The 57,332-nt window shown below is 60.9% G+C and carries 48 protein-coding genes (2 of these 48 only partly in view); 24 read left to right on the top strand and 24 right to left on the bottom strand.

What is annotated here, in order from left to right:
- Positions 1-1,336, bottom strand: the 5' portion of a protein-coding gene (locus ACZ5WW_RS16450; protein ID WP_377166295.1) for a PVC-type heme-binding CxxCH protein. 3,344 nt of this gene lie to the left of the window's left edge; only the first 1,336 of its 4,680 coding nucleotides appear in the window; it begins with the start codon at positions 1,334-1,336; the stop codon falls past the left edge of the window.
- Between the two features lie 183 nt (positions 1,337-1,519).
- Between ACZ5WW_RS16450 and ACZ5WW_RS16445 the strand changes: the two genes are divergently transcribed.
- Entirely contained in the window at positions 1,520-1,909 is a 390-nt protein-coding gene (locus ACZ5WW_RS16445) for a molybdopterin synthase catalytic subunit (RefSeq protein WP_377166297.1), read from the top strand.
- Between the two features lie 5 nt (positions 1,910-1,914).
- Here ACZ5WW_RS16445 and ACZ5WW_RS16440 read toward each other — a convergent pair whose 3' ends face one another.
- Positions 1,915-2,142, bottom strand: coding sequence for an addiction module protein (locus tag ACZ5WW_RS16440; RefSeq protein ID WP_377166299.1), 228 nt, complete (start codon positions 2,140-2,142; stop codon positions 1,915-1,917).
- Between the two features lie 96 nt (positions 2,143-2,238).
- Here ACZ5WW_RS16440 and ACZ5WW_RS16435 point away from each other — a divergent pair, with 96 nt between their 5' ends.
- Complete coding sequence (locus ACZ5WW_RS16435; RefSeq protein WP_377166301.1) at positions 2,239-3,879, top strand: fumarate hydratase; 1,641 nt, start codon at positions 2,239-2,241, stop codon at positions 3,877-3,879.
- 7 nt (positions 3,880-3,886) lie between these two features.
- Here the strand turns inward: ACZ5WW_RS16435 and ACZ5WW_RS16430 are convergent, their stop codons facing one another.
- Positions 3,887-4,927 (bottom strand): hypothetical protein, encoded by a 1,041-nt coding sequence (locus ACZ5WW_RS16430; RefSeq protein WP_377166303.1) that lies wholly within the window; start codon positions 4,925-4,927, stop codon positions 3,887-3,889.
- A gap of 282 nt (positions 4,928-5,209) precedes the next feature.
- On the opposite strand from ACZ5WW_RS16430, the gene ACZ5WW_RS16425 reads away from it, so the two are divergent.
- Positions 5,210-5,998, top strand: coding sequence for a ThuA domain-containing protein (locus ACZ5WW_RS16425; protein WP_377166305.1), 789 nt, complete (start codon positions 5,210-5,212; stop codon positions 5,996-5,998).
- Between the two features lie 173 nt (positions 5,999-6,171).
- Here the strand turns inward: ACZ5WW_RS16425 and ACZ5WW_RS16420 are convergent, their stop codons facing one another.
- The 5 genes from ACZ5WW_RS16420 to ACZ5WW_RS16400 all read right to left on the bottom strand — a co-directional run bounded on the left by ACZ5WW_RS16420 (position 6,172) and on the right by ACZ5WW_RS16400 (position 11,884).
- A complete protein-coding gene (locus ACZ5WW_RS16420; protein ID WP_377166307.1) occupies positions 6,172-7,743 on the bottom strand; it encodes a long-chain-fatty-acid--CoA ligase in 1,572 nt (523 codons plus the stop codon).
- A 145-nt stretch (positions 7,744-7,888) separates the two neighbouring features.
- On the bottom strand, positions 7,889-8,398 hold the full coding sequence (locus tag ACZ5WW_RS16415) for a 3D domain-containing protein (protein ID WP_377166309.1): 510 nt from the start codon (positions 8,396-8,398) through the stop codon (positions 7,889-7,891).
- 164 nt (positions 8,399-8,562) lie between these two features.
- On the bottom strand, positions 8,563-9,909 hold the full coding sequence (locus tag ACZ5WW_RS16410) for an SBBP repeat-containing protein (RefSeq protein ID WP_377166311.1): 1,347 nt from the start codon (positions 9,907-9,909) through the stop codon (positions 8,563-8,565).
- A gap of 41 nt (positions 9,910-9,950) precedes the next feature.
- Positions 9,951-10,733, bottom strand: coding sequence for an NIPSNAP family protein (locus tag ACZ5WW_RS16405; protein WP_377166313.1), 783 nt, complete (start codon positions 10,731-10,733; stop codon positions 9,951-9,953).
- A gap of 35 nt (positions 10,734-10,768) precedes the next feature.
- Positions 10,769-11,884, bottom strand: a complete 1,116-nt coding sequence (locus tag ACZ5WW_RS16400) for an anthranilate synthase component I family protein (RefSeq protein ID WP_377166315.1) — start codon at positions 11,882-11,884, stop codon at positions 10,769-10,771.
- A 604-nt stretch (positions 11,885-12,488) separates the two neighbouring features.
- Here ACZ5WW_RS16400 and ACZ5WW_RS16395 point away from each other — a divergent pair.
- From ACZ5WW_RS16395 to ACZ5WW_RS16380, 4 genes are read left to right on the top strand one after another with little or no spacing between them, the layout of a single operon-like run.
- Positions 12,489-13,376 (top strand): hypothetical protein, encoded by an 888-nt coding sequence (locus tag ACZ5WW_RS16395; protein ID WP_464694161.1) that lies wholly within the window; start codon positions 12,489-12,491, stop codon positions 13,374-13,376.
- 19 nt (positions 13,377-13,395) lie between these two features.
- Complete coding sequence (locus ACZ5WW_RS16390; RefSeq protein ID WP_377166319.1) at positions 13,396-15,390, top strand: SUMF1/EgtB/PvdO family nonheme iron enzyme; 1,995 nt, start codon at positions 13,396-13,398, stop codon at positions 15,388-15,390.
- 5 nt (positions 15,391-15,395) lie between these two features.
- Entirely contained in the window at positions 15,396-16,286 is an 891-nt protein-coding gene (locus ACZ5WW_RS16385; protein WP_377166321.1) for a hypothetical protein, read from the top strand.
- A 38-nt stretch (positions 16,287-16,324) separates the two neighbouring features.
- Entirely contained in the window at positions 16,325-17,260 is a 936-nt protein-coding gene (locus ACZ5WW_RS16380) for an alpha/beta hydrolase fold domain-containing protein (protein WP_377166323.1), read from the top strand.
- 10 nt (positions 17,261-17,270) lie between these two features.
- On the opposite strand, the gene ACZ5WW_RS16375 is transcribed toward ACZ5WW_RS16380, so the two are convergent.
- On the bottom strand, positions 17,271-17,633 hold the full coding sequence (locus ACZ5WW_RS16375; RefSeq protein ID WP_377166325.1) for a hypothetical protein: 363 nt from the start codon (positions 17,631-17,633) through the stop codon (positions 17,271-17,273).
- 50 nt (positions 17,634-17,683) lie between these two features.
- Positions 17,684-18,805 carry a metallophosphoesterase family protein gene (locus ACZ5WW_RS16370; RefSeq protein ID WP_377166327.1) on the bottom strand — a complete coding sequence of 374 codons (1,122 nt, stop codon included), beginning with the start codon at positions 18,803-18,805 and terminating at the stop codon, positions 17,684-17,686.
- A gap of 103 nt (positions 18,806-18,908) precedes the next feature.
- Here ACZ5WW_RS16370 and mutS point away from each other — a divergent pair, with 103 nt between their 5' ends.
- The 3 genes from mutS (at position 18,909) to ACZ5WW_RS16355 (ending at position 23,752) form a co-directional block, all read left to right on the top strand.
- A complete protein-coding gene (gene mutS, locus ACZ5WW_RS16365) occupies positions 18,909-21,410 on the top strand; it encodes a DNA mismatch repair protein MutS (protein WP_377166329.1) in 2,502 nt (833 codons plus the stop codon).
- Positions 21,411-21,437: 27 nt separating this feature from the next.
- Positions 21,438-22,415 carry a leucine-rich repeat domain-containing protein gene (locus tag ACZ5WW_RS16360; RefSeq protein WP_377166331.1) on the top strand — a complete coding sequence of 326 codons (978 nt, stop codon included), beginning with the start codon at positions 21,438-21,440 and terminating at the stop codon, positions 22,413-22,415.
- A gap of 167 nt (positions 22,416-22,582) precedes the next feature.
- Entirely contained in the window at positions 22,583-23,752 is a 1,170-nt protein-coding gene (locus ACZ5WW_RS16355) for a serine hydrolase domain-containing protein (protein ID WP_377166333.1), read from the top strand.
- Between the two features lie 37 nt (positions 23,753-23,789).
- Here ACZ5WW_RS16355 and ACZ5WW_RS16350 read toward each other — a convergent pair whose 3' ends face one another.
- From ACZ5WW_RS16350 to ACZ5WW_RS16340, 3 genes are all read right to left on the bottom strand, one after another.
- Positions 23,790-24,026, bottom strand: a complete 237-nt coding sequence (locus ACZ5WW_RS16350; RefSeq protein ID WP_464694256.1) for a type II toxin-antitoxin system RelE/ParE family toxin — start codon at positions 24,024-24,026, stop codon at positions 23,790-23,792.
- 69 nt (positions 24,027-24,095) lie between these two features.
- Positions 24,096-24,341, bottom strand: coding sequence for a ribbon-helix-helix domain-containing protein (locus tag ACZ5WW_RS16345; RefSeq protein WP_377166337.1), 246 nt, complete (start codon positions 24,339-24,341; stop codon positions 24,096-24,098).
- A 65-nt stretch (positions 24,342-24,406) separates the two neighbouring features.
- Positions 24,407-25,159 (bottom strand): hypothetical protein, encoded by a 753-nt coding sequence (locus ACZ5WW_RS16340; RefSeq protein WP_377166339.1) that lies wholly within the window; start codon positions 25,157-25,159, stop codon positions 24,407-24,409.
- A gap of 176 nt (positions 25,160-25,335) precedes the next feature.
- On the opposite strand from ACZ5WW_RS16340, the gene ACZ5WW_RS16335 reads away from it, so the two are divergent.
- Together ACZ5WW_RS16335 and ACZ5WW_RS16330 are read left to right on the top strand one after the other, a co-directional pair.
- On the top strand, positions 25,336-26,244 hold the full coding sequence (locus ACZ5WW_RS16335) for a sugar phosphate isomerase/epimerase family protein (protein ID WP_377166341.1): 909 nt from the start codon (positions 25,336-25,338) through the stop codon (positions 26,242-26,244).
- Between the two features lie 65 nt (positions 26,245-26,309).
- Positions 26,310-27,095: an NIPSNAP family protein gene (locus tag ACZ5WW_RS16330; RefSeq protein WP_377166343.1), complete on the top strand. Its 786-nt coding sequence runs from the start codon at positions 26,310-26,312 to the stop codon at positions 27,093-27,095.
- Between the two features lie 40 nt (positions 27,096-27,135).
- Here ACZ5WW_RS16330 and ACZ5WW_RS16325 read toward each other — a convergent pair whose 3' ends face one another.
- Positions 27,136-27,561: a thioredoxin family protein gene (locus tag ACZ5WW_RS16325; RefSeq protein WP_377166345.1), complete on the bottom strand. Its 426-nt coding sequence runs from the start codon at positions 27,559-27,561 to the stop codon at positions 27,136-27,138.
- Between the two features lie 173 nt (positions 27,562-27,734).
- Between ACZ5WW_RS16325 and ACZ5WW_RS16320 the strand changes: the two genes are divergently transcribed.
- Positions 27,735-28,772 carry a hypothetical protein gene (locus ACZ5WW_RS16320; RefSeq protein ID WP_377166347.1) on the top strand — a complete coding sequence of 346 codons (1,038 nt, stop codon included), beginning with the start codon at positions 27,735-27,737 and terminating at the stop codon, positions 28,770-28,772.
- 42 nt (positions 28,773-28,814) lie between these two features.
- On the opposite strand, the gene ACZ5WW_RS16315 is transcribed toward ACZ5WW_RS16320, so the two are convergent.
- Positions 28,815-29,477, bottom strand: coding sequence for a hypothetical protein (locus tag ACZ5WW_RS16315; RefSeq protein ID WP_377166349.1), 663 nt, complete (start codon positions 29,475-29,477; stop codon positions 28,815-28,817).
- 94 nt (positions 29,478-29,571) lie between these two features.
- Positions 29,572-30,477: a LysR family transcriptional regulator gene (locus ACZ5WW_RS16310; protein ID WP_377166351.1), complete on the bottom strand. Its 906-nt coding sequence runs from the start codon at positions 30,475-30,477 to the stop codon at positions 29,572-29,574.
- Positions 30,478-30,570: 93 nt separating this feature from the next.
- Between ACZ5WW_RS16310 and ACZ5WW_RS16305 the strand changes: the two genes are divergently transcribed.
- Both ACZ5WW_RS16305 and ACZ5WW_RS16300 read left to right on the top strand, forming a co-directional pair.
- Complete coding sequence (locus tag ACZ5WW_RS16305) at positions 30,571-31,485, top strand: hypothetical protein (protein ID WP_377166353.1); 915 nt, start codon at positions 30,571-30,573, stop codon at positions 31,483-31,485.
- Positions 31,486-31,560: 75 nt separating this feature from the next.
- Complete coding sequence (locus tag ACZ5WW_RS16300) at positions 31,561-33,738, top strand: thioredoxin domain-containing protein (protein WP_377166355.1); 2,178 nt, start codon at positions 31,561-31,563, stop codon at positions 33,736-33,738.
- Positions 33,739-33,753: 15 nt separating this feature from the next.
- Here the strand turns inward: ACZ5WW_RS16300 and ACZ5WW_RS16295 are convergent, their stop codons facing one another.
- Positions 33,754-34,062, bottom strand: coding sequence for a hypothetical protein (locus tag ACZ5WW_RS16295; protein WP_377166357.1), 309 nt, complete (start codon positions 34,060-34,062; stop codon positions 33,754-33,756).
- The gene (locus ACZ5WW_RS16290; RefSeq protein ID WP_377166359.1) at positions 34,059-34,565 is read right to left on the bottom strand and encodes a hypothetical protein; all 507 of its coding nucleotides are present in this window, start codon (positions 34,563-34,565) and stop codon (positions 34,059-34,061) included. The genes ACZ5WW_RS16295 and ACZ5WW_RS16290 overlap by 4 nt, the downstream gene beginning before the upstream one ends.
- Before the next feature lie 123 nt (positions 34,566-34,688).
- On the opposite strand from ACZ5WW_RS16290, the gene ACZ5WW_RS16285 reads away from it, so the two are divergent.
- A complete protein-coding gene (locus tag ACZ5WW_RS16285; RefSeq protein ID WP_377166361.1) occupies positions 34,689-40,298 on the top strand; it encodes an excinuclease ABC subunit UvrA in 5,610 nt (1,869 codons plus the stop codon).
- A 16-nt stretch (positions 40,299-40,314) separates the two neighbouring features.
- Here ACZ5WW_RS16285 and ACZ5WW_RS16280 read toward each other — a convergent pair whose 3' ends face one another.
- The gene (locus tag ACZ5WW_RS16280) at positions 40,315-41,448 is read right to left on the bottom strand and encodes a hypothetical protein (RefSeq protein WP_464694160.1); all 1,134 of its coding nucleotides are present in this window, start codon (positions 41,446-41,448) and stop codon (positions 40,315-40,317) included.
- An 87-nt stretch (positions 41,449-41,535) separates the two neighbouring features.
- Here ACZ5WW_RS16280 and ACZ5WW_RS16275 point away from each other — a divergent pair, with 87 nt between their 5' ends.
- Together ACZ5WW_RS16275 and ACZ5WW_RS16270 are read left to right on the top strand one after the other, a co-directional pair.
- A complete protein-coding gene (locus ACZ5WW_RS16275) occupies positions 41,536-42,252 on the top strand; it encodes a YebC/PmpR family DNA-binding transcriptional regulator (RefSeq protein WP_377166365.1) in 717 nt (238 codons plus the stop codon).
- The gene (locus tag ACZ5WW_RS16270) at positions 42,249-44,411 is read left to right on the top strand and encodes a hypothetical protein (RefSeq protein WP_377166367.1); all 2,163 of its coding nucleotides are present in this window, start codon (positions 42,249-42,251) and stop codon (positions 44,409-44,411) included. Before ACZ5WW_RS16275 ends, ACZ5WW_RS16270 begins: the two co-directional genes overlap by 4 nt.
- Positions 44,412-44,545: 134 nt before the next feature.
- On the opposite strand, the gene ACZ5WW_RS16265 is transcribed toward ACZ5WW_RS16270, so the two are convergent.
- The 3 genes from ACZ5WW_RS16265 to ACZ5WW_RS16255 all read right to left on the bottom strand — a co-directional run bounded on the left by ACZ5WW_RS16265 (position 44,546) and on the right by ACZ5WW_RS16255 (position 50,208).
- Positions 44,546-46,636: a hypothetical protein gene (locus ACZ5WW_RS16265; RefSeq protein WP_377166369.1), complete on the bottom strand. Its 2,091-nt coding sequence runs from the start codon at positions 46,634-46,636 to the stop codon at positions 44,546-44,548.
- Between the two features lie 60 nt (positions 46,637-46,696).
- Positions 46,697-49,636, bottom strand: a complete 2,940-nt coding sequence (locus ACZ5WW_RS16260; RefSeq protein WP_377166371.1) for a PAS domain S-box protein — start codon at positions 49,634-49,636, stop codon at positions 46,697-46,699.
- A 131-nt stretch (positions 49,637-49,767) separates the two neighbouring features.
- A complete protein-coding gene (locus ACZ5WW_RS16255) occupies positions 49,768-50,208 on the bottom strand; it encodes a 23S rRNA (pseudouridine(1915)-N(3))-methyltransferase RlmH (protein ID WP_377166373.1) in 441 nt (146 codons plus the stop codon).
- 170 nt (positions 50,209-50,378) lie between these two features.
- Here ACZ5WW_RS16255 and ACZ5WW_RS16250 point away from each other — a divergent pair, with 170 nt between their 5' ends.
- The 4 genes from ACZ5WW_RS16250 (at position 50,379) to ACZ5WW_RS16235 (ending at position 53,961) form a co-directional block, all read left to right on the top strand.
- Positions 50,379-51,128: a hypothetical protein gene (locus ACZ5WW_RS16250; RefSeq protein ID WP_377166375.1), complete on the top strand. Its 750-nt coding sequence runs from the start codon at positions 50,379-50,381 to the stop codon at positions 51,126-51,128.
- 133 nt (positions 51,129-51,261) lie between these two features.
- Entirely contained in the window at positions 51,262-52,065 is an 804-nt protein-coding gene (locus ACZ5WW_RS16245; RefSeq protein WP_377166377.1) for an MlaE family ABC transporter permease, read from the top strand.
- Positions 52,066-52,068: 3 nt separating this feature from the next.
- Positions 52,069-52,875, top strand: coding sequence for an ABC transporter ATP-binding protein (locus tag ACZ5WW_RS16240; RefSeq protein WP_377166379.1), 807 nt, complete (start codon positions 52,069-52,071; stop codon positions 52,873-52,875).
- Between the two features lie 36 nt (positions 52,876-52,911).
- Positions 52,912-53,961: an MlaD family protein gene (locus ACZ5WW_RS16235; RefSeq protein ID WP_377166381.1), complete on the top strand. Its 1,050-nt coding sequence runs from the start codon at positions 52,912-52,914 to the stop codon at positions 53,959-53,961.
- 19 nt (positions 53,962-53,980) lie between these two features.
- On the opposite strand, the gene ACZ5WW_RS16230 is transcribed toward ACZ5WW_RS16235, so the two are convergent.
- Positions 53,981-54,613 carry an RNA polymerase sigma factor gene (locus ACZ5WW_RS16230; RefSeq protein WP_377166383.1) on the bottom strand — a complete coding sequence of 211 codons (633 nt, stop codon included), beginning with the start codon at positions 54,611-54,613 and terminating at the stop codon, positions 53,981-53,983.
- A 133-nt stretch (positions 54,614-54,746) separates the two neighbouring features.
- Here ACZ5WW_RS16230 and ACZ5WW_RS16225 point away from each other — a divergent pair, with 133 nt between their 5' ends.
- Positions 54,747-56,345, top strand: a complete 1,599-nt coding sequence (locus ACZ5WW_RS16225; protein WP_377166385.1) for a sensor histidine kinase — start codon at positions 54,747-54,749, stop codon at positions 56,343-56,345.
- A 54-nt stretch (positions 56,346-56,399) separates the two neighbouring features.
- On the opposite strand, the gene ACZ5WW_RS16220 is transcribed toward ACZ5WW_RS16225, so the two are convergent.
- Complete coding sequence (locus ACZ5WW_RS16220) at positions 56,400-56,615, bottom strand: hypothetical protein (protein ID WP_377166387.1); 216 nt, start codon at positions 56,613-56,615, stop codon at positions 56,400-56,402.
- Positions 56,616-56,618: 3 nt separating this feature from the next.
- Between ACZ5WW_RS16220 and ACZ5WW_RS16215 the strand changes: the two genes are divergently transcribed.
- Positions 56,619-57,332, top strand: partial view of a hypothetical protein gene (locus ACZ5WW_RS16215; protein WP_377166389.1) — the 5' portion only. The gene runs 219 nt beyond the window's last position; 714 of the gene's 933 nt are visible here — the first part of the coding sequence; it begins with the start codon at positions 56,619-56,621; its stop codon lies beyond the right edge, outside the window.

Raw genomic sequence — 57,332 nt, 5'->3', positions numbered from 1 at the left:
GCTGCACGAGGTCCGGCTCCGCGGCGATCAGCTCCGCCTTGAAGCCGCCGGGAAGCTGCAGCGCCTTGAGCGCATCCTGGGGAGACTGGCCTTTCGCATAATCCTTCTGCGGTTTCAGCCCCGGTCCGTACATCTTCTTCGGCGTCAGGTCCGCCGTCGTCTCCTTGCGCTCCTGCGTGAGGACGAATACCCCCGCCTTGTTCCCCACCACGATGTCCGGCAGTTTGTCGCCGTTCACATCGCCCACCTGCACGTCCACGCCCACACCGCTCTCGGCATCGACGAGGTGCGGCACAAAATCCACCCCGCCCTTCCCATCGCGCTTGGTCTGATACCAGTAAATGACACGATGCCCGTGCTCATCAGGATCATGCCCGTTGTGCGCCCAGTAGCGTTTGCCGGTGACGATGTCCTTGATGCCATCGCCATCGATGTCCGCCAGATACGCCGCATGCGGCTGGGAGAAGACGATGCCGTAGTCGTTGTCCTGCGGCTGCTCGCTGGCCAGCATCACACGCTGCCAGTTCGGCTGGTCAGGTGCAGGCTTGTTCTGCAAAAACACCGCCACGCCATAGCGATGCGCCGCAAGGCTGGTGAAAACGTCATTCGTGCCATTGCCATCAAAGTCATACGCAAACATCTGCGCGCCACCGCCCACGCCTGCGGCGAAGTTGTGCTGCTCCCACGTCGCACTGCCGGGCTTGTTTTCCCACCAGCGGCGCGCTTCCAAAAGATCGAGCTTCCCATCACCATTCACATCACCTATGCCGAGACCGTGGGTGAACTTCGCCACCTTCATGTCATCACTCACCGCCACAAAAGGCCACTTCTCCGTGGGCTTCTCCCAGTTCGGCGCGAACCAGCCAAACTTGCCCCCGGTGCTGCACACGATCTCCGGTTTGCCGTCTCCCGTGATGTCGGTGAAAACGGGCGACTCATTGTCCACCACATCCGCCACGATGTGCATGGGCCAGGGCTTGTCGTCATGCACGCCGGGGTTCAGGTACAGCCTCGCCTCCTTGCCGGGAAAGCCCAGGATGAGAATGTCGTTCTTCTGGTCGGCGTTGAAGTCGTGGACGTAGGCGAAGAAATTGTCCGAGTAGCCGTTGATGCTGAAAATCTTCGGCTCGTAGTAGGCGTGCTTCTTTTCAAACAACGGCCCCTCCCACCAGAACGGCCCCGCGACCACGTCCGCCTTGCCGTCGCCATTGATGTCGCCGATGGTGGCGCCTTCGGAATAAAAGTCGCCGTGAAGCTGCTGGCGCTTCCAGGTGATCTGGGTGGCAGCGTGAACGGTCGTGGCCGCAGCGAAAGCGAGAAGGAGCAGGCGTTTCATGGTTGTGAGAACCAAACGCTATCAGAAACCGGTGCGAGCGGACAAGTTTTATGAGGAATCGGCCATGCTTTGTGAAAATCCAGCCATGCCGGATTCACCACCGAGAGCGCAAAGAAACACAAAGCTCCTGATTCATATCTCTGTGCCTCTCTGTGAACTCTGTGGTAGTTCTCTCGGCCCTCCATGACGCCCCCCGCCAGCTTCGTCCTCAGCCCAGCCCCCATTCCCACCACCCCCTCCGAGTTTCAGCCTGGAGAGGGGGCCGAGGCGCAGTTTCTCGGCGTGGTGCGCAGCCAGGAGGACGGGCGGACCATTTCCGGCATCGACTACAGCGCCTACCTGCCCATGGCGGAAAAGACATTGCAAGAGCTCGTTGACCGCGGCCAGCGTGAGCACGGCCCGCACCGTGTCTTCATCCAGCACCGCCTCGGCTTCGTGGCTGCGGAGCAGCCGAGCATCGTCATTCGCGTGCAGACCAAGCACAGCGCGGAGTCCTTTGACCTGTGCCGCTGGTATTTGAAGGAGATCAAAACCAGCGTGCCGATCTGGAAGCGCGCGGTTTTTGTGGGGTGAGCGCCCTACTTTTCGCGTCCCGCAAAGACGCGTGACTTCACCTCCTCCCACGCGGCAAGGGCTTCCGGACTGGCCTCATGGTCTGCGAGGCGCCGGTCCAGCAGTTTCAATACTGCAGCCTCGTCGAATGCCTCAGCATCCTCGGCATCGGCTGAGTTCAGCAGTTCCTCGGCCAGTCGCCGTTTGTCACGGGAACTGAGCTGCCGGACAGCGGGCAACGTTTCCAAAATCACGCAGGGAGTTTACCTCTCCCGGAATCTCCTGACAACGTGCAAAATGCTCCTTTCCCTCGTTGCCCGAACTCGTATCCCTTTCACATTCCCCTCCCCATGCCAACGCCCCCCTTTCACTACCAGGAACTCCTCGAACTCGGCACCGACGACACCGAATACCGTCTGCTGACCAAGGAGCACGTCTCCGTGCAGAAATTTGGCGAGAAGGACGTCCTCGTCGTCGATCCCGAAGCACTCACCCTGCTGGCCAACCAGGCTTTTCATGACATCAATTTCTTCCTGCGCCCGAAGCATCTGAAGCAGGTGGCCGCCATCCTCGACGACCCTGAGGCGAGCGAAAACGACCGCATGGTCGCGCTGACCATGCTCAAGAACGCCGACGTGGCCTCCGCAGGGCTGCTGCCCTTCTGCCAGGACACCGGCACCGCCATCATCATGGGCAAAAAAGGCCAGCAGGTCTGGACTGGCGGCGGTGATGAGGCTGCCCTGTCCAAGGGCGTCTATCTCGCCTACACGGAGAACAACCTGCGCTACTCCCAGAACGCCGCGCTGAACATGTTCGACGAGAAGAACACCGGCACCAACCTGCCCGCTCAGCTCGATCTCTACGCCACCGACGGCGACGTGTACAAGTTCCTCTTCATCGCCAAAGGCGGCGGCTCGGCCAACAAGGCCTTCCTCTACCAGGAAACCCGCGCCGTGCTCAATCCGAAGAGCATCGTCAAGTTTCTCAGCGACAAGATGACCTCTCTCGGCACCGCCGCCTGCCCGCCCTACCACCTGACCTTCGTCATTGGCGGCACCTCGGCGGAATCGACGATGAAGCACGTCAAGCTCGCCTCCACCAAGTACTACGACAACCTCCCCACCACCGGCAATGAGCACGGCCGCGCCTTCCGCGATGTCGAACTCGAAGCCCAGATGCTGCAGGCCGCGCGCGAGTGCGGCATCGGCGCGCAGTTTGGCGGCAAATACTTCGCGCTGGACGTACGCGTCATCCGCCTTCCACGCCACGGCGCTTCATTGCCCATCGGCATTGGCGTCTCCTGCTCGGCCGACCGTCAGGCCAAGGGCAAGATCACCAAGGAGGGCGTCTTCATCGAGAAGCTCGAAACCAACCCGCTCCAGTACATCCCCGAGGAGCTGCGCCACCGCAAGGACACCAACGCCGTGCGCATCGACACCAACCGCCCGATGGCCGAGATCCGTGCCGAGCTGAGCAAGTACCCCACCACCACGCGCCTGCTCATCAACGGCCCCATCATCGTCGCCCGCGACATCGCCCACGCGAAGCTCAAGGAGATGATCGATGCCGGCAAGCCCCTGCCCGACTACTTCAAGAACCACCCTGTGTACTACGCCGGCCCGGCCAAGACACCCGCAGGCATGCCCAGCGGCAGCTTCGGCCCCACCACCGCCGGCCGCATGGACAGCTACGTGGACATCTTCCAGAGCCACGGCGGCAGCATGGTCATGATCGCCAAGGGCAACCGCGGCCAGCAGGTCACCGACGCCTGCAAAAAGCACGGCGGCTTCTACCTCGGCAGCATCGGCGGCCCCGCCGCCATCCTCGCCAAGGAAAACATCAAGAAGGTCGAAGTCGTCGAGTTCCCCGAGCTCGGCATGGAGGCCATCTGGAAGATCGAAGTCGAAGACTTCCCCGCCTTCATCCTCATCGATGACAAGGGCAACGACTTCTTCCAGACCGTGGGTCCGGGCTGCTCGGTGAAGCATTGACACTAATTTAATATTGTTGCCACGGTAATAAGCCCCACAAGGGATGAGTGAACAAAAGCGGTTTTGCCTGTCGATAACTTGGCCGTTCGAACAAGCGGTCAATGATCGAAGATTTCCGATTTTGCCATTCGTCTAATTGCCTTGAAAACACCTGCCAGTTTTGATGAGTGTCCCCAAATACAATCCAGAATAGCACCGCGTCCACAGATGGGTATTTGTTCAGAACAGCGCTAGCCAGGCTTTGCAATGCGCACGGAACGTTCAAAAAAGTAGAAAAGCATACCAAGTTTATATCGTCTGAAATCACATTCGGAAATTTGGCTGTTCCACGCAATGCATCTGTTACAAAGCGATCAAGATCCATTTGGTTTGCCGCTTCACTTCGATGTTGATTGAACAACGCATACTCAACACTCGAAGTTAAGTTCTTTACCTCCAAATTCACGCGATGTTGTCTACCCGACTGGTCAATTGGAATCGTTAGCATGCTCCAGTCGACAGTTTTGGAGTATGTTGCAAGATCATCCGGTTTTGGAAGCAGACTATGCTCATGGGCAATGGTCTCCGGAACAACGTCATTCCATAAACCCAGCCAGAACAATTCGGCTATCGCGTTGATGTGTTTGCGAGGATGCTGCAGGTCATTTTTCAACCTTTTGTCCTTAAGCCACAAGTGTGGCAGTTTATTTCTTGCTGTCCTAAACACATCGCAAACCCACCGCAGGTCCTCGCTATTAAAGCCCGTCCCTTCTGTGTTTGCTTTTGTAAGCAGCTCAAACTTGCTGGAAAATGGTAACGCTTTCTCAAAAGAGTTTCTGTCTTCCCCAAAATGATAACGGACGATCGGAATCTTATAAAAACCGCTTCCGATTCGAACCCGAATTTTTTTTGGCGGTAAGAGCTTAAAACTCTCTAGACCAATCCAATCCAAGTCTTCTTTCAATTGGCTCGCGTAACCCGGCAGTTCATCGCGCCTCAGATACCCATTAGAGATGTACCCTTCGTATCCATAATGCAAAGCTGCCAGCAGGTCACTTTCAGAAATCATGGCGATTTATACACTATGAGCCGGAGGCTCGCAGGAAATTAGCCGGTGGTGAAGGGAGCGCAGCGACCGGGAACCACCGGATCTACGCCCATCATCCCGCGCACCTGAAGGACGCGCCCGGTAGGGGCGCGAGAAGTGTGCGCATCCCCCCACGACATGCGCCGCATAATGCAGAGACACCTTCTCGCTTCCTTTCCGAGGACGACGTTGGTTTGAGTGCGTATGGTTTGGTTGTCCGAAAAAGTGAGTTTGAATTCTTCCCAAGCCGCGTTCCCATCATCCATGCACAATCCCCTCATCCGCGTCACCATCTGGAACGAATTTGTCCACGAACGGCAGAATCCCACCGTGGCCGCCATCTATCCTCAGGGCATCCACGGGGCGCTGGCGGAGTCGCTGTCCAAACATGGCGACCTCGTCGTCCACACTGCGACGCTGGACGAGCCGGAGCAGGGACTGCCGCCTGTGGTGCTGGATCAAACCGACGTACTCATCTGGTGGGGCCACGCGGCGCATGATCAAGTGAGTGATGAACTCGTCACCCGTGTACAAGAGCGGGTGCTCGCCGGCATGGGGCTGATCGTTTTGCACTCCGGCCATTTCTCCAAAGTCTTCAAGCGTCTCATGGGCACGAGCTGCGCGCTGTGCTGGCGCGAAGCGGGCGAGCGCGAACGCGTTTGGAAAATCAATCCCGGCCACCCCATCGCCGCAGGCATCGGCGACTGCATCGAGATCGAGCAGTCAGAAATGTATGGCGAGCCATTCGGGATCCCGACGCCGGACGAGCTGGTCTTTGTCTCCTGGTTCCAAGGCGGCGAGGTGCTGCGCAGCGGTGCGACGTGGACGCGTGGCAGCGGGCGCATCTTTTACTTCAGCCCCGGCCACGAAGTGTATCCCATCTACCACCTGCCGGACGTGCAGCGCGTCATTGCCAATGGCATCCGCTGGGCCCGCCCACAAGGCGAAGCCGCCAACACACCGCGCCACGTGCCGGTGGAGCAGGCGCGCGAGAAGATCGAGGTGCGCGGCGGCACGGTGCATGTGGAAGACGGCAAGCTGGCCGGGCATTGAGGAGCGCGGAATTCATTCCGCAGCAGGTCGGCCGCGCCTGGCGGGTGTTTTTTCATCTCAGAGTGCGCAAACACGCTGACTCTTGGCTTGTAAGAGCGCAGGCAAAAGCGGAGTTGGATCTGCAGCGGAGTGCTGCGTCATCAATTCCGCGCTCCACAGCGGCGATTCCGCCGCTACTGCGCCACGATATTCGCTCGCCCGCCGCGCAGCACATACTTCTGGATCTTCCCTGTCGCGGTCTTGGGCAGTTCCGCAATAAACTCAAAACCATGAGGCACCTTGAAGTGCGCCAGGTGTTCGCGGCAGAAGAGGCGCAATTCCTCGGGGGTGGCGGTGGCACCAGGCCGCAGGACGATGAAGGCCTGCGGCGTCTCCCCCCATTTTTCGTGAGGCAGGCCGACGACGGCGGACTCCTGCACGGCGGGATGGCGCAGCAGCACGCCCTCCACCTCCACGGAGGAGATGTTTTCGCCGCCGCTGATGATGATGTCCTTCCAGCGGTCGCGGATTTCGATGTAGCCGTCCGGATGTACCACGGCGGCGTCTCCGCTGTAAAACCAGCCATTGCGGATGGCCTTGGCGGTGGCGGCAGGGTCGTTGTAGTAGCCTTTCATCACGGCATTGCCGCGAATGATGATCTCGCCCATGGAGGCGCCGTCTTTGGCAACTTCTTTGCCGTCGTCATCGACTACGCGGACCTCGGCATTGGCCAGGTATTCCACCCCCTGCCTAGCCTTGATGACGGCACGCTCGCGGGCGCTGAGCTGCGCATGCTCGGGGCGGGATTCGCTAATGGTCACGATGGGGGAGACCTCCGTGAGGCCATAGACATGGGTGATCTCCCAGCCCAGCTCGCCCTCCATGCGCTCGATGGTAGCGGCGGCGGGTGGTGCGCCGGCAGTGATGACGCGGACGCCACGGGGCACATCCCGGCGCACTTCCTCCGGTGCATTGGCCATGCCGATGAGCACGGTGGGGGCCGCGCACAGCAGGGTACAGCCCTCCTTCCGTATCGCCTCAAAGATGAGCCTCGGGTCCGCCTTGGGAATGCACACATGCCGCCCGCCCACGGCGGTGACGGTCCAGACGAAGGTCCAGCCATTGGCATGGAACATGGGCAGCACCCAGAGATAGCGGTCCGCGCTGGTGAGGTGCGTGTGCATGAGGTGGCCCATGATGTTGAAGGCGGTGTTGCGGTGGGAAACCATCACTCCTTTCGGATTCGCCGTGGTCCCGCTGGTGTAGTTCAGCGCGATCATGTCGGTCTCGCTGATTTCAGCGGCGGTGAATTCGGGCGTAGAGGCTGCCAGCAGCGCCTCGTAGCTCGTCCAGCCCGCCTTTTCCCCAGAAAGCGCCACAAAGTGCTCCACCCCCGGCACCTGGGCGCGGATGGAGTCCACGGCATCCAGGTAGTCCGCATGCACGCAGGCGATGCGAGCGCCGCTGTGGTTCAGGATGTAGGCAAAGTCAGCGGCGGTGAGGCGGAAATTGATCGGTACAATGACCGCGCCGATCTGCGGCACGGCATAAAATGCCTCCAGATGGGAATGCGTGTTGGGCGCGATGGTGGCCACCCGGTCTCCCGGCTGCACGCCCAGCCCCTGAAGGGCCGCCGACCAACGGTCGCAGCGCTCAAAAAACTCTCGGTAGGTGAAGCGGCGGCCCCCATCCACCACGGCCTCGCGGTCAGCATACAGGCGGCGGGCACGGCGGGCAAAGTCGAGGGGCGAGAGCGGCGTTTCCATGAGAAGAAAACGCAAACCCTAGCCGAAGGCCGCTGAGAAAGGCGAGAGAAAAGAACCCGGCCGCCACCACCTGTGGGCAACAAAAAGCCACGCGACCGACAAACGGCCTGCGTGGCTCAGCCTGGATTCAGGTTTTGGGGGGAGATTACGCCTGGCGGCTCTGGATGCGAGCCACCATCTCGCGCACGTGCCAGGCTTTGTAAGCCCGAGGCTTCAAGATGGCGAGGCTGCGGGAGAAAGAGCCCCACTTCAGCACGTGAATGGTCACGTGGCGCGTGCCCCAGCTGTGCATCATGCCGAAGGTCGGCTTGTAGAGATCGATGGTTTTCGTGCCGACCAATGCAGAGCCGTAGTCATCCACAACGTAGAGGGAAGGATCTCCCTTGATCTGAAACACCGTGCCCACCGGGTAGATGGACCAGTCAGCCGCAGCGCTGCGGATCTGCCCATGCCTGAGCGGGGTGCCGGCGGCGGTACGCGCACCGTATTCGATGTGGTCGCCTTCGTTGTGGGTGTAGGCGGTGGTTTTGACGCCTGAGATGACCTGGCCTGGAGTGCCAGCTGGGGTTGTGGTCGTGGAGGAGCTTTTGACTACTTCTTCCGCAGCAGCGGAAACGCACAAGGCAGCAAAGCACAGAAGGATGGTTGGATTCAAACAGTGGGGTTGGTTGTTGGGCACGCCCTCCCGAATGGGGGTCCGGGTTGGGGGGCGCGCAGGGTGTCGAGTTCGACACCCCTGTCAACGCGGGGATTTGTAGCCGATTTGTGCCTGAAAACTGGACTTTAGACCGCTCTAAAGGCAATTTCAGCGCCGTTTTGTCACTTTGGAAGCAAAACCGCCCCGTAAGCCTCCGCCCCGCCGGGTGATGTCATGGTCTGCCCGCCGAATGTCGCAGGTGCGACACAGGCCCCCGAAAAAATTAGCCTTCCAGAGGGGTGCCAGGCCATGCAATAGGCGTTGTCTCCCTTGGCCCCCCCGGTGGGCAGGAGCCATTCGAGGCCTCCTTTTTCGTCAAATGCAGCTGTGAAAATGTCCGTAGCGCCCTGGGTCTTGAGTGTCTGCCCGGCAAAGGTGGCGGTCTCTGAAAACTCGCCCGTCACAAAGCAGCGGCCAGTGTTATCCGTGGCGACGCCGAGGCAGTAGTCGGTGGCAGGCCCTTGCAGGACGTGGCTCCAGACCAGCTTGCCCTCGGGGCTGAAATGCGCGAGCACGCCATCGTTGTCTTTGTCACCGGTGCTGTGCGCCGGACCGCCATTGAGCACGCCTTTGAACATGCCTGCGCACCAGGTGCGGCCTGCGGTGTCCACAGCGATCTCATGAAAGCCTGCGCTCGGCACCCCCGGCAGAAAGGCCGCCCACACGGCCTCTCCCGCAGGCGTGAGCTTCAGCACCACCCCGGCCTGCGCCTTGGAGTCCAGGGCCACGCCATCCATCGTGCCCGTACCGCCACCACTGCCTCCTATATAAATAGAGTCGGTGCCATCCACTCCAAGGCCATGACCGCTGCCGGAGAACTTGCCGCCGGTGGTCTTGACCCACTTCAGATTTCCTGCGGCGTCATACTTGGCGCAGAAGATGGGGCGGGTGGTGCTGCCCGCATTGACGGTGACGTCGCCAAATTTGGCCTCCCCGGCCACTGCGCCAGTGACGACGATGTCTCCCTTGGAATCGACGACGATGCCGTGGCCGTAGTCGTAGCCTTTTCCGCCAGCGGTTTTGATCCAAATAAGCGCTCCTTTTGTGTCGTATTTGGCAATGAAGATGTCGTAGTCGCCGGCATTGGGCAGGGTCTGCCCATTCGCCTGCGCATCCGTGCTTTGGTAATGGCCGGTGACATAGGCGTTTCCGGCCGCATCGGTGGCCACGCCGTAGCCGCGGTCCACCAGGCTGCCGCCAAGGCTGCGCACCCAGAGGAACTTGCCGTCCTTGGACAGCTTGGTGAGAAAGAAATCCGTACTCCCCAGGCCCGTGCGCTTCTGGTCGCCAAAGGTGCCGTCGTCCGTGGTCTCGCCCGCCATGAAGACATTGCCCTCGCGGTCAAAGGTGACGGCGCGGGTCTTGTCGCTCTTGGCCCCGCCGCCTCCGGCCACCCATTCAAAGGTGGGCGTGGCGGCATGGAGGGAGGTGGCAAACAGGGCGAGGCAGAGCGTGCGGAGCGAGATCATGGCCCGCAGCATACGGGCGCACGGGCGCAGCTATTACGCACTTACTGAATCGGCGAGAAATCCGTGGCCTTCATATAGACGCTCTTCACGCCTTCGGACTGCGGCATGATGGTCAGGGAGCCGCCGTTGGCAGCTTCGCTGGCGGCCTTGGCCTTGACCCAGTCGGGGTCGGCGCGGAAGGCGGTGAAGGAGGCCAGACCGGCGTCCTTGCTGTCGTGGGCCAGGATGTAGATGAGCTTCTTGCCAGCGCCTTTGTCGGCATCGGTGGGCGTCCAGTAGGCGAGGTTGGTCATGCCATGCTTTTCAAAGAGCTTGCAGGTGTGGTCGCGGAAGCGGGCGTTGAGCGCGTCCAGCTTGCCGTCGTTGCAGGTGTAGGTGCGCATTTCAAACACACGCGGCTTCCCGCTTTTGGCGATGGCCACTGGAGGAGAGTAGTCCGTGGGCGTCATGAAGATGGACTCCGGCGCTTTGGCCAGGATTTTGCCGCCTTCCTCGCTGGCCTTGCGTGCCGCCTGCCATTCGGGATCTGCGCCGAAGGCTTTGAAGCTCTCCTTGGCGGCCTCGCGGCTCTTGTGCTCCAGCACATAGATGAGCGTGGTCTTGGAGCCGTTCTCCTCGTCCACCGGCACCCAGTAGCCGATGTTTTTCATGCCATGCTTTTCAAACAGCTTGCAGGTGTGGTCACGGAAGCGCGCCAGCAGCGCATCCAGCTTTCCCTCGTTGCAGGTGTAGATGCGGAGTTCATACACCGGTGAGTCAGCAGCGTGGAGCAGCGGAGCGACGAGGCTGGCGAGAGCAAGGGCGAGAAAGGTGAGGCGCTTCATGAGGGTGGAACAAACGCCGCAGGAAGGAATGCTTATCAAGAAGCCGCTGCGAGAATCCCCGCCGCCTTGTGCAGGGTCTCTTCGTATTCGTACCGGGGTACGGAGTCGGCGACGATACCGGAGCCGACGTGGAAGGAAATTTGATCTCCCTGCTGCACGGCGGTGCGGATGGCAATGTTCCACTGGCTGCGACCGTCGAAGCCGAACCAGCCGATGGCTCCGGTGTAGAGGCCGCGAGCGTGGTGCTCGAGCTCGGCGATGATCTCACTGGCGCGTTTTTTCGGAGCGCCGGTGATGCTGCCGCCAGGAAAGCAGGCACGGAAGGCATCCACATGATCGACATGCGGGCGCAGGGTGCCGGTGACGGTGGAGACAAGGTGAAAGACCTGGGCGTAGCTTTCCACGCGCCAGAGCTCGGGGACGGAGACGCTGCCAAATTCGCAGACCTGGCCGAGGTCATTGCGCTCCAGGTCGGTGATCATGAGCAGCTCGGCGCGCTCCTTCACCGAGGATGTCAGCTCGCGCACGGCGGCGGCGTCGCGCTCGGGGTCATCAACAAAGCGCGGACGAGTCCCCTTGATGGGGCGCGTGGCGATGCGCGAGCCCTGCATGCGGAGAAAGAGCTCCGGCGAGGCAGAGAGCACGGTGGTGCCTGCCAGACGCATGAAGGCGGCGTGCGGCGCGGGGGAGATGGCGCGCAGTTTCAAATAGAGCGCCAGGGCATCGGCCTCCCAGGGCCATTCCGCACGCCAGGGGTAGGAGAGATTCACCTGGTAGATGTCTCCGGAGGCGATGTAGCGCTGCGCCCGCTCCACCATGTGGATGAAGTCCACGCTGCGCACCCCGGGCTGGAACTGCAGGCGCGGTGCTGCGGCAGGTGCGGGCCTGCTGGCGACGGGCTGCCATTTAAAATCGCCAAATTCATACCAGCGGGCGCTGTCGTGCCGGTACACAAGGCCATGCGGGTAAATGCCGAAAACGAAGCGGCCATCATACCCTACCCAGCCATACAGCCCGCCGGCGGAGGCACGGGGGGTGCGCAGGGCGCTGCGCACCAGCTCCCAGTCCTGGTCAATGTGCCCCTGGAGCACTGCCACGGGCTCTGCTGTGAGCAGGGAGATGGCCCCCGGAGCCACGAGGGAGGAGTCCATCCACACAAAGCCTTCGCGCTGGCACAGTTGTGCCGCAATTTCAGGCGGGGAGAAGGAAAATGCACACGGGCGGTAGTGTGGTGACGTTTCAAGGGCATGAGAAAACAACGGGAGGGAGTGCCCTTCCGGCATTTTGAACGAAGAACCCTGAAACATTGACACTAGGAAGCCCAAATCGTACCATGAGCGTCTTTTTCAGCAACTCGTGACTCCTCCTTCCACCATTCTAGCCTCAGAGCGTGACCGTTCCTCAGTGATCGCTTGGGGAACGCTATGTGTGCTGGCGACGGTGCAGACCGTCATTGCGCTTAAGCTGCTGACTTTCGGCTCTTCTCCAGCAGTAGAAAACCCGCCTATCACGGCGGTGCCCAGCATGGTGCCGGAAATCGGCCAGATAGCCCTGCCCTCCACTGCCACTGCTCCGCCGCTGCCAGGTTCGCTCATGCCTGCGCCTGTATCTGCGCCCATCGTATCCACGGCTCCGCCACCGATTGGTTCTTTCAGCAGGCCGGGATCTGAGGTGCCGATGCCCGCGCCCACGTATGCCCCCCAGACTCCGCCGGCCCCCCCTCCGCCACTGATCTCAGCTGCGCCTGTGCAGCCCATGACAGGAAAGCCCCCTGCTCAGACTTCCGCACCGCCCGCAGCCACCGGCCCGGCTGGTGCTGGATTCAAGACCACCGCCCCGCCCGGACCCAACTCAAAGCCGGACGCCGCCACGGCACTGCTGCGCGACGTCAACTACGTGGTCACTGCGGCGAAAGACCTCCGTGGCCTGAGCGACATGCAGGGCACCTTGGAGCTGCTGCGCAAAGCGGACGAGCTGACCCCTGACCATCCGGCGATCATTGCCGAGATGGCGGAGACGTATGAACAGATGGGGATCATGGCCAAGGCCACGGACGCCTGGCGCCGCATCCAGCTCCTCGGAGCCACGAAAGCGGGCATCTATTTTGAGCTTGCCTCAAGGCGGCTTGGCGCGGGTTCGGCAGGGGCGGCGACGCCTGCCATGCCTGCATCCGGAGCTGACAGCGAAAAGGTCCTCCGCCTGGGGGCCTGCCAGGCTGTACGCGATTTCCGGGTCCCCTCGGGGGAGCGCTATGTGCTGCGCGTGCCCATTTCCCGGGTGGGAAACCAACCCATCAATTCTCAGGCGCTGAACCTCGAGGTTTTCTTCTTTGACCGCGTCAACAACGAGAAAGTGGCCCTGACGGTGGCGCCTGAACCCGTCGAATCCTGGCAGTCCGCTCCGGTGGACTGGAACGGCACGGGGGAAGAGATCCTGGACGTCGTTTACCACCTGCCCGCACTCTCTGCCGCCGAAATCCAGCAGCATGGACGCCGCACATACTACGGCTACATGCTCCGGCTCTACTACAACAACAAACTCCAGGATGTGGCTGCCGAGCCCCGCGATCTCCTGGAGTACGGATCGACCCCTGGCACTGCTCCTGCAGGTGTCAATCCGCTGCTCCCACCGATGGGACGATGATCGCCACTGACATGCCCACATGACTCTTTTGTTTGTCGATTCCAGTACCGCCTTGCGCGGCACACGAGCCACCTGGCTGAGGGACAACCTCCCCGGCTACACGGTGGTCGATTTTCCCACCCCCGCACTCGCAGCCGAATGGGTCGCAAAAGCCGACTCTCTGGACATCCTGGTGACCGAGGCGATTTTTGAAACGCAGGAGACCGGCTTCGCGCTGCGCGACACGGTGCGTGCGCGCTTTCCGCAAACGCGTGTGCTTTTCAGCACGCGCTATGATCTGACGGGGTTTGAGGACCAGATAGCCGACGGGCTCGTGCTCAAAGACGCCCCCTACACGCCGGAGAAACTGCTGGAGCGTGTGCGCGCGCTGCTATCGCTGCCGGTGGAGTCGAATGAGCCGCCGCCGGTCATGGTGCCCGGGACGGTGCTGGGAAACTACCAGGTGCTGGAACGGCTTTACATCGAACGCGAGTCGGAAACCTACCGTGCGCTGCAGATCACGGTACAGCGCCCGGTGGCGCTGGTGCTGCTGAAACCGGAGTACCTGAAGCAGCCGGACGTGGTGGCCAAATTCAAAGAGCGTGAGCGTGTGAAAGCCTCGCTGATGCATCCGCGCATCGCCCCGCTGTATGAGGCGGGAGAAACAAACGGATGGCTCTTTTACACGCGCGAGCTGCCACGCGGGCGGAGCCTGTCGGAAATCGAGCTGACGGATGAAATGCTCAGCGAGCGCCGGCTGGCGGAGGTTTTGTTCGGGGTGGCGGAGGCCATGCAGTTTGCCACGGAGCGCGGCTACCACTACCGCAGCATCTCGCCGCGGGACATTTACATCGACGCAGACCACCAGTCGAGCATTGTGAATTTCTTCCGTCCCGCCGTGCCAAAAAAGAGGGATGCCCAGGCGGATGTGAAGTCGTTTCTCGACCTGATGCGCCCCGTGGCAGCCGAGGGCAAGGCCCGCGGCCTGCTGCAGACGCTGGCGGCCGCCAACCACGACTGGAACGGCCTGCTGAACGCTCTGGATGATGTGCGTGATGACATGCGCGAGCGCAGCATCGTGCGCAAGATCGAGGCTGAGACTCTGCCGGTGAACGTCAACGGTCAGAAGCCCTGGTGGGTCTGGGCGGTGACAGTGGTCATTCTCGTCGTCGTGGCGGCACTGGGCGCGATGATGAACGGCAGCCATGCACCACGGGCCGCCAATGCGTCTGCACTCCCCATCGAAATGGTGCGCATCCCTGCAGGCACCTTCGTGTACCAAAAAAATGAAAAGGTGAAGCTGCCGGAGTTTTGGATCAGCAAGCATGAAGTCACCATCGGCCAGTATGCCAATTTCCTGAAGGCCTTGAAAACCACGAAGGCAGACGCCTTTGACCACTCGCTGCAGCCCAAGACCAAAACCAGCCATGAACCGGTGAAGTGGGGCCAGTACTACGCCGCAGCCAAAGCGGGCACCACCTTCAACGGTGAGAGCATCACGCTGAACACTCCCGTGTCGCAGGTGGACTGGTGGGACGCCTACGCCTTTGCCAAATGGAACGGCCAGCGGCTGCCGACCGAGCAGGAATGGGAAAAGGCGGCACGGGGTGAGCATGGCCTCATCTACCCCTGGGGCAACCAGCCCAACAGCAAGGCCGCAAATCTGGGAGACGACTACGACGCCTCCCCCAAAGGAAAGGGCGGCAAGATCGACGGCTACAATCTCTGGGCACCGATCACCCGCGAAACACAGGACGTCAGCCCCTATGGCGTGTGCGACATGGCTGGCAACGTCAGCGAATGGACCGCTGGCGAGACACAGGCCGGCGAGTGGCCCTCGCACCCGGACTATATCGACATCAAGGTGCCCGTCGTGCGTGGCGGACACTTTGGCCTGAAGAGCAACGACCAGCTGCTCACCGACAGACGCTTTCCTGAATCCGCAAACGAGGCTACACTGGCACGTGGCTTCCGCACCGCCACCAGCACAGCTCCTGCCTCCAGCACCATTTCTCCAGCCAAAAACAATCATTGAAGCCTATGAACCGCATCTTTTTGCTGATCTTCCTCTGCCTGTGCTGCAGCCATGCGCGTGCCCAGTACGTGACGAATCTCACCCTTTTGAAGAACCAGTTTCTCACCGGCGAGCCGGTCGTGGCCGTCGTGAGCGTCACAAACCGTTCGGGGGGCGATGTGATCGTCGGCGGTCATGGTGCGCGTGACTGGCTGCAGTTTGAGATCACCCAGTCCACCGGGCAGCGGCTCGCCCCTGTCACGATTGGTTCTGAGGAAGCCATCACCCTGCCTGCGGGCGGCACGACAAAGCACACTGTGGAAATCTCCGGGGGCTACTCCACCGCCAGCCTGGGCACCTTCACCATCCTTGCCAACGTGCTGCATCCGCTTTCCGGCCAGTTCTTCATGTCGAACAAGGTGCGCATGACCATCACAGACTCCAAGCCAAACATGTTTGACCAGCCGTTCGGTGTGCCACAGGGGTTCCCCAACGCAGGGCGCCAGCGCCGCTACCAGGTAATTCTCTTCCGTGAGCTCGATGATCTGCAGCTTTACTGCCGCCTCACCGATGACCGCAGCGGAGCCTACATCGCCACGTTCCTGCTTGGTCCTGCCATGATGGCGGTGCAGCCGCAGATCAGCATCGACGTGCATAACAAGCTGCATGTCCTGTTTCTGGCCATGCCGCATGTGTTCTGCCACGTGGTCGTCAATCCGGACGGCAAGATCCACCAGCGCACCTATTACCGTGACCCGGAAGGCAACCGCCCCTCGCTGGTCATGACCAACAGCGGGGCAGCCGTGATCGGGGGACAGTCTTTTGACCCCGGCGCACCGCCTCCGGCAAAGAAAGCCATCCGCAAAGCCTCCGAACGCCCGAGCGTGATGGGCACGCTGCCAAAAGCGAAAAAATAGCGTTAGGGTCATGCACTGGAAGGGCGTTATGCATGTTCATGCATTTTCGCTTCCCGCTCTGCCTGGCTCTTTTCCTCTCGCTGAACTTTCTGCGGGCCGCCGACCCCAAGCAGGAGGCTAAGCCGAACGCCGTCGCCAGCGGCCCCAAGTCGAAGGCCCTCAAACCGGAGACACCTGTGGGCTTTACGCTGAAGACGCTGGAGGTGGCGAAGTACCCGGAGCACACCGTGGAGCTGTATGTCTATGTGCCGGACGCCCAAGGCACCTGGCCCTGCATCCTCGACATCCACGGCGGCGGCTGGAAGGCACGCCAGGTGGAGGCCGACAAGCCGATGATGGAGCGCCTGGCACAGCGGGGCTTTGTCACCGCACTGGTCAGCTACCGCCTCTCCACCCAGGCCAGGTACCCTGCCGCACTGCATGACTGCAAGGCAGCCCTGCGCTGCCTGCGGGCACACGCCAAAGAACTGAAGATCGATCCCGAGCGCATCGGCTGCATGGGCGGCTCCGCTGGCGGGCATCTCTCCGGCCTGACGGCGATGACGACCGGGTTGGCGGAGTTTGAAGGCGAAGGCCCCTTCAAGGACCAGTCCAGCGCGGTGAAGGCCTGCATCGTCATGGCGGCCACGCAGAACCTGGTGGACTCGAACTACTTCCAGAAGAACGAGAGCGCGATCCTCTTCTTTGGCGGTAATGCGCTGGAGAAACCGGAGGTGTACAAGGAGGCATCTCCCATCAATCACGTGCGCGCCGGTGTGCCACCTACGATCTACATCGAAGGTGAAAAGGACACGCTCAAAGTGGGCCGCGCGGAGATGATGGAAAAGCTCAAGGCCTTGGGCATCGAGACCGCCGTGCACACGCTCAAGGATGCACCTCACCCCTTCTGGATGAAAGATCCGTGGTGTGCAGAGACGGTGGACATCGCCACGGCCTTCTTCAAAAAGCACCTGGGCGAGCCGGCGCTGAAGTAAGCGTTGGAGCTTACTTCCCCACCTTCGGCAGCGCCTGCACCAGGAGGCTGTAGAACTCGTTTTCCTCCGGCGTCTCGCCGTCACCTTTGAGGATGTTTTTCACCACACCGAGAGCCTCTTTCTGCGCGCTCTTGGTGGTGAAGGCCTGGGCGCGTTCATTGATGTAGTCAAACATCGAGTCGTCGCTCTCGGCCATCTCACGGGCACGGGCGAAGGATTCGTCGATGAAAAGGCTCTTGGGGTACTCGGAGTCCCAGCCTTCGGCGATGAAGGCGGACTCCAGCAGGCGCTCCTCGGTCAGCGAGATGTGGGCGTCCGCGTAGATGGACAGGGTCAGCAGATCAAACAGGGCTTCGCGTTGGGGTTGGGTCATGGTGTTTTAATTTTGGCAAGCATGCGGCAGCGGATCAAGCACACACTTCTTCACACAGAAATCTTCATCGTCTGAAAGGCCTCGGCCTGCGTGCCTGCATGCACGGCTGCCTCCACCTGCGCGCCATTGACGGTCACGACGGCATAGCCCGCTGTGTCTGCGTAATCAAAGGCGGTGACGACCTTGCGCTCGGCGGCATAGATGTCCCGGCGTGCCTGTGCGGTCTCGGGTGCGTGCTTGGGCTCCAGGTTCACCTGATCTCCGGTGTAGGAGTCCATGCCATGCAGCACATCCTTCGGCTTTTGGTTCAAGGCGGACACCACGCTGCTGACGGCGAGCTGCGTGAAGCTATGGCCCCCGGCCATGCGGGTGAGCGCGCTGTATTTGTGCAGGTGCCCGCCCAGCACCATGGCCTCCTGACGGCCCAGCACCTCCAGCAGTTTCTCGCGCTGCGCCTTGAGCTTTTCCCCGGCATAGAGATGCCATGAAGCACGCGCGCCATAGGGCACCACGGGCGGATGGATGATCACAAAGAAATGCCGTGCCGTGCGCCGGGCTGCCACGGCCTCCAGCCACTCCAGGCTGGCTTTGTCGTAGGCGTCAAAGAAGGCGAACTGCGCCTCGCCGCAGGTCATCGTGTGGCTGGCCTGGGTGCGTGCGGCGGCGGCATCCACCTTGTGCGTCTCCTGCTCCATGAAAGGGCGCAGCACTTCATCGAAGGCCTCCACCGCGCCGTCGCCGGTCACATCGTGGTTCCCTTTGGTGAAAACAAACGGCACGCCGAGCTGCTGCTGCGCCACAAAGGCCAGCGCCTCGCGGTTCTGCCGCACGGAGAGCTCCGTACTTCCGCACAGGCCCTCCACCAGATCTCCCACCTGCAGCACAAAGGCAGGCGGTGCGGCGCTGTCCTTCAGCGCGGCGATGCGTTGCTTCACCGCAGCAAACAGACCCGGCATCGTCTCGGTGGTGAGGCGGGAGTAGTTTTTGATCTGGCTCAGATCGCCTGCGTGATGCTCGTCCAGCCATTTCAGGTCATGATGGGAAAGGCTGTCGTAGTGCAGATCTCCCAGGAGGATGAAGGAAAACGGGCTCGCAGCCTGCGCGGCGGGCAAAAGGGAGGCCGGCAGGGCAGCGGCGCTGCAGGTCTGCAAAAATCGGCGGCGGATGGTCATGCCCCATCAAACGCGGCCACGGCCTTTCGTCCTGCTGAAATCGTCATTCGTCATTGCTCCATCTTGACCTCCCGTCCAACCTCTCGACTCCTTGCCACCGCCCATGTCTGACGCCAGCACCACTCCCATGATGAAGCAGTACCTCGCCATCCGGCGCGAGCTGCCAGAGGATGTGCTGCTCTTCTTCCGCCTGGGGGACTTTTACGAGCTCTTCTTTGAGGACGCCAAGACCGCCTCCCCCATCCTCAACGTCGCCCTGACCAAGCGCAACGGCGTGCCGATGTGCGGCGTGCCGCATCATTCGTCACAAGGCTACATCGCCAAGCTCATCAAGGCGGGCAAGCGCGTGGCCATCGCCGAGCAGACCACCGATCCCGTGCCCGGAAAGATCGTGGAGCGTGCCGTCTCGCAGATCCTCAGCGCAGGCACGATCAACGACCTGAACCTGCTCGACTCAAATCGTGCGAACTACCTCGCCGCCGTGTTTCGCGAGGGGAAAAAACTCGGCCTCGCCTATGTGGACCACACCACGGGTGAGTTTGAAGTGGCCGAGTTCAAGGACACCACGGAGCTTGTCGATGAACTGGAGCGCCTGCAGGCCAGCGAGCTTCTCTACAGCGAGGACCAGCGTGAACTCATCGACGCTCTCGGCAGCCCGGCCTGCGCGCAATCCGTGGAAGGTTATCTTTTCCTCTTGGATCAGGCACAGCACAGCCTCACGCAGCATTTCAAAGTGCAGTCTCTGGATGGCTTCGGCTGCCAGGGACTCAGCGCCGCCATCTGCGCTGCAGGCTGCATCCTGCAATACCTGCAGTTTCAGCTACGCCGCAGTGTGGAGCACATCCAGCGCATGCGCCATGCGCAGACGAGCGATGTGGTGCTGATCGACGCCGCCAGCCAGAGCCATCTGGAACTGGTGACGGCACGCGGTGGCAGCTCGCACACGCTGCTCAGCGCACTGGACCGCACCTGCACGCCCATGGGCGCTCGCAAGCTCCGCCACTGGGTGCTGCATCCGCTGCGGGATCTCGATACCTTGACGCAGCGGCAGGACATGATCGCCGCGCTGCTGGATGAGTCCGTCATCTTCAGCCAGATCCGCACCCTGCTCAAAGAAGTGCGCGACCTCGAGCGCACCAGCTCCCGCCTCAGCCAGGGCAGCGGCAATGGCCGCGATCTCCTCATGCTGGCCTCTTCTCTCGAAGTCGTGCCCGCCCTGCGCACCGCGCTGGAGACCTTTGGCAGCCCCGGTTTCAACCTGCTGCTGGAGCGCCTGCACGACCTCACCGCCATCTCCCAGGAAATCCAGCGTGCCATTGCGGATGAGCCGCCGATGCAGATCAAGGAGGGCGGTGTCTTCCGCGAGGGCTGGCTGCCCGCACTGGATGAACTGCGCAATGCCTCCACCCTCGGCCGCCAGTGGATCGCCGACCTGCAAAACCGCGAGATCGAGCGCACCGGCATCAAGAGCCTCAAGATCAAATACAACGCCGTCTTCGGCTACTTCATCGAGATCACCAAGGCCAACGTGGGCAGCGTGCCGCCGGACTACCACCGCAAGCAGACGACGGTGAACGGCGAACGCTACATCACCGATGAGCTCAAGCGCATGGAAGACAAGATCCTCGGCAGCGAGGAGCGCAGCAAGGCGCTGGAGTACGAGGAGTTCCTCGCGCTGCGCGGCCGTGTGCTGGAGCATCTGGCACACATTCAGGAAACCGCCGAGACCATCGCCATTCTCGATGCGCTGGGCTCGCTTGCTGAAACCGCGCGCCTCTTCAACTACACCCGCCCCGTCCTCAACGAGACGCGCAACCTCTTCATCCGCGAAGGCCGCCACCCGGTGCTGGACCAGAACCTCACCAGCGGCGAGCGCTTCGTGCCGAATGACATCACGCTTGAGCCCGAGGAGAGCCGCCTCATCCTCATCACCGGGCCAAACATGGCCGGTAAGAGCACCTACCTGCGCATGACGGCGCTGCTCACGCTCATGGCGCAAATCGGCAGCTATCTGCCAGTGCACAGCGCCGAGGTGGGCCTGGTGGACCGCATCTTCACCCGCATCGGCGCCAGCGACGACATCGCACGCGGGCAGAGCACCTTCATGGTGGAGATGAACGAGACCGCGCTCATCCTCAACAACGCCACCGAGCGCAGCCTCGTCATCCTCGACGAGATCGGCCGCGGCACCTCCACCTTCGACGGCCTCAGCATCGCCTGGAGCGTGGCCGAGCATCTGCACGACAAAGTGGGCGCCCGCACCCTCTTTGCCACCCACTACCACGAGATCACCGCCCTGGCCCAAAGCCGCAGCGCCGTAAAGAACTACAACGTGGCCGTCAAAGAGTGGAACCACCAGATCATCTTCCTCCACAAGATCCTCCCCGGCTCCGCCGAAAAAAGCTACGGCATCCAGGTGGCGAGACTCGCGGGGCTGCCGGAGAATGTCATCGACCGCGCCAAGGAGGTGCTGCAGCAGCTTGAGGCGGGGCATCAGCCTGCGGAGAGCGTGAAGGAAGTCCCCGTCGCCACCAGCGTGCCTGCCAAGACGAGGAAGAAGGTAGTGAGTGATGAGGACAAGGGGCAGATGGTGTTGTTTGGGTAGTAGGATGCCATTTCTGGCTTTTTGACCATGAGCACAGAATCCATAACCTATCTCTACGATGTCATCACAGACGTCGCATCTCCGCTGCCACCGTGCAAATTGGAGGCTCCTGGCGGGGAGCTCCTGCGCTTAATAGTCAAAGGAGAAGTCACGGACTGCGACTGGCAGAAACTGGCCGAGTGCGCAGCCAGGTATAAAAATGTAACTATAGTCTACAGCGTGAGGCAGGGCGTAAGACTGGACCTCTGCTTCTTGAAATTTTTCTCCAACATCCATGAAGTATGTCTACACAGTCATTGGTATGCGAAAGCAACGGGCTTGGAAGAACTGGACCACCTCCCAGACGATCTGGAAAAGCTGACCCTGAGCGTGAACAACTCTAAGCTCAGCCTTGGCCTGGTCAAACGGCTGAAGAATCTCAAAGATCTTCAGGTGACGGGCACGCTGGCCGATATGGAGGTGCTGGCCGGGCTGGGCAAACTGGAGAGCCTGCTGCTGAACACGAGTACCTTGCCAGATATCGCCATTCTTGGCAGCCTCAAAGGCCTGAAAAAAATCAGCGTCTACCACGGAAGCAACTCGGACCTTAGCGTGCTGGGAGGGCTGCCAAGGCTTGAAGATGTCTTTTTGTGGCGGATTCGCGGTTTGTCGAGTCTCGACTGGCTGGCGGAACTGGTGCCGCTTCAGCAATTGGAGATAGGAGGGCAGATTCAGGTCAGGGACATTCCACCACTCAAAAAACAAACCAAACTTCGCCGGGTTCGGATGGATCAGATGAAGGGGCTTACATCGCTCTCTTGGCTGGCAGCGGCAAGCGGGCTGGCTGAAGTGCATCTTTCGGCCATGGATCAGCTGACTGTGGACGATTATCGCTGTCTAGTCGGCCATCCCGCGCTCCAGCGTCTCACTTCAGGATTCAAATCAAGGAAAAAGAAGTTGGCCGTTGCCGAGATGACGGAACTTCCAGACGTCACCTACCCGCAACTAAATTTGAGAGAATTCTGAGTTACGTGGATGAGGCATTCACCAGACTGCTTGCCAGAAGTGGTTGAACATCTCGCACTTGATCTCTTTACATTGGCAAGTGCTGAAGCGGGAGAGTCTGGGCAGGGCATGGAGCGGAAACCCCCAGCAACATTGCTGCCGCCGCTCCGTTTAACTGCCCCACCACCATGCGTACGCTTCTCCTTCCTTTCCTCCTCTCGTCACTCGCCTTCGCGGATACACCCAAACTTCCTGGCATTGGCGAGGCGATGCAGAAGATGATCGCCAAGGGTGAGGTGGCGGGGGCGGTGACGGTGGTGGCGAAGAAGGATGGGGTGCTGCACCTGGAAGCGAACGGCATGGCGGACATCGAAAAGCAGAAGGCCATGAGCGTGGACTCGATGGGCTGGATCGCCTCGATGACCAAGCCGATCACGGGCACGGCGATCATGATGCTGCAGGATGAGGGGAAGCTGAACATCGCGGACCCGGTGGCGAAGTATCTGCCGGAATTTGCCGCGCTGAAGACGCCTTCGGGCAAGTCGGCGAATCTCACCATCACGCAAATTCTGACGCACACCTCGGGCCTCGGTGAGGCGAAGGGGCCGAAGGCAGACGAAGCGCACACGCTGGCGGATCTGGTGCCCATCTGGCTGGCGACGCCGATGCAGTTTGAGCCCGGCGAAAAATGGCAGTACTGCCAGTCCGGCATCAATGCCGCATCACGCATCGTGGAGGTGATCAGCGGGATGACGTTCGACGAGTTTTTGCAGAAGCGCCTGTTTGATCCGCTCGGCATGAAGAACACCACCTTTTATCCCACGGATGCGCAGTGGAGCACCGTTGCCACCGGCTACGCGAAGAACAAGGAAACCGGCAAGCTGGAGGCCGTGCCGCCACGTGCCGACTTCGGCAAACGCGGCCGCCCGCCGCAGGGCAATGGCGGCCTGTATTCCTGCGCGAAAGATTACACCCGCTTCTGCCGGATGCTTCTCAATGGCGGCACGCTGGAGGGCAAACGCATCCTGAGCCCCGAGGCGGTGAAGATTCTCTCATCGGTGCACACGGGCGATCTGCCCTGCGGCTTCTTCCAGAAGCCCGAGTTTGGCAGCCACGGCAAAAACTACGGCTGGGGCATCGGCACCTGCGTGCTGAAGGAACCGCATGAAGGCCTGGCCACCATGCTTTCTCCCGGCACCTTCGGCCACGGCGGCGCCTGGGGCACGCAGGCCTGGATCGACCCGAAGAAGGAGGTGATCTACGTACTGATCGTGCAACGCGCCAACTTCCCCAACAGCGACGCCAGCCCCGTGCGCGAGGCGTTTCAAAACGCGGCGGCGAAGGCGCTGGGAAAGTGAAGAAGACTCATCACCTCTAAGATGCTGAGTTCAATGGTCAGCTCTCTTCAAACAGTCCTTGCGCATGACGTTTAAAATCCATCGCGTCATGCAGCACACGGGCGATCTCCACTTGGTCGTTCTTCACGCGGAACAGGATGGCATGCCTGCCAGCCAGGCAAACACGACAGTCTGGATGAAGCTCGGGACGACGACGCCAGCGGGCCGGGTCGGCGGCGATGTTCTCAAAGGTCTCCCATAGCATGGCCAGATAACGGGTCTGCCTGCTCAGCATCCCAAGCGCGAATGGTATAGTCATCGATGGCCTCAAGGTCTCCGATGGCTGCGTGGGCCAGACGGAAGATCATGCAGCCTGCCTGCGGCTGCGAAAGTGGTTCATAAAGGCTTCACGATCCATTTCAAGGGAGTCTCCTTGATCCAGTTGGTCAAAGCCCACCGCAGCCTCCTGGCGCAGGATCTCAAGCGCTGTTTCACGCGAATCCATCTGCCGCAGTGCCTCGCGTACAACATCTCCCGCATCCTCATACTTCCCTGTGGCCAGCTTCCTGGCTAGAAGAGCATCCAAAGCCGGTGGTAGGGTGATGGTCATGGTGGCAAAGTTAACATCTGGCTTCCGAGATGCAACCGGGTCCAGAGCCCCCGGCACATGCCCCGCTACCGCCGCTGCAGCGACTTCTCCACCAGCCCCTCGTAGATCTTGCGGCGCTCGTCCAGCCCCAGCCCTTGGTTGCGGTAGTTGAACATCTGGCGGTTGATGTCTTCCCGCTGGGAGGTGCTGAGTCGGGAGAGCTTGGCGACCATCTCAGGGGGCGGGGCTTTGGGGTAGCCGTCGGATGAGAAGCCCTCCTTGTAGTTTACGGCGGCGGATTTGGCCTCGTTCATCTGAGCGGAGCTGATGGCCGGAGCGCTGCCGCCACCCGAACTGCTGCCTGCCTTTGACTTCGCGGGCCGAGGCGGAGGCTTCTGATAACGCACGGAGATGACCTCGCCGCCGGGGATCTGGATTTTGGCGGACCATGTCTGCATCTCCTCGCTGCGACCGCCCACACCGACGAGCTGCCAGCCCTGATAGTTGGGCGTTTTGGAGACGACGTGAGACTCGAAGGTCTTGGTGTCGAGCAGCGTGGCATAGACATCCTGCTGAAACTGCGCGACGCCGGTGAGGATGAGCGAGTCCGAAACACCCAGGGAGCGGGTGAAGGGGGAATTGGTCACGAGGGCGTCAAAGTCCTCCATGTGCACCGCACGCGGGATGGCGCCATCGTCTTCCGCCTGCTGCGCCTGGGGCATGGCCTCTGCGGCGGGCAGCCTGGCGGCGGCGAGGCAGCAACCCAGCATGAGGAGCGGGAGTACCGCACACAGCCGCCGGGGGGCATGCGCGTTTTTCTCCTGGAGCAGACGACTCATGGGGGGAAGTACGGCGGGGACGCGGAGGAACGATCATCCAGGTAGCCGAAAATCTGACACTCCCCCTGACATGGGCTTCGCCGCCAGCGTGGCATGCCTGCCAAAGGCGAAACTTCTCATGCAAGGAATCCGGCGCCCGCTAGTTTAGCAAACACGCCATCAACCGACACCTCCCCATGCCTACACGCCGCCACTTTCTGCACACCGCCCTCGGCTTTGCCGCTCTGCCACAGCTCACGCATGCGGCCTCTCCCGGCGGGGTCAGCCTGGGTTTCAGCCTGTATGGCATGAAGACGCTGACGCTGGCAGACGCGCTCAAAACGTGTGCGGAGATCGGCTACTCCAATGTGGAACTGGCCTTGAATGCCGGCTTTCCCACCGAGCCCAAGGTCTTCACTCCTGAAGCGCGCAAGGAGGCCGTGCAGCAGCTCTCCGCCCTCAAGCTGGAACTGCCCTGCCTCATGGTAAACATCAGCCTCACCGCCGATGACACGGCCCACGCGCTGGCCCTGCAAACCATCCGCGATGCCGCACAGGTCGCGCGCGACATGAATGCCGCCAAGCCTCCCATCATCGAAACTGTCTGCGGTGGCAAGCCGGCGACGTGGGAACAGCAGAAGGCCGGCATGGTGGAGCGGCTGCACTCCTGGGCTGAAGTGGCGGAAAAGGAGAAGGCCACCATCGCCATCAAGGCGCATGTGGGCAGCGCGGTGAACTCCCCCGAACGCCTGCTCTGGCTGCTGGAGCAGGTCAAGTCCCCCGCCATCCAGGTGACGTATGACTACAGCCACTTTGAGCTGCAGGGCATCGACATGGAGGAAAGCATGAAGCTGCTGCTGCCGCGCACCCAGTTCATCCACGTGAAAGACGCGAGCGGAGACGCTGCCAAGTTTCAGTTCCTCCTGCCCGGAGAAGGAAAAACCGACTACGTGAAGTATTTCACCGCCCTCAAGCAGCACGGCTACCACGGCCCCGTGGTGGTGGAGGTTAGCGGGCAGATCTTCAGCAAGCCCGGCTATGATCCGGTGGCCGCGGCGAAGAAATGCCACGTGGCGCTGGCAGGTGCGCTGGCGAAGGTGGTGTAATCCTTGCCCCTTCTTTTTGGATCCGCGCTTTCCTTTGTCAACCTGCCCACTTTTAATTCGACCCCATGACCCGAAGCTCCTTCCTCAAATCCACCGTGGCCGCCAGCGGCCTTGCCAGTGCTGTTCAAACCCTGGCCGCCGCCGATGCTCCAGCCGGTGCCGCACGCGAGTATTTTGAAATCCGCAAATACACCCTGAAAAGCACGGAGAAGCAGGCCGTGCTGGAGGCCTACCTGAAGGACGCCGCCATCCCTGCGCTGAACCGCCTGGGTGTGAAAAACGTGGGCGTGTTTCTGCCAGAAAAACAGGAGGGCTCCCCCGTGATGTATGTGGTGCTGCGCTACAGCTCGCTGGATCAGATGGCAAAAACGGTGGAGCTGCTTTCAGACACCGCGCTGCAGCAGCAGGGCGCGGCCCACCTCAATGCTCCGGCCACGGATGTGGTCTTTGACCGTGTGGAAAGCTGGCTGACGCAGGGCATCTCCGGCATGCCTGCCATGGAGCTGGCCGCCAAGGGCAGTCAGGTGTACCAACTCCGCATCTACGAGAGCCCGACGGAGAAAACGGCGAAGAAGAAGATCGAGATGTTCAACATCGGCGAGCTGGAGATCTTCAAGCGCAGCGGCCTGAACGCCGTCTTCTTTGGCGAGACCATCATCGGCCCGCTCATGCCCAACCTGACCTACATGCTGAGCTTCAGCGATGCCGCCGCCAAGGACAAGGCCTGGGGCACCTTCCGGGTGGACCCAGACTGGACCAAGCTCAAGACCACGCCGGGCTTTACGGACAAGGAGATCGTCTCCCGCATCACCAACATCGTGCTGGTGCCTGCGCCCTATTCGCAGATCTGAAGAGCCGGAAGACCGCTCCCGGCTCTTCGAGTTTTCACGGCTAGGATTTCTTCGCCTTTGCCAGCACGCTTTCCAGCGTTTTGGCAAAGTCTTCGGTGGAAACGCCGCCGACCTGTTTGCCGATTTCTTTTCCGGCAGCATTGAGAAACTCAATGTGCGGAATGCCATTGACGCCGTATTTGCTGGCGACGCCTTCATTGCGAGGATCGTCGATGTCGAGGTAGGCCCAGACGAATTTGTCGTGAAAGGCCTTCACCTCGGCGCTGGGATAGACGTCATGTTTCATGGCCTGGCAGGGCGGACACCAGGCGGCGGAAAAAATCAGCACGACCGGCTTGCCAGATGCTTTCGCGGCGCTCATGGCGCCGGTGCTGCTGTCTTGAAAGGGCGGGCTTCCTTTCGGAAAATCGCTGGCCAGGGCGAGGCTCGTGACGGCGGCGAGAACTAGGAGGATGGTTTTTTTCATGCGTGTTTGGGGGGGTAACAGAGGTACGATTTCTGAGATGTGCCGGCAGCGATTTTTATTCCCAGAATCTGGGTGCTGCGAAAAAATCGCCCGTTGTTTCCAGGAGCCCGCATACCCTTCATGGACACCCGATGGGCATTGACTTGCCATCAGAGCGACCTAAGCGGTGCGCCATGAGCAGCTTCCGACTTCCGGCACTTCTGGCCTGCGCCTCACTGTCACTCGCTTTTTCGCCTCACCCGGCCACGGCCAATGAGGCGTTTTTTTCGAAAGATGGCAGCACGGTGACGATGGGGCTGGGAGGCAGAGGTCGCACCGGACTGGTGCAGGTGGACGTTGCCACCGGAAAGATCACACAGGCCCCGCTACCGGCGGAGCTGAAGGATGAGAGCATCGAAAGCGTCGCCGCGGGCAGCGACGGTGAAACGCTGTTTCTTGCCAAAGAGGGCGTGTGGGTATGGACGCCCGGTGCCGCCACGCCAGTCAGGCGCGTCTGCACCACCGCACCCGTGGTGGGAGCCACGGACCTTTTTGTGGCCACCGCTCCCGGAACGCCGCTGAAGGACTGCCTTTTTGTCTGCGGCAATGAAACGGCTGACGCGACGAGCATGGGGACTTTCTACGGCCGAAAACCAGGCGGCAAGCACGCCTTTCTGCCCATCTTCTGCCGGCGCGTGAGCGATGCCACAGGCGGTGCATTTTCGAGCGACGGCCGTTTGTTTTTCATCACCCAGGGAGATGTGTGGGAGGGCGGCATCGAGATGAATGATGACGCAGGCATGGAGCGGCTGGGAACGCTGGTCGGGGCACGCATCGCCCCGCTGGGCATCCTGAACACAGACGAGGCGAATGGCGGCAGCCTGTGGGTGGAGCATGTGGCCCCCGCAGGAAAGTGGATCTACGCCCAGCTGCGCGGACGCCACATGGCGGCGATCATGCGCCTGCCCATGCCTGCCAGGCCTCTCTATGCCCCGACGTCCGAGGATTCCCCCAGTTTGAAAGATCAGATCGATGCCATGTCCCGGTCGCTGAACCAGACAGAAGTGATCGCCGAGGACATGGAATTTGCCGCGGGCTTTTGCGCCACCGAGGTGCGTGGCAGGCCACGGGTGTTTTATTACGGTGATGCGGATGAAGACAAAGGCCTTGGCATGATGCTGTGGGAAGGCGCAGGCAAGCCACGTCTGATCGGCCATCTGCCCCAGGAATAGCCTTCAGCAGGCGATCAGATCCTTTGCAGAGCGGCCCGCTTATCAGTGCATGCCATGCCGACCGCCGTGGTGACGTCCGCTGCCGGAGTGGCCGCCCCCAGCCACCCCTGATGAAGCACCGCCAAAGCCACCGTGTGAGACACCGCCTGAGGGGTGGCCACCGGGGTGGGAGCTGCCGCCGAAACCGCCCGCCGAAGCTCCGCCATGCCCACCACCAAAGCCACCACCAAAGCCACCGCCGGAGTGATGCGTCGTGCCGCCGCCAAATCCGCCACCAAAGCTCCCGGCACTGCCGCCTGAAGAATGTGCAGCGCCACCGGAATGATGGGAGCTGCCGCCCAACGAAAACGGAGAGCCGGAAAAACCTCCGCCCGGGCGGCTGGTGGAGTGGTGCTGGTGATGGACAGAGGAGCCAGGTGAAGAGTAGCCGTGGCTGGAGTGCTGTGATGGAGCGCCAAAGAATGAAGCAAAGCTCGGCGAGGAGTAAGAGCGGTGTGAATAGCCGGAGGAGGGCCGTGAGGTGTAGCTGTTAAAGCTGCTGTAGGTCATGACCGGCCGCGAGCCGTAGCCGCCGCCATAGTAGCCGGACGGGGACGAATAACCGGAACCGTAGCCATAACCGGAAACGTAAGGGCCGTCGACACAGGAGGAGAGCGAAGCAGCGGCAGTCAGAGAGGCGAGCCAAAGAAGCGATGTGGTTTTCATGTTCCCCACTTCGGACGCATAGGCCCCGGGCTTATTCATTCGATTGTGGCATGCCGTGAGATGACTGCGCAGATGCAACATCACGAAAAACACTTCACCGCACCAGCTCGCCCGCCAGCGCAGTTGCTTCGGCTAGAAACGCCTCTGCCAGCGGTGAGAGGCGCCCTGTCCAGAGCGCGCCAAAGCACAGCATGGGGAAATCATCCAACGCGAGCACCCTCACGCTGGCCGGCAGCTCCATGCGCGGGTGGCGCAGCACCAATCCCGCACCGAAACCCTCCACAACGTAGCGCAGCACGAGATCGAAGCTTCCCACTTCGAGGCTGGGCAGCCATTCAAGACCACGCTGGCGCAAAGCGGACTGGAATGACCGCGACACCACATCTCTGGCCTCAAGGGTCACCAGCGGAAGGTCGATGCGGTCTTTTTCAAATATCTGCGCCGCCTTCGTGATGCCGCTTTTCTCCGGCACCAGCAGCGCCATTGGCAGCCGCAGCAGCTCGCGCGACTCGATGTTGGCGGTGGTTTTTTCCGTGAGCGTGCCAAACCCAATGTCCACCTCCTGCGCGGCCAGCAGGGTCTCGATCTCCTGCTGGCGCCCATGGGTGAGCGTGAAATGAAAGCCCTTCACGCGCCTTCGCATGCGCACGCACAGCTCGGGCAGGTAGTCACGCTGCACGACCTCCGCCGAGGCGATGCGCAGGCGGTTTTCGCCGCCGCCGCGCAGGCGGTCGGCCATTTCGCTGAGGCCGTCGAAAAAGGGTGCGATGAAATCATAGAGCGTCTGCCCCTCCCGTGAAAGCTGGAAGGGCCGCCGCTGGTACAGGGTGACTCCCAGCGCGTCCTCAAGCTGCAGAATCTGCGCACTGATGGCCGGCTGCTGGATGCCATAAGGCATGGCCCGTGCCGCCGCACTCACACCGCCATGGTGTGCCACATAATAAAAAAGTTCGAGGTGATGGACATTCATGCCGCCGACAAGGCTATACCGTTTGCCCATGATGCCACGTGGAAATATTCCTTTCTCGCGGATGCGCGGCTTACGCATCCATGCTCTTTTTTGGGCTTCGCCCCTCGGGCGTCACATTCATTTATGAAACCGCATCTGCTGCTGCTCGTCCTGTGCCTGTCCACGGCTGCCGGGAGCGCCGAAACCAGCGCCGAGCCCAAAATCGGTGATGTGGGTCCGGCCATTGATGTCTCACCGTGGTCGTTCCAGCGGCAGGTGCAGTTCAAGCAAGCCGGAGTGATCATGGTGGAGATCCCGCCGGAAGTCCTGGCTCGTGCGGCCAATGATCTGCACGACATGCGCGTGGTGCGCGACGGCCATCAGCTTCCCTTCATTGCCACCAAGCCTGGCGTGGAACGCGAGATGGAAGTCCCCATCGCGGAAGTGTCCGGCGCACAGGGACCCACATGGTCCGCATGGGAGCTGCAGATGCCGTATCCCAACTTTCCCGCCAGCGAGCTGCTGCTGGAGTCCCCCACGGCTGTATTTGCACGCACGCTCGTGGTCTCAGAGCAGCGTGAGACGGAGCAGGGGCGTTTTGAACGCATCCTGAGCCAGACAAACTGGCAGCGCCAAAGCGGCCAGCCCGCAGGCACTTTTCATCTGGGTCTTTTCTCGGCCCCACGTGCTGGCTCGATCCGTATTGCCACGGACAACGGCAGCAATCCGCGCCTGAAGATCACCTCCGCCCGCGTGGTGTATCCAGTCGTGCAGCTGCTTTTTCGTGTACCGGACACCACGCCAGTGCATCTCTGCTATGGCAACCAGGGCGCCCCCTACACGCGCCATGATCTCCAGTTCTCGCGTTTTGAATATGAGACCGCCTCCCAGGTCGCCGCGACGCTCGGCACCGAGGAGCGGCTGGCCGGTTCTGCCGTCGGCTCACGCCTAGCATCAGGCAGCAGCCCCTGGCTCTGGTCCGCGCTGGCACTGGCCGCAGGCGCACTGCTCTGGCTGGCGGCAAAGAAGCTGCCAAAAAGGAAGGCAGGAGGAGGATGAGAACGGGGGCTTTCCCTTGAAGCCCCTCCTTGCAACCCCCGCCTGCATGCGGACGTTATCCTTGTACCACCAACCATGAGCGAAACGTCTGCCCAGCCCCCCAAGTACACCAACGCCCTCGCCAAGGAGCGCTCTCCCTACCTGCTGCAGCATGCCCACAATCCGGTGAACTGGCTGCCCTGGGGCGAGGAGGCTTTTAAAAAAGCCAAGGCCGAGGACAAGCCCATCTTTCTCTCATCCGGCTACTCCACCTGCCACTGGTGCCATGTGATGGAGCGCGAGTCGTTTGAGAACGAGGAGACGGCCAAAATCATCAACGATCACTTCATCCCCATCAAAGTGGACCGCGAGGAGCGCCCGGACGTGGACCTGACCTACATGACCTATGTGCAGGCGGCGAGTGGGCACGGCGGCTGGCCAATGAATGTCTTCCTCACGCCCGAGCTGAAGCCCTTTTACGGCGGCACCTACTACCCGCCGGAAAATTCGCCGGGCCGCATCGGCTTCAAAAACCTGCTCAATGAGCTGCACAAGGTGTGGACGGAGGACCGCAAGGGCATCGACGAACGTGCCGCGCGCTCCGTGGACAAGCTGCAGGAGCATCTCGACAACGAGAACACCTCGCTGGCGGACATCAATCACGAGACGCTGGTGCAAAAGGCCTACGATGACCTCTCCGGCTCCTTCGATTATCATGAAGGCGGCTTTGGCAGCGCTCCCAAGTTTCCGCGCCCCACCACGCTGAACCTGCTCATGCGCGTGCACCGCATCCTGGCAGAGCGCAAAGACAATGACCGCCAGTCCGAGAGCGTATGGGCCATGGAGATGACGGTGAAAACGCTGCGCGGCATGGCCAATGGCGGCATGCGCGACCACATCGGCGGCGGCTTCCATCGCTACAGCGTGGACGGTTACTGGCACATCCCGCATTACGAAAAGATGCTCTACGACCAGGCGCAGCTGCTCAACGCCTACACCGAGGCCTGGCAGCTCACGCAGAACGCGCTGTTTGAAAACATCGTGCGCAGCACCGTGGACTATGTGAAGCGCGACCTGCGGCACCCGGAGGGTGGCTTCTTCTCCGCCGAAGACGCCGACAGCCTGGCCACCACCGATGCCGAGCACAAAACCGAGGGCGCCTTCTACGTGTGGAAGGCTGCCGAGATCGACGAGGTCCTCGGCAAGGAAGACGGCAACATCTTCCGCTATGCCTATGGCGCGCGCCGCGATGGGAATGCACGTCCAGAGAGCGATCCGCATGGCGAGCTCAAAGGCCTGAACACCCTCTACCGTGCCGTCTCCTTCAAGAAGACCGGGGAGTACTTCAAGAAGTCCCCGGAGGAGGTCAAAGTCATCATCGACCGGAGCATCGCCAAGCTCTATGAGGTCCGCGCCAAACGTCCGCGCCCGCATCTGGACGACAAAGTCATCGCCGCCTGGAACGGGCTCATGATCTCCGGCCTCGCCCGTGCCGGAGCCGCGTTTGCCGATGCGGGAATGATCAAACTGGCCGCCGGTGCCGCGCAGTTCCTGCACGACCAGCTCTGCACCACACCCGGCAAGGAGCTGCACCGCTCCTGGCGCGAAGGCGTGCGCGGTCCGCGCGCCTTTGCCATCGACTACGCCTGTCTCATTCACGGCCTCATTGATCTCTACCAGGCCTCCTTTGATGTGAAGTGGCTGCAATGGGCCGCTGCGCTGCAGACCGAGATGGACACCCACTTCCTCGACACGAAAGACGGCGGCTACTACAGCGTGCACACTGACATGCCAAACAGCGTGCTGCGCATCAAGGAAGATTACGACGGTGCCGAGCCTTCGCCGAACTCGCTGGCGGCGCTCAATCTGGTACGGCTGAGCGCGCTGCTGGCCAAGGATGAGTGGAAGAAGGAGGCGGAGAGGATTTTTGCGCTGTTTGGATCTACGCTGCAAAGCAGTCCGTCATCGGTGCCGGTGATGGCGATTGCTTTTGATCTGCACCACCGTGGCAAGCAGCAGATCGTGCTGGCGGGAGATGCGGGAAGCGCGGCGTTCAAAGAGCTGGCCGCGAACGTGCAGCGGCGGTTTTTGCCGACTGCGGTGATTCTCTGCGCCGATGGCGGGGCCGGGCAGCAGTGGCTCGGCACGCAGAATGAGGTGCTCGCGGGAATGAAGCCGGTGGATGGACAGGCTGCGGCGTATGTGTGCCGGGATTTTACGTGTCAGGCACCGGTGACGACGGCGGAGGGGCTGGAGAGGGTGCTGGGGAGATGATAAAATAATATCTGCTCACTCTTTTTCCTCATTAACCACTGCAAGCATTTGATAAATCTGCTCGCAGAAAGTTAAGATTTCACCATATCGCTGAAGAGTAACCAAAAAACCAGTATTAATCATGTCACTAAGGGCCACTGGCGGCATGAATTTTTGAAGCTCTGGAAAACGGGTTAGAACCAAGGTGCGTAAAGAATTATAGTCGTCTCCAAATGTTTGCGATGGAAATTGGCTGCGTTCTTCTGGAGAGAGCTTCGAAATTGCTTTGGTAAAGCCTAGCGTTTTAGAGATCAACAGTTGTACATCTAGTCCATCAGTATTCATGAGGCTTCTTTTTTGTAATGCTCAATTTCGTTTTCCAATAACCGTTCCAACTTGGTCTCATATCCCGCTATCCTTCGTTCTAATTTGGTCCGTAGCTTTGCTTCAGCAATTGTATCTCCCTCTCCTATTCGGTCCAAGATTCGTCGCTGAGCTTCGATGAGCAAGTTTAATGAATCTAACCGGCTTCTCGTCTCTGCGGCTCTCAACTGAGCAGTCAAAGCCTTGGCAGACTCCTGCTGCGCAATTCGAGAAAGCTCGATTTCCATGCGTTGCTCTTTCAATTCCTGATATTGAAGAACGATGGCGAAAATAACGCCGAGAAACGCCAACCCCGAGAAAAGGGCATTCACCGCACCGAACATGTCTCCGAATGTGCCGGGGTTGGATGACCCCCATGTGATTAAAAATCCGGATAAGGCCCATAATGCAACAATAATTACAATTCCCCAGATAGCCGCTCGTTTGAGCTGTTCTGCTGTAGGATGTTTTGGCTCAGAACTCATCAAATGGACTACAAACAGCTTTGGATCCTTGGCTAGAGGCAAATTCCACTTCGTAGCGCTTTCTTTTCATCATCCCGAGCGCCTATTTGCCACCACGGGGCGTATCGCTACTCTCGCACCCTCATGTCTCGTGCCGCTCCAAAATCCGCCGCCAGGAAGTCTCTCGATGATGTCATTCGCATTCGCGGGGCGCGGCAGAACAATTTGAAGGGGATCGATCTCGATCTGCCGCTGGGGAAGCTGAATGTGATCACGGGGCCGAGCGGCTCGGGGAAGTCATCGCTGGCTTTTGACACGATCTATGCGGAAGGGCAGCGGCGCTATGTGGAGACATTCTCTCCCTACACGAGGCAGTTCTTTGAGCGCATGGACAAGCCGAAGGTGGACGCCATCGAGGGCATCCCGCCGGCCATTGCCATCGAGCAGGTGAACAACATGCGCAGCACGCGCTCGACGGTCGGCACGATCACGGAGATCAATGACTACCTCAAGATGCTCTTCCCGCGTCTGGCGGAGGCGACGTGCCCGTCCTGCCAGCGGCCGGTGAGGCCGGAGTCGCCGGAGAGCATTCTCAACGAGCTGCTGAGCGGGCATACGGGCAAACAGGCGCTGATTCTGTTTCCTGTGCCGGTGCCGAAGAACACGGTGACGGCGGACTTTGCCGCGTTTCTACAGTCGCAGGGTTTTCTGCGCGTGTGGCTGTATGGGAATGTGATTCGTCTGGATGATGAGGACGCTCTCAAAGGCCGTAAGCTGCCCGCTCAGGTGCTGGTGGTGCAGGACCGCATCGTGCTGGAAACGAAGCAACGCGCTCGTGTGAGCGAGGCGCTGGAGGCCGCGCTGCGCTACGGCAAGGGAAAGGTGGCGGTGAGCATCGACGATAAGACGCTGCACTTTTCCACCGACTGGAGTTGCGCGGATTGCGGCATCACGCTTCCTGCGCCGACGCCGGGGCTCTTCAGCTTCAACAGCCCCATCGGCGCGTGTCCCACCTGCCGTGGCTTTGGCCGCACGCTGGGCCTGGACATGCGCAAGGCCATTCCCGATGAGTCGCTGAGCATCAATCAGGGGCTGGTGCGCCCGTTTCAGGGCAGCACGTATGGCGAATCCCAGCTCGATCTGGAGCGTGCGGCACGCAAGCGCGGTGTGGACATCCACAAGCCGTTTGAGGATTACTCAGCGGAAGACCGCAAGTGGCTCATCGAAGGCACACGGGATGATCCCGAGGAGGCCTACAACCGTGGCGAGTGGTACGGCGTGCGCGGGTTTTTCAAATGGCAGGAGTCACGCAGCTACAAGATGCATGTGCGCGTCTTCCTCAGCCGCTACCGCGCCTACACGGAGTGTGGCGACTGCGGCGGCGGGCGCTTGAAAAAGGAGGCGTACAATTTCCGCATCGGCACGCACACCATCGCCGACCTCTCGCGCCTGCCGGTAAGCGAGCTGCATCCACTGGCGCTGTCTTGGCCGATCAAGGAGAGCGACCACGTGGCCACCATGTTGCGCGGAGAGATCGTCAGCCGTCTCAGCTACATGGACCGCGCGGGCCTGGGCTACCTGAATCTGGACCGCCAGACGCGCACATTGAGCGGCGGCGAACTGCAGCGCGTAAACCTGACGACCTGTCTGGGGGCCTCGCTGGTAAACACGCTCTTCGTTTTGGACGAGCCCAGCATCGGCCTGCATCCGCGCGACATCGGCCGCCTCATCGGCGTGATGGAGGGCCTGCGTGATAAGGGCAACACCCTGCTCGTCGTGGAGCACGAAGAAGCAGTGATGCGCAGCGCCGACAACCTCATCGACATCGGCCCCGGCCGTGGCGAAAAAGGCGGCGAGCTGGTGTACAGCGGCCCGCTGGAGAAGCTGGGTGCAAAGGTGAAGTCGCTCACCGGGGATTACTTGTTTGGAAGAAAGAGCGTGCCGGTGCCGGAGAAGCGGCGCACGATTTCAAAGCCCTCTGCGCAACCAGCAGATGAAGTTCCCGCCAAAAACAAGGGTGGTCGCAAAGGAGTGGCTGCAAACCCAAAGCCTGGAACTCTCTCCATCCACGGCGCGCGGCAGAACAATCTCAAGAAGCTGGATGTGGACATCCCGCTGGGAGTTTTCTGCTGCATCACGGGTGTGAGCGGATCAGGCAAATCCACGCTGGTGCATGAGGTGCTGTACCGAAACCTGCAGCGCCTGCGTGGCGAGGTATGCGAGGAGGAGCCGGGGCAGGTCAGCAAGATCTCAGGTCACGAAAAGCTGCATCAGGTGGTGATGGTGGACCAGTCGCCGCTGGCACGCACGCCGCGCTCCACACCTGCGGTGTTTTTGGGCGCGTTTGATCACATCCGAACGCTTTTCAGCGAAACGGAAGATGCCAAGGCGCAGGGCATCATGCCCGGCTTCTTCAGCTTCAACTCCGGCGAGGGGCGCTGCGAGCGCTGCGCGGGCAATGGCTTTGAAAAGATCGAGATGCAGTTCCTCAGCGACCTGTATGTGACCTGCCCCGAGTGCGAGGGGCGGCGCTACCAGCCGCATGCACTCAAGATCCTGCTGCATGGCCGCAGCATTCACGACGTGCTGGGCATGACGGCAGAGGCCGCCGTGGAGTGGTTTGGCAGCCCGCTCTTTGAGTCTTCCAAGAAAGCAACGCAGATCGTCACGCAGCTGCGCCTGCTCAATGAGGCCGGCCTCGGTTATCTGAAGCTTGGCCAGCCATTGAACACGCTCTCTGGTGGTGAAGCGCAGCGCCTCAAGCTCATCGGGCACCTCATTGAAAACCCCGCAGGTACTTCTGCGGGCAGTCTGCTGCTGCTGGACGAGCCCACCACGGGCCTGCACTTTGACGACATCGCGCTGCTGGTGAAGCTGATGCAGCGCCTCGTGGACGAAGGCCACAGCCTGCTCGTCATCGAGCACAACCTGGAGGTGATCAAATGCGCCGACTGGGTCATCGATCTCGGGCCGGATGGCGGCGAGGCGGGCGGCACGCTCGTCGTCGCGGGTACGCCGGAAGAGGTGGCGGAATGCAGTGCGTCACATACCGGCACATATCTCAAGCAGGTGCTTGGCTCCGGGTCTGTCGTTCGGGAAACACCCCGTGCGAGCATTCCACAGCGGGCTCAAACACGGACAACGAACACCATCAGCATTCGCGGAGCCCGCGAGCACAATCTGAAAAACATCTCGGTGGATATTCCGCGTGATGAATTTGTGGTGGTCACGGGGCTGAGCGGGTCGGGCAAGTCCTCACTGGCGTTTGACCTCATCTTTGCCGAGGGGCAGCGGCGCTTTCTGGACAGCATGTCCGTCTATGCGCGCACGTTTGTGGAGCAGATGGAAAAGCCGGAGGTGGACCTCATCACGGGCGTGCCGCCAACGGTGGCCATCGAGCAGCGCATCTCGCGCGGCGGTGGCAAGTCCACCGTGGCCACCGTCACGGAGGTGTATCATTTCCTGCGCCTGCTCTTTTCCAAGCTGGGCACGCAGTACTGTCCCGCCTGCAGCGTGCCGGTGAAGAAGCAGAGCGTGCAGGCCATTCTGAAAACGGTGCAGCAGCACCTGCGCAGCGGTGGCGGCCACCTGATGGCGCCGCTGATCAAGGCGCGCAAAGGCTTCCACACTGACGTGGCCGAAAACGCGGCCAAGCACGGCATCGAGACGCTGCTGGTGGATGGTGAGTTCCGCGACACGATGGGCTTCAAGAAGCTCGAGCGCTTCAAAGAGCACACGATCGACGCGGTCATCTCCCTTTTTTCCAAAGAGGACGATGCCGACCAGCTCCGCACCCACATCGAGGCCGCGCTCAAAATGGGCAAGGGCACCATCAAGCTGCGCATCAATGACAAGACCACGCACGTGCTCAGCACGGAGATGAGCTGCCCCTCCTGCGGCCTGTCCTTTGAAGAGCTGGACCCGCGCCTCTTCAGCTTCAACAGCCCGCACGGCTGGTGCAAAGACTGCCGCGGCTTTGGCGTCACCGGGCACAGGAGCGACCACAGCGACCGTGCGCCAGATGTCTCCGTGCTGGAGGCGGAGCTGGAAGAGGAGCGCCGCTTTGCCAGCGCAGATGACGAGCAGGAAAAACCACGCGAGATCTGCCCGAGCTGCCAGGGCAGCCGCATCAATGAGATCGGCCGCGCCGTGCAGCTTCAGGGCACGCGCATTCAGCAGTTCGCCGGACTCACGGCGGGAGACGCGGGCAGGCTGCTGGCCAAATTAAAATTTGAAGGCACCGAGGCCATCATCGCGCGGGATATTGTGAAGGAGATCGCGCAGCGCCTGCAGTTCATGCAGGAGGTCGGTCTTGGCTATCTGCAGCTCAACCGCAGCGCCGACACGCTCAGCGGCGGCGAGGCGCAGCGCATCCGCCTTTCCGCGCAGCTCGGCAGCAATCTGCGCGGTGTCTTGTACGTGCTGGATGAGCCCACCATCGGCCTGCATCCGCGTGACAACGAGAGGCTGCTCGACACGCTGAGCGCGCTGCGGGACAAGGGCAACTCCCTGCTCGTGGTGGAGCACGACGACGAGACGATGAAGCGTGCGGACACCATCCTCGATCTCGGGCCTGGCGCGGGCAAGTTCGGCGGGCAGATCGTGGCACAGGGCACACTGCCGCAAATTTTGAAGAACAAGCACAGCGTCACCGGCGCCAGCCTGCGCACCCCCATGCAGCATCCGGTCCATGGCAAGCGCCGCCCCCTGCCTGCGGCCAAGTCCAAGGACGGCTGGCTGCACCTGACCGGCGCCACGGTGAACAATCTGAAGGACGTGGATGTGTCCTTCCCGCTGGGCCGCCTGACCGTGCTCACGGGCGTCAGCGGCAGCGGCAAGAGCTCGCTGATGCATGGCGCTCTCTCACCTGCGGTGCGTGAGAAGATCAGCAAGACCAAGCAGAAGTTCACGAAGACCTGGAAGAGCCTCACTGGCTGCGAAAACCTGCAGACCGTGCATGAGGTGGATCAGTCCCCCATCGGCAAGACCAGCCGCTCCTGCCCCGCCACCTACGTGGGTGTGCTGGATGACATCCGTGCGCTCTTCGCCCAGGTGCCGCTGGCGCGTACGCGTGGCTACACGGCCAGCCGTTTCTCCTTCAATACTGAAGGCGGTCGCTGCGAGACCTGCGGCGGCAATGGCGAGATCAAAGTGGAGATGGCATTCCTGCCCACCACCCGCGTGCACTGCGAGACCTGCAACGGCCAGCGTTTCAACGCCTCCACGCTGGAGATCGAGTACAACGGCAAAAACATCGGCGATGTGCTGCGCATGAGCATCACCGAAGCGGCGGAGTTCTTCGCTTCCGTGCAGAAGATCGCACGCCCGCTCAAGCTGCTGGCGGACACCGGCCTGGGCTACCTCCAGCTAGGCCAGCCCAGCCCCACGCTCAGCGGCGGCGAGGCGCAGCGCATCAAGCTGGTGACCGAACTGCGCAGCGGAGACGGCCGCACAGCCAAGGAGCGGCTGAAGGGCATCACCGTGGCCGGAAAACGCAATCTGTATCTCATCGAAGAGCCCACCATCGGACTGCACATGCAGGACGTGGCACGCCTCATCGACGTGCTGCATCGCCTCGTGAATGAAGGCCACACCGTCATCGTCATCGAGCACCACCCCGACGTCTATGCCGAGGCCGACTACCTCATCGACATCGGCCCCGAAGCCGGGCCCGAAGGCGGAAAGCTCGTGGCAGCGGGCACGCCGGAGCAGGTGAAGAAGTGCAAGGCGAGCCAGACGGCGCGGTTTTTGTGATTTGTGCTGGCTGACTCTAAATTGAGATCACATCTTTGGCTCGATCAGAGGTAAAGAAGTGTATCTTTGTGCTTTTGGGAACCTTGTGCTTTCTCAAGATTTCCTTCACGATTTTGAGACTCTTTTCGCCATCAAAAATCATGAAATCCATGTAGCAGTTTTCGAACCCCGTGGCGCCGCCAATTGAGATGCCGCTGGCCGCCGTTTCGAAGGCTTCAATGATCTCATCTTCGATCTTGCCCCGACCATCGACTTCAGACCCCTTGGGGAAGAAGCTGGTTTGAACCGCGACAAAAACATAGTCCACCCCGATGCCAGATAGCGGATGTTCGCACGGGCCATGTGCCTCGAAGTAGCCCCGTAGAAGTCGAAAGCAACGTGACGATCCAGCTACGGTATCGCTGCGGAGCCATTCCGTTTCCTGCTCTTTCAGGTGATAGCTTGAATAGGTTTCTGTTGGAGGGCATTTTTTCCACCCATGCTCCTTTTGGACTTGGTCAATCATTTCAGGGAGCTCCGCAATGGGGATCGACTGTTTGAGCTGATCTTCGCTGAACTTAATCTCACCTATCCAGTTTTGAGTTCCGTGCTCTCCCAGTAGCTCGTCTAGCATCAGAAATAAAGCCTGCAAACGTGTGTGTTCCTCAAGCCGATGCATGGTTGGATGCCAGACAGCGATGTCTATTGCCTCGTCTTGAACATCGACGTAAGGAAAGACCCAGAATTCTTCAGGCTGGAAATTTTCTTTTTCATCCAACCGCAAAGTGAATCCTTTGGGCTCATCCGAAGCTTGGCGAGAGGCATAAAACGTCCATCCCTCAAGCCGGGGCGCTTGTTGCTGCCAGTATTCTGCAACGAACTGTTTGAAGATAATTCCCTCTCCTGAAAGCGTGAAAGAATGCCCCTGATTGTTTTCGCCAGGCCCAAACACCCATGCCATGCCGGTAAGCCAGCGATCGACGGCAGCGGAAACCTCGGACTGCAGGTCTGAACATCTTTTGTTTTCGATCGTTTTGTAGAAGCGGTCTGCGTTTTCCGCATACCAATTCCAAAACTCTGTGACCCGTTGTTTGAGCGTTGGGTTGGTATTCGTTGCTTTTTTGAAGGGCCACATGGCGCGGATCTTGCCGACAGGGTATCCTGTTCGCAAGAGCGATGGTTAAGTCTTTCAGCAGCTTGCATTCCCCCCGCTCCCACCTTTGATGCGGCCTAACTTTGAACTGAACGACACATCATCATGGGCGCACAATGGAAACAGAAATGGCGGGAAATGGCCGCGGACCAAAAGGGCAAGATCACGGGCAAGCTGGTGCGTGAAATCCAGGTGGCGGCCAAGCTCGGTGGCCCGCACCCGGAATACAACGCCCGTCTGGCCGCTGCGGTGGCGAATGCCAAGAAGCAGAGCGTGACGCGCGACACCATCGAGCGCGCCATCGCCAAAGGCTCGGGCACCGGGCCGGATGCCGTGCAGTATGAGACGACGGTTTATGAAGGATTCACCCCGCACCGCGTGCCGGTGGTGGTGGAATGCCTGACGGACAACAACAACCGCACCTCCTCGGAAATCCGCGTGCTCTTCCGTGCCGGCAGCATGGGCAAGGTGCTGTGGATGTTTGACCATGTGGGCATGGTCGAGGCGCATCACGCAGACAAGACGCTGGACATCGAGGTGGCCGCGCTGGAGGCCGAAGCGGAAAACGTGGAGCCGATGGAAGTCGAAGACGAGGAAGCCGCAGGCCACATCGGCGCACGTTTCTTCACCCAGACGACGACGCTGGATGCCGTGACGAAGGCCCTCAAAGCCGCTGGCTGGCAGGTGACCACCTCCGAAATGAGCTACGTGCCCAAGGAGTACCCCGAAGTGACCGACGCGCAGCGCGAGGAGATCACAAACTTCCTGCAGGCGCTGGACGGGCATGATGATGTGCACCGGGTTTACGCCGCGCTGAAATGATAACTCTCGAATGCCAGAGCCCGAGGGAGGCATGGGGGCGGCACCGTCTCCTCCAGCGCGCCTTTCGGGCTTCGTCATTCTGCATTCTGCCCGCCGCACTCCTGCTCTGCGGCTGCGGAAAGAAAAAAACCTCGCTCGTCCCCAAGGCAGAAACCCCCGTCGTTGTGCAGCCCACGCTGCTCACCGAGGCAGAAAATCTGGGACTTGCGGGCCGGGTGGTCAGCGATGTGGAGTTTTGCATCAGCAGCGTGCAGTTCAAGAAGCACGCGCAGGCACTGCAGGCTTCGCGATGGTGGGGCCAGGCAATGGCGTTTCTGGAGGACAAAGCGCCCGCGGCTGACAAGACAGACGTCGTGACGGTGGACGAGGCCTTTCTCGCTTTCGGGAAAGACAGTGTGCAGAGCCTGGTGCTGCTGAGACAGCTCAATGATCTTTACAACGAGACAGCCTACCGCGGCATGATGAGCGGCGGCGCACTGGCGGGACTGGGCACAAGCTTTGATGCGAAGAAGCTGATGGAGGCCGCGCTGCGTGACCCTGCGGTGCTGGAGGCGCTCATCCTGCTGCTGGAACGGTTTGAAATGCCGCCGGTCATGATCGGCGTGGCATCGCCCGAGCCAGCGCTGGTGCTGCGAAAAATGAGCGAGACACTGCGGCTGGCGGAATGGCTGGGCAATGCACCGCAGTCACGCATCGTGACAGCCCAGGGGGAAAAGATCACGGTGAACGAGGTTGCCATGGACCAGGTGCTGACGGCGGACAGGCGGCGCGACTGGGTGGACCTGCTGGTCAAAGCTGTGCCGGGGATCACCCCGGAGACCAAGGACAGGATCTCTCGCGGCCTGGAAGTCCTGGCACGCAAAAAATGGGTGCTGGCTCTGGGCATGGGCAGTCAATGTGCGTATGTGGCCGTGGGCAGGTCGAAGGATCAGATCCGGCTGGCCAGCTCTGTGGAGGAGTCACTGCTGGCACGGCCTGAAATGCGGCCGCTGGACGCTCATGCGCGCAAAGGTCTGGGATTGATCGCATGCTGGGATGGCAAGTTCTGGGATGCACTGCAGTCAGACCATCCGTTCCAGCCGATTGTGCGTGGAGTGCTGACAGGCCTGCAGGCGGAAAAAACATTCGCAGGTGTGGCGCGCGCCCTGGAGCCGCAGGTGGTCGAGCTGGCTGCTGCTGAGCGCGCGTACTACCGGAGCGAGCATGCCAACGGTGCGCTGGTGGCATGGTGGCAGGGCGGGCTGCAGCTGGAAATGGCCGGTGGGTGTTCCACTGCCGGAGCCGCAGATCTGGCAAAGGCATCGCAGTTCTCGGCTTTGCTGGACGAGCCTGATCTGGTCTTCGGCATGAGCGGTCAGGGGTCCGGCACAGGTACAGGGAGAGCCTACTTTGAAACGTGGATGCGCACCCTGCATGCGACGGCCCATGAGCTGATCAAAGCGGGGGTGGGCGGCGAGAAGTCAGCAGAACTGTACAAGCTGGCAGAGCATGCCGTGCTGCCGGGCATCGTGGAGCTTTATGACGGCACAAAAACCATCTGGCAGAAGGCGCTGAGCGGAGACGGCGCCTTCATCGTGGATGTGGGAGGAAAAATGCCGCTGCTGCCAGGCCTGCCGCCAGGCGGGGAGTCCGTGCCTCTGCCACGCTTTGCCAGCGTGCATCAGATCAAAAACCGGGCGCTGATCGGTGTGTCATGGGCCAACATGGAGGCAGCCCTGCAAAAGCTGCTGAAAAACGTGCCTTCACCGCAGCCGGTTGAGCTGCCGCGGGTGGTGGTGAAGCGCAGCGGAGACCTGACGAGCTACAGCTATGAACTGCCGTTTGATTCGAGAGAGCTGGCACCCTGTGCCTCGCTGAATGACCAGGTCTTCATGCTCGGCACATCGCGTGTGCAGCAGAGCCATCTGGCGGAAGTCCTCAGGCGACCCGGCCCAGGCCCGGCCACAGGGATGCGGGCCAAGGCAAGCATCTCCAAACTGCGTGAGTTTCTCAAGGCCTTTGCGAACGCGCGGGCCCAGAACGGTGGCGCAGGAGATCTGAAGGCAATGCTCAAATGGCTGGAACCGCTGGAGACGATGGACCTGCGTCTCTGGAGCGAGGAAGGGATGAGCCGAGGGCGCCTCTCATGGCAGATGCACGATGTGCTGAGCTATGACTGATGCAGGCCCCCGGACTCACGCCAGTCACTCATGCAGGCCACGGCCCGTCTGCCTTGGTTTTTCCCTTGCTGTTTGGCAAAGGGCAAAGCTCATGCTCGTGAGCGATCGCAGTGAAGAAAGGGTGCCGCCATTTGTCACTTGGTGGACGATGACACAGGCGTGGGCTCGGCCTGAGCACGCCAGGTGAGCAGGCCTTTTTCATTCATCAGATAAAGGACGGGAACAGACTTGCCCTGCGGGCCATCCGGCAGAAGACGGCCCTCAGCGTCAAAATTGGCAATCCGGGAATCAGCATAACGAATCCAGCCCTGAAGTGCACCAGAAGCGGGATCGTAGCGATAGACATCACGCCATTGCTTCGGTGTCGTGAGACGCGGACTGACATAGGCAGGAGCGGTGGAACGCTCGAGGACATCCGGAAAGATCACCTGGCTGAGGAGGGTGAGGTTCAGGCCCCGCAGCATGTAGCGCTCTCCGAGCGAAAGCTTTTCCGGCGGGGACATCGTGTCGATCTGGCCGGAAGCCTGCTCGACAAGCACCCCCTGCAGAATGAGGCGGTGCAGTTCGGCGCGGACGTCGGCAATGGCCGTTGATTTGGGCGAAGCAGCGGCCAGGGCATCGAGCTCACGCTGAGAGCCGAGGTAGAGAAGATGAAAACTGGCGATGGCGTTGAGCACTTTCTCAATGGTGTCACGCACGCTGAGCTCTGATTTTTCCGTGACCTTCTTTTTCAAGGCTCCGCTGATGGCCTCGCCCAGCTTGGACCTCAGCTTGGCGGCCTGCTCTTTGCGCTGGGCATTGTTTTCGACTGCAGCGTGGGCTTCCAGCAGGGGCTTGAGCACAAGATAGTGCTGCTGCAGTCCGGCCCGCTCTTCAGGCGTGAGGATTTGATCGAGCAGCCGACTGCGGAGATTGGTGTCCTTCATGCTGAAGGCCAGCAGAACCTTCACCCAGCGCAGGTCCGTATCCGCAGCCGGAAGGCCATAGTCCGGGTTGTGCGTTTGGTAGTGGATCTCAGAGACACGGCCCTTCTCGTCATAGAAATGCATTTCGTTGGGCAGCATGTAAAAGCTGATGATGGCCGGGGTGCTGGCACTGGAGCCGTTGTCTGCAAAAACACCGATGTCGATCCGATGGCTGCGGAGGCCGGTGGCGGTCATGACGGGCGGCGCCCAGCGGATGCGGAGACGCATGACATCACCACCGGGCTGGGACTCGATGCGGACAAAGCGTGTGTCTCCCTGAAGCACGGCGCCGCGCATTTGGAGCGGCGCTTTGACGAGGTTCATCGTTTTCTCAAAGCCCACGAGCATGACGTGCTCGTCTTCATTCCCACGCAGGATGCGCGCGATGGAGACAGGGGTGTCCGAAAGCTGCCACGGGTGCGGGCTGGCAAGCTCGAAGAAATTTTTGCCGGGTTCGATCTTGGACTCTTCGATCACACGCAGCAGCACCAGCGGCGGGATCTTGGCCGGCGTCATGTCATGGGCGGTGCGCACCATTTTTTCCTCATCGATCTGCGCACCATCAAAGACAGGCGGGTGCGCTTTGCCGGTGAAGTAGTCCTCGGCCGTCTGCACCATCCTGTTTGAACGGCGGAAGATGGCCTGCAGCGTGGGTGCGAGCAGACGTTTTTCGATGAGCAGCTTCTGCGTTTCCGGAGGAAAGGCGGCGGTGGTGGACAGCAGGGCCTTCAGGAAAGGCTGGTCGGTGAATGAAGACCCCTGGGAGATGAGGAGACAGGGGCTGTTCAGCGGCAGGAGATCGCCATAGCCGCCACCGTCAGCACCATTTCCCCCGATGTCATAGTCCTGATGCTCCGGGTAGATGAAGAGGTTGTTGGAAAGGTACTGCTGGGCCAGGAAGCGGTTGCCGCCAGGGTCCATCATGTAGATGCGCGGCAGGCAGCCGAGCTGCGTGGCGGCAGATGCCATGGAGCAGTTTCCCAGCGTGGGCTGGGGCCGCACCTGAGTGGCGGCACCTTTTTCGTTTCCCTTGAAGACCTGAAGCTGAGGGTACTCCGCCGTGTTCAGCGGCGAATGCTGGCCGTCACGGTTTTCATACATGATGGCCTGCAGACCTGCTGCGGTACCGTTCGCAAACCAGTCATTGAGCAGCACGGCGACACTGTCCGTGCGCGTGGTCACCGGCTGTGCGGCGACGTCCGCCAGCCCAAGCGTTAAAAACGCCAGGAGGCTCAGGCAGGCCGTGGGTGGGGTCAGCACGCAGCTATACTCATGGCTGAGCCGCCATTGGCAAAAAGAATATGCGCCGGCGCACAGGGTTTAACCCTCGGCCGACGCCAGTGGGAAGCGCAGCTTGATTTCGGTGCCCTGGTCGGGGTTGCCCCTGACGAAGAGCTGCCCCCGCATTTGATCTGCGAACACAGCAAGGATCTTGAGCCCGAGACCGCTGCCCTCTCCGGGGTGAAACCCGGCGGGCAGGCCCACGCCGTCGTCACCGATGACAAGCTCCCCCGCGCCCTGGCTGTAGCTCAGCACCGCCGTGACCCGCCCCTGCCGGCCATGCGGATAGGCGTGCTCAAAGCAGTTTGAGAGCGCCTCATTGAGCGTGAGTGCCAGCGGCATCAGCCACTCCTGCTGAATGGGCCCTTCCTGCACCTCCAGGTGCACCTGAATCTGATCCGGCTTCACCTCGTAGCATTCACGCAGGTGGGCGACGAGATCGTGCGAGAAATCGCTGAAGGTGTCCCCCTTCCCCAGCGCGACCTGATACAGGTGCTGATGCAGCGCCGCGATGGCACGCACGCGGTTCTGGCTGGAGCGCAGGGCATTGCGGGCATCCTGATCACTCACCCCGTTGATCTGCATGTTCAGCAGGCTGGAGATGATCTGGAGATGGTTTTTGATGCGATGATGGGTCTCGGTGAGCAGAAGCTTCTCGCGCTCAAGATCGACCACCGGCCAGCGCTGGCGCGCGGGAGACACCACCTGGAAGGCCAGCGGGACAGCCGCCTTGAGCATCGCCGCAGGCACTGAGGGCACCGCAGGTGTTTCAGTGGCTTCCGCTTCATGCGAGGAGAGCTCAAAACCACCATCTGCAAGGATGCGTGCGCCGATTTTTGCTTCACCGCACCGGCCGTTGCCGCCGAATATCGGACGCGGCATCACGCTGTGCGGACGCGAGGCCTGCTCGGCAAGATCCGCAAAGAAACCGGTGGCGTCCGAAGGCCGGAAAAACTGATGTAGCGGCCGGCCGATCGCAGCAGCAGACTCAAGGCCGAAAAGCTTTTGCGCATGCTCCGACCAGGTGCGCACACGGCCATTGGCATCCGTGGTGAGCAGCACGACGCTCGCCGGCCTTCGGCTGGCGGCAGGTGCCTGGGTGAAAGCTGCCGCAGGAGCCCTCAGCGCTGGGTGGGCTGCAGCCGCAGGCTCGGAGACATCCTGGAGGTAATGAATGGTGCAGTGTGCTTCACCCTGCAGATCAGGAACAGAGGCCAGGTGCAGGATCGCGCGCGAGAAACTGCCATCCACGCGCTTGATGCGGACTCCGAGAGCCTCGGCCTGGCGGCCGCTGCTTTGCAGCGAGCGCAGCGCATCACGCCTTGCGGCAGCGCTCTCAGGATCCAGCCAGGCATCCAGCGGGTAGCGGCGGAGCTCCGACTTCGCCTGTCCCAGCAGCTCTTCGGCATGCTCGTTGACTTCAAAGATGACTCCGGCCTTGTCGGTCATGACAATGGCAACGGGGCTGCCCTGCATGAGCGTGCGGAGCTTGGCCTCCATGCTGCGCAGCTGCTCCTCATGCCTCGTGTGCTCAGTCGCGTCCTGAATGCTGACCAGCAGCCCGCCGCCGGGCAGCGCGATGGGATGAAACTCCAGCTCCTTGAGCAGACCATCCGCCGTGGCCAGCGACACCGTGCGTGTCAGCTGACGCCGCCAGACGCTCTCACGCCAGGCCAGCACGACCTGCGCACGATGCTCCTCGGTAGGGCAGGCATGCGCCAGCCAGCTCTCGACGGTTTGGTCGGCTTCGAGCGGTCGCCCCAGCAGCTTGGCCAGACCTTCGTTTTGAAACACCGGAACACCGCGCTCATCCAGAACAAAGACCCCGCAGGGGATGCCTTCGAGATAGCTGCGCAGCCTCGCTTCGCGCCTGCCAAAGGCCTGCTGCGCCTCGGCGAGAGTGCGCAGCTCCTGCTTTGCGCGTGAGAGCTCATTCTCCAGGCGCTGGCGCACGCCGTCGTCCACCGGGGGCGTGGCCACCACAGCTGGCGGGGCAACGGCTGCAGGTGCCAGAACTGCGGGCGGAGGCGGAGGTGGCATGCCCTCCATCGCCGTCTGGGGCGAGAAGCCCATAAGCATGTACTGCCGGGAAGACTCATCTTCACCTTTGTGTGCCAGTGCGGACACCAGCCACCTCGAGGGCGCCGCAGAATAGGGAGAGGCGTCCGGGTGGGTGACGATGCAGCCCGGCGAAACATTCTGCGCCATGCTCACACGCGTGAGCGCATCCAGTGTCTGCTGGCGCAGCGCGCTGTAGTCACGGCCTTCGGCAAAGACTTCCCAGAAGCAAGTCACGCCCTCCTGGATGCCTTTGTCCAGGGTCAGATGCGCCGCAGCGACATTCGCACGCATGATGACCCCCTCCACATTCAGCACCAGCATCGGGATGGAGCAGTCCAGCGGATCAGGCGTCTTGGCCTGCAGCACGGAGTTTTCCTGCTCCTCAGTTGAAGCCGTTGGTTTGGCAGTCTCTGCGTCCGAAGACTGCGGAGAAGTGAATTTCTCACACGTCACCATCAGGCCGCCCACGGCAGCATCACGCTTTTTGCGCCAGGGCCGCACTTCCCAGCGATAGACCAGATGACGGCCGTCTGGGCCGTTGAGAGAATCATGCTCGCTGCGCACGATGTGTCCCTGCAGCGCACGCTCGTACACCTGCCTCCAGCCCGGATGCAGGCCAGGAAAAATTTCATACTGACTCTTGCCGACGAGCGGCTGCACCTGCTGAAGCCCGAACTCGCTGATCCACTGACGGTTGGCGAGCATGTAGCGCATTCCACGGTCAAACATGGCCATCGCAACCGGCGCATTTTCCACCAAGACGCCCAGCACCAGCTCCATGTCCTCTGACTCATGCCTGGGAGCATCTGGGTTCACAGGTGCACTCGTGCGCTGATCTCCCACCTCCTCACGCCCTTTCTCCAGAGGCGCTGTCTGCGCCTTGGGATGAATGACGTTTCTGAGGACCGAGGAGGACATGTCGTGGATAGTTGAGAAAATTTGAAATTTAGGTTCTCTCAAGTTATCAGCAAGGCGAAAATACGGAGATTTGCGTCTCAGTTCAGCAATTAATGACCCGAGACGTAAATTTCAACACCCCTCATGCGAAATCATTCCCGGTGATAGGGCTCCCCCCGAATGATCGTGTATGCACGGTAGATCTGCTCCATCAGCATCACCCAGGCGATGTCATGCTGCATGGTGAGCGTGGAAAGCGACCAGCACACTCTGGATCTGGCACGGAACTGGGGCGAGTGCCCATCCGCACCGCCGATCACCAGACAGACACGTTTGCGGCCAGAAACCTCTTCATTCTCAATCCACTTTGCCATTTCCAGGCTTCGCAACTGACGCCCGCGCTCATCCAGCAGGATGCAAAGATCACTCCCGCATGCGGCCTCGATCTGTTTTTCCACCTTCTCCTGAGGAGCTTCCTTGATGATCACATGCTCGAAATGGCTGTAGTGCTGAAGCCTCTTCCAGTAGAGATCGACAGCCTCTTTCACCCAGGAGTGCCCAGGCTTTCCAACCGTGATGATGCGCCATTGCATGACTCCAAATGCGCACATCTCATTAAGATATACAAGGCTAGCATGATATTATTGTCATTTTAATAAAGATAGATTTTGTTGCGTACCCTTGCCGTCCTTGTTGTTGCATAATTTAAAAAGATCGTTAAAATGAGAATGTCACTTCAAAAAATTAACCGTTAGCCAAGCCTATGTCTCAAGCATCTCATACTTCGGTTCATCTCGTCGCAACCAGTCTTGTGACGGTCATGCTGGCTTCTTGTGCCGTTCCTCCGCGTGAGGCTTGGCAGGCGATTCAGACTCGTGGGCTCATCACCTACTACATGGGCAAGGAAAGCCGTCCTCTGGGATCTTCCTCCGGCTCGCCAGCCTTGGCTCAGAGCACGACTCCCGTTCAGACTCCAGCTCCGGTCGTGGGGCCAGACCGCCCCGCCACGCCTCCTCCTGCGATGCTGAATGCATCCACGATGCCTGTCGCGCAGGCCGTGCCGGATCTTCCTGGCTATGTCCGCACTCCTTTCACCAATCCGCCTCGTCTGGTAGACGTCCGCGGCATGTCTGCGGGCTCCAAGGTGGTCTGCCCTTACACACAGCGTCCTTTCCTGGTTCCTGGCAGCGTGACGGTGGCGCCCACCAATGTTGCCACCACCCGTCCAAAGGCTCCCGCAGCCCCTGAACGCCCCCGCACCACACCTCCTGTGACCGCCAACAGCAATGTGGCTGCCATGACCACGCCCGCCCCGAGCGCTCCGACGGTGGCTCCCACAGCTCCCGCCCCAGCTGCCGACCTTCCTTACGGAACGTCCATCCCCGGCCGCCCTGGTTTCGTGAACAGCCCGTTCGCCGCCAAGCATCAGCTGGTGGACGTCACCGGCCTGCCTGTGGGCATGGAAGTCAAATGCCCTTACACCGGCAAGCTCTTCCGCGTGCCACCACAGTAAGCACTTCGGCAGCCAGCAACGTCAGCCCCTCTTTGCCCCGTTGTGGAGAAATCCATGACGGGGCTTTTCATTTTCATCTTCAACGGCTCCGTTGATTTGCCTTCACGCCACAACATGCGATGATAAAAGCTTAATGGATCTACCCTCAGGCCTGCTGACTCTCCCCGGCCGCACCTTTCTACATTTTCTGGTCTATCTTGGACAGCTCGCCGACCTGATGCGCGAGCTGTCTATTGCTGTTCGTTCAAGGGTGTGGCGCCTCAGGCTCGTGGCACAGCAGATCGTAGCCATCGGCTACGGCTCACAGGCGGTGGTGATTGTGACGGGTGCCTTCACGGGCGCTGTGTTCACCTTCCAAAGCTACGCCAAATTCAAGGACTTCGGCTTTGAGACCACCGTGGGCGCGGTGGTTTCCGTGGCTCTGTGCCGGGAGCTGGGTCCGGTGCTGGCAGGGCTGATGGTGGCAGGCCGTGTGGGTGCTGCGATGGCCGCTGACATCGGCACCATGAAAGTGACTGAGCAGGTGGACGCCCTGCGCGTCATGGGTGTGCATCCGGTGGATTTTCTCGTGCTGCCACGCTTCCTGGCGATGATGGTCTCCATGCCCTTCCTGGTGGCGGAGAGCATCTCCTTCGGACTTTTTGCCTCCTACCTGGTGACGAGCTTCGGCTACGACATGCCCTCCGCGTGGTATCTCACCCACATGCTGGACCACACCAACATGGAGGATCTCAGCATCGGCATGATCAAGGGCTTCGTGTTTGGCATGCTCATCACCTTGATCTCATGCCACCAGGGCCTGTCCGCCGAAAACGGAGCCGTGGGCGTCGGCGCAGGCACCACACGCGCGGTGGTCATCTCCTCGCTCGTGCTGCTCATCGTCAATTTCTTCCTCTCCATCCTGCTCAACTACGTCTTCCCCATCGGCACTGTCTAAGTCATGGCTGAACCAACCACCGGCACGACTCCAGCCTCCTCGCCTGCCTCCGCCAACGGCAGCCAGCATGCTTTCATTGAACTGAAAAACGTGTGCAAGCGCTTTGGCAGCCAGCAGGTGCTGCTGAACATCAACCTCACCCTCCAGCATGGTGAGACTCTGTGCATCATCGGCCCCAGCGGCGAGGGCAAGACCGTCACCCTCAAGCACATCATCGGCCTGATCAAGCCGGACAGCGGAGAGATCTACGTGGACGGCGTGCATGTGAACCGCCTCAAGGAACGTGAAATGGCCCCCATTCGCAAGAAGGTGAGCATGCTCTTCCAGGGCGCTGCACTCTTTGACAATCTCACGGTCGAGCAAAACGTGGCTTTCCCGCTTCTGGAGCACGGTGTGCGTGACCGGGCCGAAATCGACAGCCGCGTGCGTGCAGCCCTTCAGGCCGTGGATCTGGATGAGCACCGGCATAAATTCCCGACCGCTCTTTCGGGCGGCATGCGCAAGCGCACAGGCATCGCGCGTGCCATCATCGACCACAGCGAGTGCATCCTGTACGATGAGCCCAACTCAGGCCTCGACCCCATCGGCTCAGACATCATCGACCAGATGATCCTGCGCATGCAGCGCCGCTACAACATCACCTCCATCATCGTCACCCACGACATGCGCAGCGTCTTCAAGATCGCCAACCGCGTGGCCATGCTCTATCGTGGAGAGATCCGTTTCCTCGGCACACCGCAGGAGCTGCGCGACTCCCCGGACCAGGTCGTCCAGGATTTCATCAACGGCCATTCAGACATCACCGGCTAACCCCGTCATTCTTTCCACCCCCACTCTTCTCATCTCATGATCGACAGCGATAAAAAAACCGAAATGCTCGTCGGGCTCTTTCTGTTCGTCGGGCTGCTGCTCCTCGGTGGTCTCATCCTCATGTTCGGGCGCGTGCGTGAAGTCTTCAAGGACACCTATCACCTCCAGGTGGCCTTTCCAAACGCCTCCGGCATCAAGGAAGGCTCACCCGTCTTTCTCGGCGGCTCACGCGTGGGCAAGGTGGACAAAAAACCGCAGCTCAACGACACTTTCACAGGCGTCATTCTCGACCTGGAGCTCTTCAAGGATGTCATGATCCCCGCAGACGCCTCCTTTGCCATCGGCTCTGCTGGTCTCATGGGCGATGCCCTGGTCGAAATCAAGCCCACCGGCAAGCAGACGGATGTCTTCCTGCCTCATGATTACAACAAGATCATCGAAGGTGAAAAAGGCGGCGGGCTCAACGACCTGCAAAGCCAGGCCGAGAAGGTCGGCAAAAAGGTCGATGTCGTGCTCGATGACGTGCGTGAAGCGCTCAAGGACGTCAAAGATTCCATGGGCAAGGTCAACAAGGACGCGCTTTCCGACGCCACAATCCAGAATTTCAAAGAGGGCATGGACCACCTCAACAACACCCTGAAGCGGGTGGACGAGAAGGTGCTGGGAGATGAAAATGCACAGACCCTCAAGACCGCCCTCGGCGAACTCAAAGACGCCGCCACCAGCTTCAAAAACGCGGCCAAAAACATCGAGGAGTCGAGCAAAAAAATCGGCCCCATGTTTGACAAGCTCGACCCCGCCATCGCCAAGGCTGACAAAGTCATGACCGCTGCCGATGAGTCCCTGCAGTCGATCAAAAAGGCCGCCAACGGCTTCGCCCTCGCGGCCGACCACATATCCACAGGCAAAGGCCTGCTCGGCGCGCTCATGCACGACCAGCGTCTGATGAACGACTTTCGTGACTTGATCTACAACTTCAAAGTCAACGGCCCGCTGTGGTACAAGGACACGGCGGAAAAGCTGCGCGCTGAAGAGGCCAAAAAGCAGCTCGAAGAATCACCGCCGAAACGCGGCATTTTCCGCTGATCTGCCCCGCCACACACACTCATGCCAGCACGGCGTGCAGCGCATTTTCATCCTCCCGGCATTCAGCCAGGATCAGCGCCCGCAGCCGCCGCTTCGCACGGTGCAGGGCCGTGCGCAGCGCGCCGCTCTGAGGGTGTGCCGCACGGCAGCCTTTGACGAGGCTTTCCTCAAGGCAGTCCCACACTTGGGCCCGTCCCTGCGCGTGAAGCTCAAGGCTGCAGGCATGCAGCGCACGCTCGATGACCCCTCTCGCCCAGTCACGGTCCATCTCCCCGTCCGGCGTGGGTCGTGCATCCACGACGTCAATCTCGCCGCCATTTTCATCGGTCAATGAAAAGCAGAGGGCACCGCCGCCACGGCGCTGGCGCGTGCGGTGCTGCCAGCGCTTGATGAGGTGCGTGCGCAGACGCGCAAAAAGAAAGGCGGCCTGCTCACCATGATCGGCGATGGCAGCGGCGCGCTCGTGCTGCCCCTGCGCGACGAGCTTGGCAAACAGTTCCTGCACGGCGTCCTCGGCATCGTGCACTTCGCAGCCGCGTGAGCGTGCGAAGGCGCAGAGCACCGGCCAGTGCCGGCGGTAGAGCATTGAGGTTGCGTTGCAGGCGGATGAATCCGTGGTGTGGCTGGCGGCGTGGTCTTCTCCAAGGTGCATGACGGTGTGGGGTTGTGATGAATGCATTGGAGCCGTCGCGCATGACACCCGCCTGCGGGCGGACATTAATTGGCATTTATCTTCGTGCGTCCCGCCTCACTCGGCGTGAGAGTCTGCTCATGCACCTCACGGCATGAGCGCCCCGGCCAACACCCGCAGCTTCCGCATCCGCCTGGCTCTGCAGACGATGATCGTCGCAGGCACTCTGGTGGCGGGCTTCGGCGCCGCTGCATGGTGGTATGCCAGCCAGACCCTGGAGCGTAGCGTGGACGATCGCATCATCGCCCCAGCCCAGCGCGTATGGAACCGCATCGACCCATACACGACCGACGAGCAGTTCAAAATGATCGCCGACCTCGTGTTTGGCACCTCGGGAGACCGCAGCGCCACTCATGCCGTGCTCGTGGTGCAGGAGCATGAGCGAGGACAGACCCTCTTCTCCACCCCCAACGCCCCCAAAGACCTCAACGCCTACTTCCGCAGCTGCTTCCCCACTCAGGATGAGATAGGCCGTGCACCGCCGGTCGCGCCACCCGGTGGAGGCCCTGGGCCGCCAGGTGTGCGGCGGCGCGAACCACCGCCACCGCGCAGGGAAAATGAATTGGGCGATCTCCTCGGCACACCCGGCTTCCACAGGCCACCACCCCCGGAACGCGAACTGCCCTTCCGCCCGCAGATGCCCATGGTTCGTGAGCCGACGACGTTCACCGCACGCTCAGGCGGCATTGACTGGCGCTTTGGCGCCTTCAGCAGCCCCACCTACACCATCTTCATCGGCCTCTCGCTCACGGATTTTTATGCGGAGATCAACCGCATGGCCTGGTGGTACTTTGGCGCAGGCACCTTGGGACTTGCGCTGGCAGGACTCGGCGCGCTGTGGACCTCCCGGCAGGCCATGCGACCGCTGGAGCGCGTGGTCAGCACCGCCCAGCACCTGACGGCAAGCGATCTGGCCGAACGCATCCCCCTGCAGAAGGATGACAACCGTGAGTTTGCCCAGCTCATCGATGTCCTCAACGGCATGATGCAGCGGCTGGAGGGCAGCTTTCAGCAGGCCGTGCGCTTCACCGCAGATGCCTCCCACGAGCTGAAAACCCCGCTCGCCATCATGCTGGCGGATCTCGATGATGCCGTCCGCCACTCCACCCCGGGCAGCACGGAGCACGAGCGCTTTGTCTCGCTCTTTGCGGAAGCCTCCCGCCTCAAACAGATCACGCAAAGCCTCCTGCTGCTCTCACAGGCAGATGCCGGACGGCTGCCCACCCACCCGGAAAGCTACGATCTCAGCGCCGACCTTGAGCGCCTCATTGAAGACGGGGAAATCCTCTGCGAGCAGGCCGGGCTCGCCCTCGCACACGACATCACACCCGGCATCATCGCCCATGCGGACCGCGCCCTGCTGCGGCAGGTGTTTCAAAACCTGCTGAGCAACGCGGTGAAGTACAACCGCCCAGAGGGGCGCGTCTCACTGCAGCTGTCCCAGCAGGACGGCCACATCATCTTCAGCGTCGCCAACACCGGCCCCGCCATCCCGCCGGAAAACCAGCAGCGCCTTTTCGAACGCTTCTTCCGCGGCGACAAAGCCCACACTCGGCAAAAAGACGGCTTTGGCCTGGGGCTCAACATCGCCATGGAACTGGCCCGCGCAAACGGCGCGGAGCTGAGGCTGGTCAGCTCGAAAGAAGATGAAACCGTTTTTGAGGTGCGGATGGCGGTGCAAGAAGGTGTCTGAGGCATCACAAGACCGGCACCCACGGCTTGGCTGAGACCTTCGGTGTCAATCCAGTCATAGGAACACAATCTTATGATTGATACGTAATATCTTTATGTTTTTACCGAGTTGACTTAAAACCTCGCCTTCCTCTAACATGCTGTCTTCAGGCTTTTTGCAGAGGTTGATAAGAAACAGCCCGCCATCCGTTCCCACCTGCTCATCTTCATCATGATCCTTGGTTTCCGAAAGTTTGGGGTTCTTTCCTGCGCCCTCGCCCTCTGCTCTCATGGCTTGCAAGCCCAGCAGCCACCCGCAGACCCTGAGCTGGCGTCTCTGCTGCTCGCCTATAAAACCAGAGTGACAGAGGATGTGCAGACACCGCTGTCCAAAGCCCAGATGGAGCTGGACCAAAACTACGCCCAGGCGCTGGATCGCGCCCAGCAGGACGCCACATTGAAGGGAAAGCTGGAGGAGGCAGAAGCCTTGCGTGCGGAAAAGTCGGCCGTGGCGGCAAACACCGGAGGCGATCTGCCTGCGCTTCCGCCGAAACTTCGGGAAATGGCCGCACTGAGAAAAAAATACCAGGACGCCGTTCAGGCGCTACGCACCAGCATGCAGCGCAAACTGGAACCGCTGCAGAAGGAACTGGTGCGGCAGCTCGAAGCTCTGGCGGTCAAAATGGTGCGTGCAGGCAAGACCGATGCGGCTCTGGAGGCAAGACAGCTGGCCAAAGACTATGCGGAGCAGCCCGGGGTCCTGGATGGGGAATGGCAGGATCAGACCAAAAAAGTCACCCCCAAGCCCAAAAACTTCCCTATCGTACTCAAGAAGGGCGACTCCATCAGCACCGTGATGAGTTTCAAACCGCCGGTCGAAATCGAGGTGGTGGCCAAAATCGAGAAGCTCGACCTCCGCCTCGGCTATGCGGCCGACCAGCTCATTTTCAACTGGGAAAGAAGGCCCGATGAGCTGCGCATCGACGGCGGTCCGGCAGACCGGATTTAC

The organism is Prosthecobacter fluviatilis (genome assembly GCF_055388355.1).
Note: the sequence above shows the minus strand (reverse complement) of the source record. Positions and strands in the feature narration are given on the sequence as shown.

Coding starts and splice junctions, on each gene's coding strand:
- ACZ5WW_RS16330 (WP_377166343.1), top strand. CDS start 26,310: ATGACCCGAAGCTCCTTCCTCAAATCCACCGTGGCCGCCAGCGGCCTT.
- ACZ5WW_RS16420 (WP_377166307.1), bottom strand. CDS start 7,743: ATGGAAACGCCGCTCTCGCCCCTCGACTTTGCCCGCCGTGCCCGCCGC.
- ACZ5WW_RS16255 (WP_377166373.1), bottom strand. CDS start 50,208: ATGCAATGGCGCATCATCACGGTTGGAAAGCCTGGGCACTCCTGGGTG.
- ACZ5WW_RS16380 (WP_377166323.1), top strand. CDS start 16,325: ATGCATTTTCGCTTCCCGCTCTGCCTGGCTCTTTTCCTCTCGCTGAAC.
- ACZ5WW_RS16305 (WP_377166353.1), top strand. CDS start 30,571: ATGAAACCGCATCTGCTGCTGCTCGTCCTGTGCCTGTCCACGGCTGCC.
- ACZ5WW_RS16220 (WP_377166387.1), bottom strand. CDS start 56,615: ATGAGAGCAGAGGGCGAGGGCGCAGGAAAGAACCCCAAACTTTCGGAA.
- mutS (WP_377166329.1), top strand. CDS start 18,909: ATGTCTGACGCCAGCACCACTCCCATGATGAAGCAGTACCTCGCCATC.
- ACZ5WW_RS16235 (WP_377166381.1), top strand. CDS start 52,912: ATGATCGACAGCGATAAAAAAACCGAAATGCTCGTCGGGCTCTTTCTG.
- ACZ5WW_RS16435 (WP_377166301.1), top strand. CDS start 2,239: ATGCCAACGCCCCCCTTTCACTACCAGGAACTCCTCGAACTCGGCACC.
- ACZ5WW_RS16260 (WP_377166371.1), bottom strand. CDS start 49,636: ATGTCCTCCTCGGTCCTCAGAAACGTCATTCATCCCAAGGCGCAGACA.
- ACZ5WW_RS16340 (WP_377166339.1), bottom strand. CDS start 25,159: ATGAGTCGTCTGCTCCAGGAGAAAAACGCGCATGCCCCCCGGCGGCTG.
- ACZ5WW_RS16250 (WP_377166375.1), top strand. CDS start 50,379: ATGTCTCAAGCATCTCATACTTCGGTTCATCTCGTCGCAACCAGTCTT.
- ACZ5WW_RS16350 (WP_464694256.1), bottom strand. CDS start 24,026: ATGCTGAGCAGGCAGACCCGTTATCTGGCCATGCTATGGGAGACCTTT.
- ACZ5WW_RS16410 (WP_377166311.1), bottom strand. CDS start 9,909: ATGATCTCGCTCCGCACGCTCTGCCTCGCCCTGTTTGCCACCTCCCTC.
- ACZ5WW_RS16425 (WP_377166305.1), top strand. CDS start 5,210: ATGCACAATCCCCTCATCCGCGTCACCATCTGGAACGAATTTGTCCAC.
- ACZ5WW_RS16345 (WP_377166337.1), bottom strand. CDS start 24,341: ATGACCATCACCCTACCACCGGCTTTGGATGCTCTTCTAGCCAGGAAG.
- ACZ5WW_RS16385 (WP_377166321.1), top strand. CDS start 15,396: ATGAACCGCATCTTTTTGCTGATCTTCCTCTGCCTGTGCTGCAGCCAT.
- ACZ5WW_RS16245 (WP_377166377.1), top strand. CDS start 51,262: ATGGATCTACCCTCAGGCCTGCTGACTCTCCCCGGCCGCACCTTTCTA.
- ACZ5WW_RS16430 (WP_377166303.1), bottom strand. CDS start 4,927: ATGATTTCTGAAAGTGACCTGCTGGCAGCTTTGCATTATGGATACGAA.
- ACZ5WW_RS16390 (WP_377166319.1), top strand. CDS start 13,396: ATGACTCTTTTGTTTGTCGATTCCAGTACCGCCTTGCGCGGCACACGA.
- ACZ5WW_RS16400 (WP_377166315.1), bottom strand. CDS start 11,884: ATGGACTCCTCCCTCGTGGCTCCGGGGGCCATCTCCCTGCTCACAGCA.
- ACZ5WW_RS16320 (WP_377166347.1), top strand. CDS start 27,735: ATGAGCAGCTTCCGACTTCCGGCACTTCTGGCCTGCGCCTCACTGTCA.
- ACZ5WW_RS16445 (WP_377166297.1), top strand. CDS start 1,520: ATGACGCCCCCCGCCAGCTTCGTCCTCAGCCCAGCCCCCATTCCCACC.
- ACZ5WW_RS16325 (WP_377166345.1), bottom strand. CDS start 27,561: ATGAAAAAAACCATCCTCCTAGTTCTCGCCGCCGTCACGAGCCTCGCC.
- ACZ5WW_RS16275 (WP_377166365.1), top strand. CDS start 41,536: ATGGGCGCACAATGGAAACAGAAATGGCGGGAAATGGCCGCGGACCAA.
- ACZ5WW_RS16360 (WP_377166331.1), top strand. CDS start 21,438: ATGAGCACAGAATCCATAACCTATCTCTACGATGTCATCACAGACGTC.
- ACZ5WW_RS16230 (WP_377166383.1), bottom strand. CDS start 54,613: ATGCACCTTGGAGAAGACCACGCCGCCAGCCACACCACGGATTCATCC.
- ACZ5WW_RS16270 (WP_377166367.1), top strand. CDS start 42,249: ATGATAACTCTCGAATGCCAGAGCCCGAGGGAGGCATGGGGGCGGCAC.
- ACZ5WW_RS16335 (WP_377166341.1), top strand. CDS start 25,336: ATGCCTACACGCCGCCACTTTCTGCACACCGCCCTCGGCTTTGCCGCT.
- ACZ5WW_RS16285 (WP_377166361.1), top strand. CDS start 34,689: ATGTCTCGTGCCGCTCCAAAATCCGCCGCCAGGAAGTCTCTCGATGAT.
- ACZ5WW_RS16290 (WP_377166359.1), bottom strand. CDS start 34,565: ATGAGTTCTGAGCCAAAACATCCTACAGCAGAACAGCTCAAACGAGCG.
- ACZ5WW_RS16295 (WP_377166357.1), bottom strand. CDS start 34,062: ATGAATACTGATGGACTAGATGTACAACTGTTGATCTCTAAAACGCTA.
- ACZ5WW_RS16370 (WP_377166327.1), bottom strand. CDS start 18,805: ATGACCATCCGCCGCCGATTTTTGCAGACCTGCAGCGCCGCTGCCCTG.
- ACZ5WW_RS16355 (WP_377166333.1), top strand. CDS start 22,583: ATGCGTACGCTTCTCCTTCCTTTCCTCCTCTCGTCACTCGCCTTCGCG.
- ACZ5WW_RS16395 (WP_464694161.1), top strand. CDS start 12,489: ATGACAGGAAAGCCCCCTGCTCAGACTTCCGCACCGCCCGCAGCCACC.
- ACZ5WW_RS16375 (WP_377166325.1), bottom strand. CDS start 17,633: ATGACCCAACCCCAACGCGAAGCCCTGTTTGATCTGCTGACCCTGTCC.
- ACZ5WW_RS16300 (WP_377166355.1), top strand. CDS start 31,561: ATGAGCGAAACGTCTGCCCAGCCCCCCAAGTACACCAACGCCCTCGCC.
- ACZ5WW_RS16225 (WP_377166385.1), top strand. CDS start 54,747: ATGAGCGCCCCGGCCAACACCCGCAGCTTCCGCATCCGCCTGGCTCTG.
- ACZ5WW_RS16315 (WP_377166349.1), bottom strand. CDS start 29,477: ATGAAAACCACATCGCTTCTTTGGCTCGCCTCTCTGACTGCCGCTGCT.
- ACZ5WW_RS16310 (WP_377166351.1), bottom strand. CDS start 30,477: ATGGGCAAACGGTATAGCCTTGTCGGCGGCATGAATGTCCATCACCTC.
- ACZ5WW_RS16405 (WP_377166313.1), bottom strand. CDS start 10,733: ATGAAGCGCCTCACCTTTCTCGCCCTTGCTCTCGCCAGCCTCGTCGCT.
- ACZ5WW_RS16240 (WP_377166379.1), top strand. CDS start 52,069: ATGGCTGAACCAACCACCGGCACGACTCCAGCCTCCTCGCCTGCCTCC.